This window comes from Flavobacterium caseinilyticum, from assembly GCF_004349085.1.
Taxonomy (GTDB): Bacteria; Bacteroidota; Bacteroidia; order Flavobacteriales; family Flavobacteriaceae; genus Flavobacterium; species Flavobacterium caseinilyticum.
This window is the reverse complement of sequence record NZ_SMFM01000002.1, coordinates 1-57,671: the sequence shown is the minus strand read 5'-3', so window position 1 is coordinate 57,671 and position 57,671 is coordinate 1. Positions and strand designations below refer to the sequence as shown.

Below are 57,671 nucleotides of genomic sequence, written 5' to 3'. Positions count from 1 at the left end.
AATTGCACAGTTAAAGTCGGCATCCCATCTGTTAAAGCCAAAGAATAAAAAATGTAATTGGAATTTCCTCCAAAATTTTTCTCGCTGATCATATACGCTGCAGTTGATTTGTATGACCCTATCGAATCCGTCACATTGACGCTGTAATCACATGTTTTTTGACCAAAGGAGGCAATGCTGAATAGGATTAATAAACTTACAAGTGTAGATTTCATTTTTAATTTATTTTGGTACAAATTATAACTATTTTAGCATTGTTAACATCGGTTGTAAAAAAACAATACGTATTTCCACCATCTTTTATTTTCCATTTTTTTCGAATATTTTCCACATTATCCGGGAAATTTCTGGTGGTGATATTTGCTTTGGTCATTTCTAAATTACTTTTCATTTCCGCATTGTTGTAATGAAATGTATTTTGAATTTCAAATATGCGTCCCGGAAAAGGTATTAGTTCAGTTGAAGTGTAAAGATGGGAATGTTTGTGTAATTTATTTAAATTAAAATAGATCGCTACACAATCAAATCCACCTGATTTCATAATGGCACTATTGGGTTCATATAAATATTTTTGTGGTAAACTAAAATTTGGAAATTTAGAATCCGTGTTTAAAATAAAATCAAATATATCATTTTTGTCTTTTCCAATATTAACGGTTTTGATGTTTACATTTCCACTGTAATTTTTATGCAGTTCCCAAACCAATTCTTTTACTTCATTTTCTAAAGCTACGATGTGAATCGTTTTAACGTGTTTTAATTCCAATAAACCCGCAGTAATATCAAGTAGTGGCGCAGTTTTTATGAGAACAGCAACTGATTTTTGAAAATAAAAATCAAGATTTTCAGGAACATTTGGTAAGCAATCTTTGATCATGAATACTTTACCTTTAACATCATTTCGTCTGGAAGGATCAATATAGATCCAATCCCATTTTGTATTCAAAGTTTTTAAAGTTTCCAAACTGTCTCCCACAAAACAAGTAATGTTGGAAATTTTTAATTGCTTGAAATTGTGTTTTACAAGATCTGATAGCTCGACATTGATTTCGCAATGTGTTACATGTTTAATTGTTTTTGCAAAATAATAATCATCAACTCCAAAACCTCCAGTCAAATCGATTAAAGTTTCACCTGATACAATTGAAGATTTATAGGCTGCGGTTTTTTCGGATGAAGTTTGTTCTACTGAAATTTTACTTGGATAAATAATATTGTCGGTCGAAAACCAATTAGGCAATTTGAATGCGGCTTTTGTTTTGGCTTCAATTTGGTTTAAAATAGAAATCCATTCCACATTCGGAAATGGATTTTTTTGAAGCGCCAATTGCGAAATGCTTTTACCAATATTTGCATCGATAAAAGCTTGTATTTCGGTGTTCAAAATCAAGACATTCACAATTAAATATCTTTAGTTAGCAGTTGGACGATTTTGTTTTCAGGAAAGAATTCTTTGCCCATAACTTTAATTATGGTATATAACGGTACGGCGACTATCATACCTAATATTCCGAAAAGGAAACCTGCAATCAGGATTACAAGAAATATTTCTAACGGATGTGAGCTTACACTTTTTGAAAAAATAATTGGCTGCGAAAAATTGTTATCGATAATTTGAACAAGCCAAAAACCTATTAAAACATAGATGGTAGTCGGTAAGATTTCAGATTGGAAGTCACTTCCCAAATTGCTTAACATGGTTAATACTGCCGCTAAAAAGGAGGCGATAAGCGGACCAATGTATGGAATAATGTTCAAAACCGCACATAAAAAGGCGATAACAATAGCATTTGGAACTCCAAAAATAAACAGTACAATTAGGTATAAAATGAATACAATGAATAATTGTATCAACAAGCCAATGAAATAGCGTGAAAGCAAGTAGTTTATTTTTCCTAAAGAATGTAAAATCTGATCTTCATGACTATTTGGGATCAGTTTTTTTATTCCTAAAATGAACATTAACCGGTCTTTCAGGAAGAAAAAAGTAATAAATAAAACCGAACCTAATGCTACGCCAAAATTACCAATTGTGCCTAAAATTGTATTTAAAAAGTTAGGAATGAAGTTGAAATTTATTTTGGAAGTGATGTTCGCTTCTTGTAAAACTTTTGCCGAATCAATTTGATGATTGTCTAAAAATACTGTGATCTGATTGATTAACCGGACTATATTTTCTTCAATTTCAGCCGTGTTGAGAAGCGAAAGATTTGCTCCTTGAGACAAAATCAGCGGAACAAACATCATGATAAAACCGAATGTAATTAATACGAAAATAAACAAAGTTGCTATGGTTGCAAAGATATGATTGAACTTTAATCGTTTTTTGAAAAAGTCCAAAATTGGATTTCCTATCAGTGTAAGTATGAATGCTACAATAAGATAAATTAATACAGATTGAATTTGAAAAAGAAAGTACAATACTAAGCCACAAAAAACCAGAGTAAGTAATGCTTTGAGAATTCCATTTGAAATGGTTTTTGATGTAATCATGATTTTATTTTAGATTGTAAATATAAAAAAACTCGCTAACAAGTAGCGAGTTTTGAATTCTAAAAACTTAAAAAATTATATTCCGAAGCTTGCTCTTGACCCGCCTGAAAGGAAAATTGAAGCCATTCTTGATTTCTGTCCGTTAGAGAACATATACATTCCTCTATCATCTGTGTAATCCATGTAGTTCATTGTCATTTCTACTGGAGTTCCACTACAAGTGCTATAATGAGGATAAGCTGGAACACCATAGTTAGCAGTGTTGTGCGTAGGTGTATCAGAAACATAATCAGTTCCACAAGTTGCATCACCCCAAATGTGACGTAAATTCATCCAGTGACCTACTTCGTGAGTAGCTGTTCTTCCAAGATTAAATGGCGCTGTTACCGACCCGGTAGTACCAAATGCATTGTTATCCATTACAACTCCATCAGTAGATGATGCACCTCCTGGAAATTGAGCGTAGCCTAGAATACCGCCACCAAGATTACAAGACCACATGTTTAAAACTGTTGTCGGTGTAGTTGGAACGATTCCGTATGTTGATCTTTTCATCGCATCGTCTGTAGACCAAGATGTTGTAGACGTATATCTTCTCTTTACACTTTGTAATACAAATGTAATTCCAACATTTGCTTTTACTCCTGAAAATGCTGCCGGAACTGAATTATAATCAGAATTTGCAGCATTAAAATCTTTATTTAATACGTCAATTTGGGATTGGATTTGTGCCAGCGAAATATTTTCTGCTGTAGTTCTGTACAATACATTTACTACAACTGGAATTTCTACTTTACCATTTACCAAACGTCCGGATAACATTGCTTTTTCAGTAAAAGCTTCAATTTTATTCATTCTTAAAGCTAATGTTGGATCAGCCTTCATTTGGGCAGCAAGCACTTCTTGAGATGCGCAACCACGCTTCGAAGCCGCTTCAGCTAAGGGAGCATTTTCTGTTGTTTCATTTTGACAAGCAAAAAGCATTACTAATGCAGCTGCAGATAAAAGAATTTTTTTCATAGTAAATTTATAATATGTTAAAGTTTTGGTTAAATGTTTTGTGCTTTTTGCATCTAATAAAGTAGCTTGACTGACATCTGATTAAAAATAATTTTTCTTTAAAATCATGGTAGAACCTAAATGAACTTTATTATTTTGCAGCAAAGCGATTTGACGCAATCAGATTAAAATTGAAGATACAATTTTCGTTGTGCTTGCTTAGATAATAAAAACGTAAAGTAATATCAAAAAAGAAGAGGTGAATTTTAAGTTCACCTCTTTACAATTAAATTTTAAATCGAATTATATTCCGAAACCTGCTCTTGCTCCACCTGAAACAAAAATTGAAGACATTCTTGATTTTTGTCCGTTAGAGAACATATACATTCCTCTATCATCTGTATAATCCATGTAGTTCATTGTCATTTCTACCGGAGTCCCAGTACAAGTGCTATAATGAGGGTAAACAGGAGCACCGTAGTTAGCAGTATTGTGAGTAGGTGTATCAGAAACTAAATCACTTCCACAAGTTGCATCGCCCCAAATGTGACGTAAGTTCATCCAGTGACCTACTTCATGAGTCATAGTTCTTCCTAAGTTATAAGGATAAGCTCCTGATCCAGATAATCCAAAATATTTTGAATCAACAACAACTCCATCAGTACTAGTACTTCCACCAGGAAATTGTGCGTAACCTAAAATTCCACCACCAATAGTACAAGCCCACATGTTAAGTTTCGTTGTTGGTGAAGTAGGGTTTAAACCTCCTTGTTTTGTTTTTTTCATAGCGTCTCTAGTTCCCCAAGATGTTTTGGTTGTAGCTTTTCTGTTAACTGTTTCCAAAACGAAAGAGATTTCCACATTTGCAGCAACACCAGAGAATAAAGCAGGAGTATTATTAAAATCAGCATTAGCTGCATTGAAATCTTCGTTTAATACATCAATTTGAGATTGAATTTGAGCTAATGAAATATTTTCAGCAGCTGTTTTGTATAATACATTTACGACAACAGGGATTTCAATTTTTCCGTTTACAAGACGCCCTGATAACATTGCTTTTTCAGTAAAAGCTTCAATCTTATTCATTCTTAAGGCCAAAGTCGGGTCAGCTTTCATTTGTGCTTCCAAAACTTCTTGAGATGCGCAACCACGTTTAGCTATAGCACTCGCTTCTGGACTTGTTTCTGTAGTCTCATTTTGACAAGAGAAAAGCATCAACAATGCTACTGCAGATAAAAGAATTTTTTTCATAATAAATTTGTTATAAATTAATAGATTTGGTTAATTATTTCACAATTTTATAACAAATTTTTCATAAAAAAAATTAATACTTATTTTTTTTTCAAAAAAAAATTCAATCTACCTATTTTACGGGTTTCCGTAAAAACGCAGGAATTTATATTAAAGTATTTTCTGATAACTTACTTTGCGTTAAATTTTAAAAAATAGTATGGTTGTTGATTTAAATTAGAGGATTTATGATAAATTTTATCATATTGTATAAATAATTACTAATTTTTATAAAACATATGAATCTGCTATTTGAAGTAAATCAGTCGTAAACCAAACTAATTCAGTGCATTATAAGCTCTTGACAAATACGAGTTGCACGAACAGAATGCAAATATTTTATAGATTTATCATTACACTATGTGTTTTTTCTAAATTTTAGGTCCAAAAAAATCCGAAATGATTTTACAAATAATGTGCGATACATGGTTTAAATCGAAAAAATAAATCAATATAAAAAAATTGAAATATTGAGTATAATTTTAAAAAAGAAAGAATTAACTAGTTGTTAAAAAGATAATTAATGATATTGGCTCCCATTTTTAGTGCCTTTTCACGGATTTCTTGTGGATCATTATTGACTTCCTGATCTTCCCATCCATCTCCTAAATCGCATTCGTAAGTATACAGCAACACTAATTTATTTTCTATAAATATTCCAAAGGCCTGTGGTCGCTTTCCATCATGTTCGTGTATTTTTGGTAAACCACTCGGAAATGAATACGGCTTTTGAAAAATAGAATGATTGGCCGGAATTTCAACCAATGCAACATTTGGGAATATTTTTTTGATTTCTTTTTTGACATATTGATCCATTCCATAATTATCATCAATATGAAGAAAACCTCCAGCCAGCAGATAATTCCTCAAATTTGACACATCGGCATCGCTAAAAAGGACATTTCCGTGACCCGTCATGTGCACAAAAGGATAGGAAAATAAATCGGGGCTGCTTGGCTCTACGGTTGCCGGCTTTAATACTAACTTTGTATTGATATTGGCATTGCAAAATTTAATTAAGTTTGGTAACGAAGTGGGGTTGGCGTACCAATCCCCGCCGCCATTGTATTTTACCAATGCAATTTCTTGCGAAAACAATGTTGTCGAAAATAATACCAATACAAAAAATAAATTTCTCATAATTCAGGAATCAATAAATCATCTGTTCTTATTCTTCGTTAACAAAAACTACGCTGTGACAGGCAACAATGGCTGCGGTTTCAGTGCGTAAGCGGGTATTACCCAATGAAACTGGAGTGAAATTGTTTTTAATGGCCAATGCGATTTCTTTTTCCGAAAAATCACCTTCGGGTCCGATAAGAAGCGTAACATCTTCATTTGGTTTCAAAATCGATTTAAGTGTTTTTTTATCCGTTTCCTCGCAATGCGCAATCAATTTTAAACCTTTATTTTCAAGTTTAATAAATTCCTTGAAAGTAATGGCCTCATTTAGTTTTGGCAGATACAATTCATTGGATTGCTTCATGGCAGCTAACAGAATTTTATCAAATCGTTCTTTATTAATAACTTTTCTTTCGGAATGGTCACAGATAATTGGAGTAATTTCATATATTCCAATTTCAGTGGCTTTTTCTAAAAACCATTCGTAACGGTCATTCATTTTAGTTGGAGCAACCGCCAAATGTAATTTAAATTTTGAAGGTTCTGGCTTTTCAAATGAAATGATTTTAACGGTGCATTTGCTGTCAGAGGCAAGAGTAATCTCCGTTTTGAATAAAAAACCTAAGCCATTGGTTACGTATAAAATATCGGTATCCTTTTTACGCAATACTTTGATGATGTGTTTGCTTTCTTCTTTATCAAAAGAAAAAGTTTCCGTGGCCTCTGTTATATTTGGATTGTAAAATAATTGCATAATTTATAATTGTATTCTTGCTTTAGAAACAACGGCTGAAGTTTCAAATTTTTGGGTTAAAAATTTTTGATAACCTACAATTCCAATCATTGCGGCATTATCAGTTGTGTATTCAAATTTTGGAATAAAGGTTTTCCACCCGTATTTATTCTCCGCCTCTTTTAATCTGTTTCGGATTCCAGAATTGGCAGAAACACCGCCTCCGATGGTTATTTGTGTTATTCCGGTTTCATTTACAGCCAATTTTAATTTGTCCATTAAAATTTCAATAATCGTATATTGAATAGAAGCACAGATATCAGTAAGGTTCTCTTCAACGAAATTAGGATTTTCTAGTTTTTTCTTTTGAATAAAATATAAAATAGCGGTTTTTAAACCTGAAAAACTAAAATTTAATCCTGGAACTTTTGGTTTTGTAAACGCAAAAGCCTTTGGATTTCCCAATTTCGCGTATTTGTCTATTAACGGACCGCCGGGATAGGGAAGTCCCAAAATTTTGGCGCTTTTATCGAAAGCTTCGCCAACCGCATCATCAGTAGTTTCACCAATCACCGTCATTTCAAAAAAATGATCCACTTTGAGAATTTGTGTGTGACCGCCACTTATGGTGAGTGCCAAAAAAGGGAAGTTTGGTTTTTCATATCCTTCTTCATCAATAAAATGAGCCAAAACATGCGCCTGCATATGATTTACGGCAATCAAAGGAATTTGTAATGCCAGAGCTAATGATTTTGCAAACGAACTTCCCACTAAAAGGGATCCCATTAATCCGGGGCCTTGTGTGAAAGCAATAGCTGATAACTGTTCTTTTTTTATATTTGCTTTATCAAGCGCTGCAGCAACAACGGGAACTATATTTTGCTGGTGTGCTCGAGAGGCGAGCTCAGGAACCACACCGCCGTATTGCGTATGAATAAGTTGATTTGCTACAACATTTGACAATACTTTATCGTTTTGTAAAATGGCAGCAGCAGTGTCGTCGCAGGAACTTTCGATGGATAGAATAAAAACCTCGGGATTTTGCATAAAAAGGCACAAATTTTGAATTATATTTGACGAGTCAAAAAATATTTTTTTGTAAAAGCCAAAATTAAAGAATTTTTATCAAAGGTACTTCGGATTTCAAAGGCAAAATCAAAATTTAAAAAATTTAAATAGTAAATAGGTATCAAAAAATTTTTAAAAATAATATTACGTATTCTTCTTGGACTTTTCCTGCTTTTGCTCGTGCTTGGTATTGCTCTTACAATGCCAGTTGTTCAAACAAAGATTGCTCAGTATTTCACCAATAGCATCAACAAAGATCTGGGAATCAATGTTGCTATTGATGAAGTTGCAGTTTCAATTTTTGGAGGTGTAAAATTTAAAAAAGTACTGATTCGAGATCATCATAAAGACACTTTAATTTATTCAAGCAGAATATCCACCACAATTTTAGAAGGTAAAAAATTACTCGATGGCGATTTTATTTTTGATGATATCGACCTTCATGGATTAGTATTAAATTTGAAAACCTATAAGAACGAAAAGCAATCCAACCTCGATATATTTGTAAAAGCCTTTGAATCCGACAAACCATCAAGCAGGAAATTCTTGCTTAAAGCAAATAAACTGCAAATCTACGATGGCCATTTTGTTCTAACGGATTACAATAGGGAGAACCCTAAAGATGTTGATTTCACAAAAATGAATGCCTCCGTTACTGATTTTTTAATATTTGGCACTGATGTTACAACCAATATTAAGAAGATGTCTTTTTTAGATTTCCGTGGACTGTATGTTAAAAATTTAAGCTCAAAATTCACCTATTCTAAGAAAAATTTAAAACTTGAAAATCTTAATGTAATAACAAAGGAATCAACGCTGAATGGGACTGTTATATTAAATTATAAAATAGAAGATTTCTCCAATTTCACCGATAAAGTCGTTTTTGATATCAAATTGAATACGGCCTCTGTGGGGTCAAATGACATTCGTTATTTTTATAAAGAATTAAGTAAAGACCAGCATTTTTACATGAAGGCAAGCGTTAAAGGCACATTAAATAATCTACAATTTAAAAACTTAGAATTAGTTGATAATCGCAAGACAAGAATTGATGGGGATATCAATTTTAAAAACCTCTTTGCCAAAAAAGGGCAGAAATTTTCCATGTATGCTAGGTTTGACAAGTTAACGTCAAGTTATGATAATCTGATCGTGATTGTTCCAAATATTCTTGGAAATAAATTGCCAACTTCGTTAAAAAAACTGGGCAGATTTACAGCTTCGGGAACTTCCAGCGTTTCTACTACTGCTGTAAAAGCTGATTTTTCTATGATTACAGCATTGGGAAATATCACGTCTAACTTAGAGATTCAAAATATAGATGTAATTGATAAAGCCTCTTATTTTGGGAATGTGATTTTACAAAACTTCGACGTCGGGAATTTCTTGGATCAAAAAGAATTGGGAACGGTAAGTTTAAATATAGATGTGGATGGAAAAGGCTTTAAACGAAAATATTTAGACACTGCTATCAAAGGCGATATCAGTCAAATAGAGGTTAATGGTTATAATTACACCAATATTGTTGTCAATGGAAAGCTTAAAAGTCCCAATTATGAAGGTCAGATTTCTGTAAATGATCCTAATTTGAGCATGAATTTTGAAGGCTTATTGGATTTGAGTAAAAAAGACAGTCGTTATGACTTTCACGTCACTGTAGAAAATGCAGATTTACATAAATTAAAATTAATCAAGGATTCTGTTTCAGTATTTAGAGGGGATGTTGTTGTTCAGGCATCAGGGAATAATATCGAAAATTTTCAGGGAAATATCTACATCAATAAAACTTCCTATCAGAATGCAAAGGACACCTACAATTTTGATGATTTTACCATCATTTCTACTTTTGATCAGAATAAAACACGAACCATCACCATTAACTCTCCTGATATTGTGCAGGGCGAAATCGTTGGGAAGTATGAATTCAACCAGCTGCCAAATTTAATAACGAACTCTTTAGGAAGTCTTTATACGAATTACAAGCCAGTGAAAGTCAAAAAAGGACAGTTCCTTACATTTGATTTTTCAATCTACAATAAAATAATTGAAATATTCTATCCTGAAATTTCGATTGGCGCCAACACAATTGTCAAAGGAAACATCAATTCAGATAATCAGGAATTTAAACTGAATTTTAATTCGCCTCAAATTATTGCTTCAAATAACATTATCGATAATATCAGGGTATCGGTTGATAATAAGAATCCGCTTTATAATGCTTATGTAGAATTAGACAGCATAAAAACGAAATATTATAAAATCCGTGATTTTAGTCTGATTAATGTGACAATGAAAGACACTTTGTTCTTTCGTTCTGAGTTTAAAGGAGGGCCAAATGCGGAGGATTATTATAATTTGAACTTATATCACACAATAAATAAGGATAATAATAATGTTGTGGGAATCAGTAAATCTGAGGTGAAATTTAAAGATTATTTGTGGTTTTTAAATGAAGATGAAACACCCAATAACCAAATTGTATTTGACAAATCATTTAAAAATTTCAATATTGATAATATAATTTTGTCTCATGAAGAGCAGGCGATTTCTTTGATGGGAGTATTTAAAGGCGAGTCGGTCAAGGATTTGAAATTAAGCTTCAAAGATGTCGATTTAAATCAAATCACTCCGACTAATGAAAAGCTGATTGTACATGGAAATATCAACGGAGCAGTAAATTTCAAGCAAAATAATAATGTTTACCAACCCACATCATCTATAGTAATTGATAATTTGAATGTCAATAAAACAGATTTAGGAACATTGAATTTTGATATCGAAGGTGATGAAAATCTCAGAAAATTTACGATTAATTCCAACTTAGAAAATGAAAATGTAGATTTATTCAGTGCCAATGGAAGTTTTGAAATTGTTAACAAGCAGACGATTTTAGATTTAAAACTAAAATTTGAGAAATTCAATATTGCTACTTTAAATTCACTTGGTGGGGATGTATTATCTAATATCAGAGGTTTTATATCAGGTAATTCAACCATTGAGGGGAATCTAAAAAAACCGAGTATAAGTGGGCGTCTCTATTTAAACGATGCAGGAGTCACTGTGCCTTATTTGAACGTTGATTATGCACTAAGCGACAATACCATTATTGATTTAACAGATGAGAAATTAATTTTTAGAAGCAATACACTTACAGATACAAAGTACAAAACAAGCGGTAAATTGAACGGAAGTATTGAACATAGTAATTTTGTTGACTGGAAATTAGATTTAGCCATAGATTCTAAAAGACTTTTGGCATTGGATACTAAAGACAGTGAAGATGCCGCCTATTACGGAACGGCATTTATTGATGGTATTGCAACTATCAAAGGACCAACAAATTCATTGTTTATAAAAGTGGACGCTAAATCCGAAAAGGGAACCGCAATAAAAATTCCAATTAACAATGCGGAAAGTGTTAGTGATAATAAATTCATTCATTTTTTAACTGCTAAAGAGAAGTATAATATTGCAAAAGGAATTTTTGAAAATACCAGAAATTACAACGGGCTAGAGTTAGAATTTGACTTTGATATTACTCCTGATGCAGAAGTGGAGGTAATTTTGGACCGAAATACGGGTCATGGAATGAAGGGGAAAGGTTTCGGATCCTTATTATTTAAAATAAATACTTTGGGAAAATTCAATATGTGGGGCGATTTCCAGGCGTATGAAGGAACCTATAATTTCAAATACGGAGGGCTTATTGATAAGAAATTTGCAGTCAAAAAAGGAGGTTCCATAACTTGGGAAGGCAACCCTATGAAAGCGCAGTTAAATCTTGAAGCGGTTTACAGAACCTCTGCAAATCCTGCAGTGTTGTTGGAAAATTCGTCTTTTAATACAAAAGTGCCTGTTGAAGTAGTGATAGGACTTAGAGGCGATTTGACGAGTCCCGAACCTGATTTTAATATTGAATTTCCAACAGTGAGCAGTGTGTTGAAATCAGAAATTCAATATAAATTAAACGATCGAGACGTCAGACAAACTCAGGCTTTGTACTTACTTTCCTCTGGTGGCTTTTTAAGTCCGGAAGGAGTAAGCCAGTCTGATTTTTCAGGAAGTTTATTTGAAACTGCCTCCAGTATTTTAGGTGGGATCATACAATCCGATGATGAGAAATTTAAAGTGGGACTTAATTTTATTGGTGCTGACAGAAGATTGGGGAGAGAAACTGATGGAAGATTTGTTGCCACAATTACTTCCAAAATAAACGAAAGAGTTACTATTAACGGTAAACTCGGAGTTCCTTTTGGAGGAATCAATGAATCAGCAATCGTGGGTGACGTTGAAATCCTATACCGTGTTAACGAGGACGGAACACTTAATTTACGACTTTTCAATAAAGAAAATGACATCAATTATGTTGGTCAAGGAATTGGATACACGCAAGGTTTAGGGGTGTCGTATGCGGTAGATTTCGACACATTCAAAGAGTTTGTCAATAGAATATTTAAAAACCTTAAATTTGATACAGAATTCATTCCAGCTTCGGAAGATCAGGATTCTGATTTATCTCCAGATTACATCAATTTTTCTAAATCAAAAAAAACTACGACCAAAAAGATTAAGAAAAATCAAGACGGATTAATTCCTGAGGAAAACTAGTCATGGAATTTTTACGGGATTATTATTAAATTCTTCATCGTAAAAAAGAAAATTGTCAGTGCCGTATTTAATTATTTGCTGAATTCAAGAAATTTAAAACCGTTCGTTTAAATATGTTCGGTTATACTTCGTAATTTCTTCTGTCAACAAATAATGCAGTATTAAGCGTTGTTTTTTACTTTAAAAACAAACGAATTGTTAATTGTTAAATAAAAGTTGATTATTTTTCACTATCGTTAAAAAAAAGTCATTTCATTTTTATTCCCCCAAAAACTTATTAACGAAAACGTTTGAATTCATAATGCTTTATTAAATTATTAAAATCTCCGCCTTGAAAGTGGTTTATGTTTGCTAATTTTACACTTCAATACTTAAATAATGCCAAAAAAAATAAAAAAAGTTGGTGTTCTAACCTCTGGCGGAGACTCACCAGGAATGAATGCTGCAATCCGTTCAGTTGTTCGAACATGTGCTTATCACAACATAGAATGTATAGGAATTTATAGAGGATACCAAGGAATGATTGAAGGAGACTTCAAGGAAATGGGGCCTCGAAGCGTAAATAACATTGTAAATAAAGGAGGAACGATTTTAAAATCGGCTCGGTCCTTAGAATTTAAAACTCCTGAAGGAAGAAAACAAGCACATGAAAATCTTATTAAAGCAGGAATTGATGCGTTAGTGGTGATAGGTGGAGACGGTACATTTACTGGTGGATTGTTATTTAATAATGAGTTTGGTTTTCCGGTGATGGGGATTCCGGGAACCATCGATAATGATATTTTTGGGACAAGTCACACTTTAGGATACGATACCGCATTAAATACTGTGGTGGATGTGATTGATAAAATTAGGGATACAGCCAGTTCGCACAACCGTTTATTTTTTGTAGAAGTGATGGGTAGAGATGCCGGTCATATTGCGTTGAATGCAGGTATCGGAGCAGGAGCAGAGGAAATCCTTATCCCGGAAGAAGATTTAGGTTTAGAACGATTATTGGAATCTTTACAAAAAAGTAAGGCCTCCGGAAAATCATCCAGTATAGTTGTTATTGCCGAAGGAGATAAAATTGGTAAAAATGTGTTCGAATTAAAAGATTATGTTGAAGCGAATTTGCCTGAATATGATGTTCGTGTCTCTGTTTTAGGTCACATGCAGCGCGGCGGTTCTCCTTCTTGTTTTGACAGAGTTTTAGCAAGCAGATTAGGCGTAAAAGCAGTCGAATCACTTCTGGAGGGAAAATCAAATTATATGGTGGGCTTACAAAATGACAAGGTTGCATTGACACCTTTGGAACAAGCCATCAAAGGAAAAACCGAAATCGATAAAGAATTATTAAGAGTTTCAGACATCATGTCTACATAAATAAAATGAAGTTTATTGTGAGGAAATTAGACTTTAAATGAGTTAAAGAAAAATAAACAAAAAAATTAAGTAAAATGTCAAAAGTAAAATTAGGAATAAACGGGTTTGGAAGAATTGGAAGAATTGTATTCAGAGAATCTTACAACAGAGATAACGTAGAAGTAGTAGCAATTAACGATTTACTGGATGTTGATCATTTGGCTTATTTGTTAAAATATGATTCAGTTCACGGACGTTTCAACGGAACTGTAGAAGTAAAAGAAGGACAACTTTTTGTAAACGGAAAAAACATCCGTATTACTGCTGAAAGAAATCCAGCAGATTTGAAATGGAATGAAGTTGATGTTGATGTAGTTGCTGAATGTACAGGTTTTTTTACAACTATTGAAACTGCAAACGAGCACATCAAAGGTGGCGCTAAAAAAGTAATTATTTCTGCTCCTTCTGCTGATGCGCCAATGTTTGTAATGGGTGTAAACCATGAAACTGCAAAAGCTACAGATATGGTTGTTTCTAATGCTTCTTGTACAACAAACTGTTTAGCTCCATTGGCTAAAGTTATTCACGATAATTTTGAAATTGTTGAAGCTTTGATGACTACAGTTCACGCAACAACTTCAACGCAAATGACTACTGACGGTCCTTCTAAGAAAGACTGGAGAGGTGGACGTGCAGCAAATCTAAACATTATCCCATCATCAACTGGTGCTGCAAAAGCAGTTGGAAAAGTAATTCCGTCATTAAACGGAAAATTAACAGGTATGTCAATGCGTGTTCCTACCGCTGACGTTTCTGTTGTAGATTTAACGGTAAAAGTGGCTAAAGAAACTTCGTATGAAGAAATTATGGCAGTGTTAAAAAAGGCTTCTGAAACTACTATGAAAGGTATTTTAGGATATACAGAAGATTTAGTTGTATCTCAGGATTTTATTTCTGATCCAAGAACTTCTATTGTAGATGTTCATGCTGGAATTGGTTTGAATTCTACTTTTTTCAAAATCATCTCTTGGTATGACAACGAATACGGATATTCAAGTAAATTAATTGATTTATCAGTGCACATTGCAGGGTTAAAATAATTTTTTATATTTACAAATCCCGTTATCTTTTTAACGGGATTTTATTTTTTGTTGCTTTTTTAAATGGAGGTTATTTTAGCTCATTTTAAAATCAGGTAACTCCAAAACAAAAAAAACACAAGCAAAATGAAATTAATAGTTGATAGTGGTTCTACCAAAGCCGATTGGATAGCAATAGATGACAAAGGAAAAGTATTGTTTACAACGCAAACATTAGGATTAAATCCTGAAGTTCTCGATTCAGATGAAATTATTGAGCGCCTAAATGATCGCTTTGATATCTTGCAAAATAAGAAGAATGCAACCCATTTGTTTTTTTACGGAGCAGGTTGTGGGACTGATAAAATGAAAATGACACTTTCACAACTTTTTCAAAATTTTTTTCCAAATGCCATTATTGATGTTAAGGAGGACACTTACGCGGCGGTATATGCAACAACTCCTAAAGGCGAGAAAGCGATTGTTTCTATTTTAGGTACAGGATCAAACTGTAGTTATTTTGACGGAAAAGAATTGCACCAGAAAGTCCAATCCTTGGGATATATAGTCATGGACGACTGCAGTGGTAATGTTTTTGGTAAAGAATTAATCAGAAAATACTATTTTAATAAAATGCCAAAAGAATTGGCGGTTGAATTTGAAAAAGAATACGATTTAGATCCGGATGCTATCAAAAGCAAACTATACAAGGAACCTAATCCAAATGCTTATTTAGCGACTTTTGCGAAGTTTTTAATTCAGCACAAAGAAACAGAGTTTTGCAGAAAAATTATTTTCAAAGGAATGAAATCGTTTGTAAAAAATTATATCAAACAGTTTGACAATTGCAAAGAAGTCCCTGTACATTTTGTAGGTTCTATTGCTTTTTATTTAAAGGATGAACTGAAAGAAACTTTTGATAAATATGAATTGCAGTTGGGAAATGTTCTAAGAAGACCCATTGATGGTCTGATTGCGTACCATATTGCCGATAAGTAGATCTCAGATAGAGGTTTGCTATAATTTTAAAAATGCGTAATTTTCTATTAAAATATAGAAAATTACGCATTTTTAAATAGTAGATAAAATTGAAAAATTAAACTCTAAATAAATTGTAATGGTTGTTTATATGCACCAGTATATTACAGTATTGCAATCATTGAAATTTCGACATTTACATTTTTAGGCAAGCCAGCCACTTGAACGGTTTCGCGAGCGGGCGCATTTTTTTCGTTAAAATAAGAACCGTAAACCGCATTTATTTTTGCAAAATCATTCATATCCATAATGAAGATTGTTGTTTTTACAACGTTCTCAAATGTCATTTCGGCTGCTGCTAATACTGCTTTCATATTTTGCATCACTTGTTCCGTTTCTGCTTCAATAGAGTCAGTGATCAGTTCTCCGCTTGCTGGATCTATCGCTATTTGGCCGGAAGTATACAACGTATTTCCTTTTAGTACAGCTTGGTTGTAAGGTCCGATAGGTGCAGGGGCTTTTTCTGTAAAAATTATCTTTTTCATAAAATGTTTTTTTAATTTTAAAAAGGCATCGCTAATTTTTATTTAAATTATCAAAAAATAAAGAAAACAAAAATTACGCAAATTATTATCTATTGATGGTACTTCTTTTGTCCCATTTGATGTCGCTAAGTACGCCAGATTTTATTCCAACGAAGAATCCCCAGTTTGCATTAGCACCAAATGGTGACCAGTTGAAATCCATTCTCCAGCTCAATAAATCTCTTTCAAAACGAAGCTGGGTAAAGGTAACTCCATTTTGTACAAAATCGTAACCTGTAGAAACACCTACTTTCCATTTCGGTGTTACATCTGCGTTAGCAGAAATCATGATGGAATTTCCAATAATTTCATTTTCCCGATTGTTGTTGCCGTAGGTTAACGAATACGCAAAAGTTATGTCCCATGGTAACTCAGATTTAAAAAATTCTGAAATTTTATCTTCTCCTTCTTCTTCATTTTCATCCTCAAATTGTGTTCTTCTGCTGTCGCCTAAGTCTGTGTTTGTGCCAAATAAATCATCTTCACGACCTCCATTACGCTGGCTTTGAACATTTTTTTCTTTCTCGGGTTTGTCTTTTCCTGTACTCGAAAGTGAATAATTCACAGTCATATTGGAACTGGTCATTCTAAAGAGACTTCCGCCGTTATTAATATTAAAAAGATTAATTCTGTTGCCGGAGTTGTCGATGGCGTAAGGATCTAAAGTAGCTCCAAAATTTACGTTCATTTTATTATCTAACAATTGTGTACCACCGCTTATTCTTACAGGAGAAAAGGCAAGCGAATTTACACCGTCGGCATCCAGATTGTAACTGGTCGAAAGGTTTAAATTGTTAAGAAGCATTATTTTTTTCGGCTCCATCTTTGTGCTGTCCTTATCGGTAACTTTTGCCTCAAATGTATTACTCAAATCAAAACCTAGAATATTTGAATTGTTTAATCCTGGTGCACCGAAAATTCCATTTTCAAATCTCGAATATTGTTTTCGCATTGCTCCGGTAGCATCTGCCTCGTAGGTATCATAATATTTTTCAAAACTAGGGGTGTATCCATAGGACACCGATGGCCTCATGACATGTCTTATTGACTGTATTTTTTTTTCATCGCCAAAATTAAATGTTCCGTAAATGGTGGTACCTAAGCTTGAAGATACAGAATAGGTTCTAAAGGCATCAAAGCCATTTATGGTTTTATCTACAACTCTGCTTTGATCTTGGTCAAAACTTCTCTCAATGGTTTTGGTGTACCAGATTTCCTCGTAATTCATGGCTGTGGAGGCACTGAAATATTTGAATAATTTAAAATTGGTGCTTAATGGAATACTGTGTTGAAATCCAATTTTAGCATCTCTAAACATTTGCGGTTTAAAGAATAAAGAATCAGTGGTGGTGATACTATTACGAGCATTTAAATTGTACTGCAGATTTATATTTTTAATAAAACCTTTTTTTGTACCATCTTTACCCACAAAAGGATAGATTCTGTCCATGCTCAATTGTAAGGTTGGCAAAGTCATATTGATTTCTTCAGTTTGCGTGTTTTGTGAATGCGTTGCCGTCAAAGACATTCTAACCTGAGGAATTGAATTGAAGTTTTTGGAATACGAAACCGAAGAGCTCAGCGTATTATTCAAGTTTGATCCAATATTAACCTGATTGATAGACTGCTGAAAATACTTACTGCTGCCAAGATTTACCGATGCTGAGAAATTCGAATTAGGTGAAGATCTCGAGTCTTTAGAATGAGACCACTGAATATTATAAATATTTTGTTTTGAATAATCCGGATAACCTCTTTCACTGTTGATCAGATTTTCAAATCGAACGTTTAAATTTCCGTTAAAACTATATCTTTTTGCATAGCTGGATTCAAATCGCATTCCATAACTACCATTGGTATAATAATCTCCCAAAACGGTTAAATCATAATTGTCACTCAGTGCAAAATAGTATCCTAAATTTTGAAGTGAAAATCCTCTATTGTTAGAGTCATTGTAACTGGGTAAAATGATTCCTGAAATACTGGTTTCTTTACTCATCGGGAAAAAAGCAAAGGGCAGTGCAATTGGAGTAGGAACATTAGCTATAACCATATTGGTAAATCCTGTCACTACTTTTTTGCCAGGAATAAACTTAACTTTATTGGTTTGAAAATAATACTCCGGATTATCAATATCCTTTGCCGTGGTGAACCGAGCCCCTTTTAAAAAGTAAACTGAATCATTTTCTTTTTTGGTAATCGCTGCCTTGATTTTAAACTCGCCTTGTTCGGATCTTGAATTCCAAACTAATGCTTTTTTAGTTTTAAAGTTGAAACGAATAGAATCCGGTTCAATTACATTCGCGCCTTGTTTGAAATTTGGATTTTGAGTAAAAGCTCCTGTTGAATCTCTGATTCGTCCGGCGTACACCTCGTTTTTTTCATAATCCATAATGATAATTCCTGCTTTCAACTCAACATCCTGGTAATACAACTCCGCTTTATCATACAAGGTAATCAGTTTTTTCTTTTGGTCTATTTTAGCATATTGATCCGCTTTGTATTTCACTTTCCCGTTAAGAAATGTTTTTTTAGGCCTCAAAGAATCTTTTTTTATAGAATCATTTTCTGTTTTGGTGATTGCGATTACAGTGCTGTCCGTTTTTACATTGGAAATTTTGCTATCTATTTGTTCTTTAGCGGGTATAGCTTTAGTTTTTTTTATTATATCCTGAGAATATAATTTGCTAGATCCCACTGACAGGAATATTGATAATAAAACGATATTAAATAAGTTTGTATACAAAGGTTTAAATGCTATTTTTGTAAAATTATGGCGTGTTTTTTGACATGTCAAACTTACATATTATTTTTTGTCAAAAATAAAGAAATAATAAAATTAATAACTGTTCTGTTTTAATTAAATTAACTTTTAGATTTATGTATAATTCCTATAAAATTAAAATTAAATTAACTTTTATTCTGATGATTATTTCTTTATCAGGGTATAGTCAATCCAATAATTTCAAGGTAACTTTAGATGCGGGACATGGCGCTCACGATTTTGGAGCAGTTTATGAAGGCCGTGTAGAAAAAAACATTGCTTTAGCGGTGGTTTTAAAGGTTGGAAAGTTATTGGAAGCAACGCCGCAAATGCAAGTTAATTACACCCGCAAAACAGATGTATTCATTGATTTGATCGAAAGAGCTAATATCGCCAATCGATTTAACGCTAATATTTTTGTCTCCATTCATTGTAATGCCAATAGAAATACTGCTGCTGTTGGTACTGAAACCTATGTAATGGGTTTAAGTAAAGTGGCTTCCAATCTAGAAGCTGCAAAAAAGGAGAATTCCGTAATAACTTTAGAAAAAGATTATAAACAAAAGTATGAAGGATTTGATCCTAACTCTCCGGAAACGATGATTGGAATGACGCTGATGCAAGAAGAATATCTGGATAACAGCATTTCGCTCGCCAGCAAAGTGGAGAATGCTTTTGAGGATTTAGGAAAAAAAATAAGAGGCGGCGGAGTGAAACAAGCACCTTTTATGGTACTTCACAAAGCATATATGCCAAGAGTTTTGATCGAAATGGGTTTTATATCCAATACAGTTGAAGGGAATAGATTAAATTCTGAAGAGGGTCAAAATGAAATTGCCAAAGCCATTGCTGAAGCAATTGTTAGTTATAAGAAAGAATATTTCGGAAATGGTGAAGGTGAAATTTTTGAAGAAAGACCTTCTCAAAAAATTATTGAAAAGCAAATAAAGGATACGGCAAAAGAAGCAAAAGCAAAAGTAAATCTACCTTCAGTTGAACCCGTGCAATCAAATAAAGTTGTGGATAATTCAAAAGCATTATTCAAAGTGCAACTTTCAGCTAGTGTTAAAAAAGTAGATTTACTTCCAAAAAATTTTAATGGACTTAAAAATATTTCTGTAGCATATGAAAACAAAGTATATAAATATATGTACGGGGAAACAGCTGATTATGACGAGGCTAAAAAGCAATTGAAGGAAGCGAAAGGAAAAGGATACGATTCAGCATTTCTGATTGCATTGAAAAATGGGAAAAAAATTAGCATTCAAGAAGCTTTACGATAACAACAAGTTGAATATTTTATATTAAATTTGTAAAAAATACTTAAATTTTGAAAATAACACGAGAAATTAAAACTGCTATCTTAGTAATATCATCTATATTATTATTTATTTGGGGATACAGTTTTTTAAAAGGAAAAGACCTTTTTATAAATTACAAAACTTTTTACGTTGAATATAAAAGTGTCGAAGGTCTTGTTACATCTGCACCAGTTACGTTAAATGGTTTGGTTATAGGTAAAGTAAGCAATATTACAATAAATGAAAATACAGGGGCTTTATTAGTTGAACTACAAATAAAAACGGATTTCCCTATTTCTAAATCAAGTAGCGCTTCTATTTATGAGCCTGGATTTATTGGCGGAAAACAAATTGCGATTAACCACAATTTTAATGATAAAATTCTTGCTGTTGATGGTCAAACCTTAACGGGAGATGTAAAAGCAGGACTGACCGATAAAGTGGGAGATCAACTTGCTCCTCTTCAAGAAAAACTTGAAAAGTTATTAGGCAACGCAGATACATTAATATCTGGATTGAATAATGTGCTTGACAAAAAAGGGCAACAAGACTTGAAACAAAGTTTGGCAGAGCTTAACAAAACTATTGAACAATTTCATAAGGCTTCTTTAAGTGTCAACACACTACTGGATAAAAATAAAACTCAAATTAATGGCGTTGTTACTGATTTTAGTAAAATTGCTGGAAATTTTTCTAAAATATCGGACTCATTGAACAAAGCCGACATAGGAAAAACAGTAAAAAAGCTAAATGCAACTTTAGGACGAGTAGATGGCATAGTGAGTGGGTTAGAAGCAGGAAAGGGCTCTCTGGGTAAATTACTGAATGATGATGGTTTTTACCAAAACATTAAAAGTTCCACAAAAGAATTGGAGTTATTAGTGCAAGACATAAGACTGTATCCCACTAGATATGTAAATATTTCTTTATTTGGAAAGAAAAACAAACCTTACGTTGGTCCTATTAATGATTCTATTTCTAATGAAAAAAATTAGCAATTATGAGCTACTTGGATAATATTTTATTTGCTATTTTATTGATAATCGGTTTTGGTTATTTTTTTACAAGTATTAAAAAAATCAGACGAAACATAAATCTTGGAACGGATGTTAATCGTGTTGATAATCCAAAAGCGCGCTGGACCAATATGGCCATGATTGCTCTTGGTCAATCAAAAATGGTAAAAAGACCGATTGCGGGAATACTCCATATTATAGTTTATGTTGGTTTTGTAGTTATAAACATCGAGTTATTAGAAATTATAATCGACGGACTCTTTGGAACGCATCGTATTTTTGCTTTTTTGGGAACAACGTATGATGTATTGATTGCTTCTTTCGAAATTCTGGCATTTTTAGTTTTAGTTGCTGTTTTCGCTTTTTGGATTCGAAGAAATGCGATTAAACTGAAAAGATTTGTAAGTTCAGACTTAAAAGGTTGGCCAAAAAGTGATGCAAATTATATTTTGTATTTCGAGGTGGTTTTGATGACTTTGTTTTTGCTGATGAATGCTTCTGATTTGCATTTGCAAAATGTACCCGGAGGCTTTTCTCACTTTATAAAAGCAGGTTTTTTTCCAATAAGTCAATTTATTGAACCTATTTTCAATGGAATGTCAAATGAATTGGTAATGTTGCTTTCAGAGATATTTTGGTGGCTACATATTATAGGAATTTTGATTTTTATGAACTATTTATACTTTTCAAAACACTTACACATACTATTAGCTTTTCCAAATACCTATTTTGCAGATCTGAATCCTCAAGGGCAATTTGATAATTTAGCATCAGTAACCAAAGAGGTAAAGTTAATGATGGATCCTAATGCTGATCCTTTTGCAGCCGCCCCGGTTGATGAAAATGCGGTTCCAAGCAAGTTTGGCGCAAGTGATATTCAAGATTTAAATTGGGTACAATTATTGAACGCATATACTTGTACAGAATGTGGTCGTTGTACTTCATCTTGTCCAGCAAATATAACTGGTAAAAAACTGTCTCCACGAAAAATCATGATGGATACCAGAGATAGGATGGAAGAGGTGGGTAGAAATATAGATGCCAATAAAGGTATTTTTATTCCGGACAACAAAACATTATTAAACGATTATATTACACCAGAAGAACTTTGGGCTTGTACCTCTTGTAATGCTTGTGTCGAGGAATGTCCCGTAAACATTAGCCCGCTTTCTATTATTATGGATATGCGCCGTTATTTAGTTATGGAACAAAGTGCGGCTCCAATGCCTTTGAATGCCATGATGTCTAATATAGAAAATAATGGGGCGCCGTGGCAATACAATCAACAAGACCGATTGAATTGGAAAAACGAATAATTGTTTGCTTGTTAAAAGTTCTGTTAAATAAAAGAAATAATAATGTTCCGTTTGCTTGAATAATCAAATCAACGAATAACCGAATCACAAATAGTATGTCAGAGAATTTAATAGTGCCAACAATGGCCGAAATGTTAGCTCAAGGGAAACAACCAGAAGTTTTATTTTGGGTAGGTTGTGCGGGAAGTTTTGACGATAGAGCAAAGAAAATTACAAAGGCATTTGTTCGTATTTTGAATCGTGCTAATGTTCCTTTTGCCGTTTTAGGTACTGAAGAAAGTTGTACTGGTGATCCTGCAAAAAGAGCTGGAAACGAGTTTTTGTTTCAAATGCAAGCCATGATGAATATCGAGGTATTAAATGCATACGAAGCTAAAAAAATAGTTACGGCTTGTCCGCATTGTTTCAATACTCTAAAAAATGAATATCCGGAATTAGGCGGAAAATATGAAGTAGTTCACCATACAGAATTTTTGAAATCATTATTAGATGACGGAAGATTGACTATTGAAGGAGGACAATTCAAAGGAAAGCGAATTACTTTTCACGATCCTTGCTATTTAGGTAGAGCTAATAATGTGTATGAAGCACCTAGAGATTTAATTCTTAAATTAGATGCTGAATTAGTCGAAATGAAACGTTCTAAAGCAAACGGTTTATGCTGTGGTGCTGGTGGTGCGCAAATGTTTAAAGATGCTGAACCTGGGAACAAGGAAGTCAACATAGAAAGAACCGAAGATGCATTAGAAACAAAACCGGAAATAATTGCTGCGGGTTGTCCTTTTTGTAACACAATGATGACTGACGGTATTAAAAATAAAGAAAAAGAAGGCGAAGTAAAAGTCATGGATATTGCGGAATTAATCGCCAATGCTCAGGATTTATAAATCAATTAAAATTACGAATTTTGATTGTCTAAATCATAATTCATAACTCATAATTCATAATTAAGATGTACGTTCCATTTGAAAATTTACCTGAAGAATCCAGAATTTGGATTTATCAATCGAACAGAAAGTTTTCGGACGCGGAATTTTCTGAGATAGAAACTGCTTTGCAAACCTTTCTTGAAAGTTGGGCGGCGCATGGTACCAGTTTGGAATCATCGTATCAATTAAAATACAACCGATTTATAATTATCGCTGTAAATCAAGATGTTCAAGCCGCTACTGGATGTTCTATTGACTCTTCTGTAGAATTTATTCAAAGTTTAGAGCAAAAATATACTGTTGATTTATTGGATAAAATGAATGTCACTTTCAAACTTGGGGAGCATATTGCACACAAGACATTGATCGATTTCAAGAAAATGGTAAAAGACAAAGCGGTTACTGAAAACACGATAGTTTTTAATAACTTGGTCAATAATATCGAAGAATATAATGAATCCTGGGAAGTTCCAGCTATCGACAGTTGGCATAGTCGCTTTTTTTAAAATATAGTTTAATGAAAAAAATAGGCATCAAAATTGTTTTTTTTAATGTCTTATTTCTTTTTGTTGCTACGGCTTGTGTTGGTACAAAAATTAATAAGAATAAAGTAATTTTAACCAATATCCCTTCCAAAGTAGAAAATTTGGACAGCATAACTGCAAGTAATCCTCCAGCTCTTTTTGAATTGCTACCGCAAGGGAATAAATGGGTAGACAGTTTGTATAATGTAATGTCCTTTGAAGAAAGAGTAGGACAGTTATTCATGGTTGCCGCTTACTCCAATAAAGATTCGGTACACTTCAACGCCATTGATAAATTAATAACGGAAAACAAAATTGGAGGATTGATATTCTTTCAAGGTGGACCTATTCGTCAGGCAAAATTAACCAATCGCTTCCAATCAAAATCAAAAATTCCATTGTTTATTGGAAATGATGCAGAGTGGGGATTGAATATGCGACTTGATTCTACAACAAGTTATCCTTGGAACATGACTCTTGGAGCTATCCAGGACATGAAACTTATAGAGAAAGTTGGGGTTCAATTGGGACAACAAGGCAAGCGATTGGGAATACAGTTTAACTTTGCTCCGGTACTTGATATAAACACAAATCCAAGAAATCCCATTATAGGTTTTCGTTCATTTGGCGAAGATAAATTTAAAGTTACCGAGCGGGCCATTGCTGTAATGAAAGGTGTTCAAAGTCAGGGAATATTTGCTACGGGAAAGCATTTTCCGGGTCATGGAGATACAGAAACAGATTCTCATAAAGGTTTACCAACTGTCAATTTTTCTAAAGAAAGACTGGAGCAAGTGGAATTTTATCCATACAGAAAACTGTTTCATGAAGGGCTGTCTTCGGTTATGGTGGCTCATCTAAATGTTCCCAGTTTAGAACCGAGATCTAATTATCCTTCATCGATATCGTATAATATAGTGACTACCATTCTACAAAAAGAAATGGGTTTCAATGGACTTATTTTTACCGATGCGCTAAATATGAAAGGCGTCAGCAATTATAATATCCCTAGCGAAATAAATTTTGAAGCGTTTATGGCTGGTAACGATATCTTATTATTTCCAAAAGATATTCCTGCCGCAATAGAAAAATTTAAACTGGCCTATTCCCTTAATATGTTTAATGAGGAACGATTGGCTTCTTCCGTAAAAAAGATTTTAAAATTTAAATACAAAGCAGGTTTAAATTCGTATCAGCCTATAGAAACTTCAAATTTGATAAAGGATTTGAATTCGCCGAAAAACGAGGCCTTGCAATATGAATTGTACGAAAATGCCATCACCGTTCTAAAAAATACTGCTTCCGTTTTACCCATTAAGAATTTGGATAAGCAAAAAATAGCCTATGTTAAAATAGGGGATGAGAATAATGATTCATTTATTTCGACACTTAAAAAATATGCAGAAATAACTGTTATTGCAGATGTGAATCTGGACAGCTTACAAGTTAAATTAAGACCATTTTCAACTGTTATTGTGGGTTATCACAAATCTGATGGCGCTTTTAAAAAGAATGACTTGAGTTCCTCCGAATTATCAAAAATTAATTTTTTGGCCAGAAACAATAATGTAATCTTAGATGTTTTTGCCAAACCTTATTCATTATTATCCTTAAATAATTTTGAGGAAATAGAAGGATTGGTAGTTTCGTATCAGAACAGTGCTATTGCTCAGGTGGTTTCGGCGGAACTAATTTTTGGAGCAATTGAAGCCAAGGGAAAATTACCGGTTTCTATAAACAACAGTTTTAAGGTAAATGATGGTTTGTCTACGGAAAAATTAAATCGTTTAGGATTCACTACTCCAGAGAATGTTGGTATGAATTCAACTATTTTATCAAAAATTGATGCTATCGCCAATAAAGCGATTAATGCAAAAATGACACCCGGAATTCAGGTTTTAGTAGCCCGAAAAGGAAAAGTTATTTATCAAAAATCATTCGGACATCATACTTATGATAAAACGATTAAAGTTCAAGATTCAGATATTTATGACGTAGCATCTTTAACAAAAATTTTGGCGACTCTTCCAAATGTTATGTTGCAATACGATCAGCAAAAAGTAAATCTGGAAACAACATTGGCAACAATGTCTCCGATTTTCAAAGATTCGAACAAGGCAAATATTAATTTCAAAGATTTATTGTCGCATTATGCAGGACTTGCTGCCGGGATTCCATTTTACAAAGCGGCAATGGACAAATCTAAATTACCTTCGGAAGTTTATTTTAGAAAAATAGCTGAACAGGATTTTTCTAAAAAATTGGGAGACAGTCTTTTTATCAGAAATGATTTTAGTGATACGATTATGAAAATGATTGTCGAAAGTAAAATTGCAGTAAAGAAAGAATACAAATACAGTGATTTAACTTTCATGATTTTGAAGGATTACTTGGAGAAAACAACGGGTAAAACATTAGATGTTTTAATTCAGGAAAATTTTTATCGTTCGCTCGGTATGAATAATTCCAGTTTTAATCCGTTGACTAAATTTGACAAAAACAGAATTCCTCCAACTGAAACCGATACTTATTTCCGTCGTCAACTTCTAAAGGGCTATGTTAATGATTTGTCAGCTGCTTTAGAAGGCGGAGTTTCTGGTCACGCCGGTGTTTTTTCGAATGCAATGGATGTGGCTAAAATAATGGAACTTTATTTGCAAAAAGGGAATTATGGCAATCAGCAGTATTTTTCTGAAAAGACATTTGAAGATTTTAATACCTGTTATTTCTGTGCCGTCGGAAATAGGAGAGGTGTTGGTTTTGATAAACCCCAATTGGGTTCTGAAGGTCCAACATGCGGTTGTGCCTCGATGACCAGTTTTGGTCATACCGGCTACACAGGAACGATGGCTTGGGCAGATCCTGAAACACAAATTGTTTATGTGTTTTTATCAAATAGAACTTTTCCGGTTGCTGCAGAGAACAGATTATCTAAAGCAAACATTCGCGAAGAAATTCAATCGATAATTTACGAAGCGATTACAGATTAAAAGAAACAATAGTTTTGATCATTTTTGATTAAGAAATACGGGTTGACTTCTCCCTTTCTGAAAGTTAATTTTGTAATTTAGAGATTCTAAATTTACTCTACTTATGGCACACAAACATAAGAATAATGCCAGTCATCAAACTGCTTGTTGCTCATTGGAGGAAAATAAACAAGAATCAGATAAAAGTCAAACTGAATGTTGTACCATAGAAAATGGTGTTGACCATCACGATGATCACGACCACGATCATGATGATTTAAACGAAAACGAAAGTGTATTCAGATTATTTTTGCCTTCAATAATCAGTTTTGTATTTTTAGTTGCTGCACTTTTATTTGATAATTACTTTTCGCAATTATGGTTCAATGGTTGGATTAGAGTTACATGGTATGTCACAGCCTATCTTCCCGTAGGTTTTCCAGTTTTGAAAGATGCTGTTCAAAGTATTAGAAAAGGAGCTGTTTTTTCCGAATTTTTTTTAATGAGTGTTGCTACAATCGGGGCTTTTGGCATTGGTCAATACGCGGAGGGAGTCACCGTAATGCTTTTTTACGCAATTGGAGAACTGTTTCAAATGATGGCTGTACAAAAAGCTAAATCCAACATAAAATCATTATTGGACCAAAGACCTGATACAGCAAATGTATTACATGGCGTAAATGTTGTTTCTAAAAAAGCTTCAGAAGTTACTATTGGAGAAATAATAGAATTAAAACCCGGAGAAAAGTTAGCATTGGATGGAAAATTACTTTCGGAGCATGCGACTTTTAATACTGTCGCATTAACCGGAGAGAGTAAACCGGATTCTAAATCAAAAGGGGATATTATTCTTGCCGGTATGATTAATCTGAATGCTGTTGCGCAAATAGAAGTTACTACCGCATTTACCGACAGTAAATTATCTAAAATTCTTGAAATGGTGCATGAAGCTACGGCCAGAAAAGCACCAACAGAACTTTTTATTAGAAAGTTTGCCAAAATTTATACACCGATAGTAGTTTATCTGGCTATCGGGATTTGCTTGATTCCACTGTTATTTGTCAATGATTATGTTTTTAAAGAGTGGTTATACAGGGCTTTAATATTCTTGGTTATTTCATGTCCGTGTGCTTTAGTTATTTCTATACCGTTGGGTTATTTTGGGGGCATTGGAGCAGCAAGCAAGAATGGAATATTGTTTAAAGGTTCTACATTTCTCGACACTATGGCGGCTATTCAGGTTGTAGTTTTGGATAAAACAGGAACGTTGACTAAAGGTGTTTTTAGAGTTCAAAAAGTAATAGCAATAGGGATTTCAGAGGCAGATTTAGTAAATTATACTGCAGCGATTGAAGCTAAATCGACCCATCCTGTAGGTTCAGCAATAATAGAATTCGCTAACAATGCTAAAAACGAAACTGTTGTTACCGAAGTTACTGAAATCGCTGGTCTCGGAATTACAGGTTTTGTAAATGGAAACGATATCTTGGTGGGAAGTCCTAAACTGATGAAAAAATTCAATATTGAGTATGATTCAGAGCTTGATACGATTCCGTACACAATCATTGTTGTTGCCATCAATAAAAAATATTCAGGTTATTTCTTGATAGCGGATGAAATAAAAGAAGATGCAAAAAAGACAATTGAAAGCTTACACAAAATAAATATTAAAACGATATTGCTTTCAGGAGATAATCAAGCCGTAGTTATGACTGTAGCCAAAGAGTTAAATATCGATGAAGCATACGGTAATTTATTGCCGGAGAATAAAATCGAAAAAGTAGAAGCATTGTTGCAGCAAAAGCTTAAAGTTGCATTTGTTGGAGATGGCGTCAATGATGCTCCGGTAATCGCTTTGGCGGATGTTGGAATTGCAATGGGTGGCTTAGGAAGCGATGCTACTATTGAAACCGCTGATATTGTAATTCAAAATGACCAACCCACTAAAATTTTCACCGCAATCAACATCGGGAGAAAAACAAAACAAATAGTTTGGCAGAATATCGGATTGGCTTTTTCAGTAAAACTAATAGTCCTAATTCTGGGAGCTGGCGGACTGGCTACGATGTGGGAGGCAGTTTTTGCAGATGTAGGCGTTGCCTTGTTAGCTATATTGAATGCGGTACGAATCCAGCGGATGAAATTTTAAAGTCCTCTAGTAATTAACTTAAAATTCCATAAAACCCATTCCTATTTTTCTTAATTTCGTTTTATTAAATTACACACATGAAAATTGCAATAGTTTGTTATCCTACCTTTGGTGGTAGTGGTGTTGTCGCTACAGAACTTGGACTGGAATTGGCTCGTCGCGGTCATGAAATACATTTTATAACCTACAGTCAGCCCGTGCGTTTGGCGCTACTGAGTCCTAATGTGCATTATCACGAAGTGAATGTTCCTGAATATCCTTTATTTCATTATCAACCGTATGAACTGGCTTTATCGAGCAAATTGGTTGATATGGTGAAATTATATAAAATAGAATTACTTCATGTACATTACGCTATTCCGCATGCGTATGCTGGCTATATGGCAAAACAAATGTTGAAAGATGAAGGAATTAATATCCCAATGGTTACAACGCTTCACGGAACGGATATTACATTGGTGGGAAATCACCCTTTTTATAAACCAGCTGTAACTTTCAGTATCAACAAGTCAGATTTTGTAACTTCGGTTTCCCAAAGTTTGAAAGACGCGACCTTAAAATTATTCAATATAAAAAATGAAATTGAGGTAATTCCAAATTTTATTGAATTGGATAAAAACAGTAATGACCCTAGCATTCCTTGTCAACGTTCGGTTATGGCGAAGGAAAATGAGCGAATTATTACCCACATCAGTAATTTCAGAAAAGTAAAACGAATTCCGGATGTCATCAAAATTTTCTATAACATTCAGAAAGAGATTCCTGCAAAATTAATGATGGTTGGCGATGGTCCTGAAAAAGAAAAAGCAGAATATTTATGTCAGGAATTAGGAATTTTAGACAAGGTGATTTTCTTTGGTAACAGTAACGAAATTGACAAAATTCTGTGCTTGACAGATTTGTTTTTACTTCCCTCAGAAACGGAAAGTTTTGGACTTGCGGCTTTGGAAGCGATGGCTTGTAAGGTTCCAGTTATTTCCAGTAATTCAGGAGGTTTGCCAGAAGTGAATTTTGATGGTATTTCCGGTTATTTGAGTGATGTGGGAAATACAGAAGAAATGGCCCAAAATGCCTTGAAAATACTAAAGGATGATGCGGTTCTTAAACAATTTAAAGAAAACGCATTGTCAGTTGCAAAACAATTTGATATTAAAAACATATTGCCACTTTACGAAGAGTTGTATAAAAAAGCCCTTAATAAATTTTTATAAATTCTTGAATTTCTAAATTGAAGTGAGAATGAGTTTGCGAAACAATTCCATTTAATTAAAAAACAAAAAAATGAAAAAAGTAATTTTATCAGTGCTTGCTGTAACTTTGGCAGCTTGTGGGGATACACCTTCAATAAGTTCAGCTACTAATAAATTGTATGAAGTTTTGACACAGCAAACAAATGGAGGCTCAAAAATTCGTTTTTTTAAAGTCCTTTCGGAACCAAATGACATTAAAATGCTGCAAATTGATGAGAATCTGACCAACAAAATTAATAAAGCGGATTTTTACGCGTCTAATTTTATTATTTTGAATATGGGAGAGAAAACAACTGGCGGTTACAGTATAGGAATTGACAATTTAGTTGAAACCGACAAGAATATAGTCATCACCGTTAAAGAAACCAATCCTGAACCAGGAAGTATGGTATCACAAGCTTTTACAACTCCTTTTTGTGTAGCTAAGATAAATTCTAAAAAGGAAATTATTATAAAATAAAAAACGCCACTATTTCTAGTGGCGTTTTTCATATATTATTTGGATAATACTAGAATTGATATCTTAAAGCTAAAGCTACGTCAGAACCATAATTGTTTTTGTAGTATCCACTTCCACCAAATTCAGGTCTAAAATCTAAAGAAATCAACAATGGAATATCAAAGTTGTATTCTATACCGATATCTCCTGCAGCAAAAGCAAATGTGTCATTGTATTTTCTGTTGTCATTTTCATAACCATAGCTTCCAACACCACCACCAATACCAGCATACCAGTTGAAACCACCATCAATGTTCCAAACCCATTGGTATAAACCTGTTAATTTGATAGCATTGTCATCGTAGTTATTATTGTTGAAGTTACTTCTATTTCTCCATCCCAAATCAAGTTCAAGTCTATTGTTGCTTCCCAATGCTCTTTGATAAGAAAGTTCAGCACCAAAACCACCACTATCACCAAAACGAAGTCCTAGAGCATTTTTCGAAATATCTTGTGCTTGTGCGGTAAATGCTAATCCCATTAACATTATTGCCGATAAAATAATTTTTTTCATAATTGAGTTTTTATTGCCACAAATATATAGGTAAAGTCTGTATTTGCCATTATAAAATTTGAGCTAAAAGTTATATAATTTACGTATTACCAAAGTAGGAAAACAGTACAAGCGAATTACATTAAAATATTTTGTTTCGAAAACAAAACAGAAGCTACTATTTGATTGCTTAAAATATCTTCCATTTCAAAAAGATTATCTTCTTCAACGAAATTCATTTCGGAATAACGAAATAATTTCCAGCGTTTTTTATTGTATTCTAATGCTGTTAAATTCTCAACCCAATCTCCAGAATTTAAATATAGCGTGTTTCCATTTTTGGTTTCCTTCTGAATCATTTTAGGTTCGTGAATATGACCACATATAACATAATCATACTTATTTTCAATAGCTAGTTCAGTGGCTGTTTTTTCAAAATCAGAAATATGCTTCACGGCTTTTTTGACGCTAGCCTTTATTTTCTTAGAAAAAGAGTAGGGTTCTTTTCCTATTTTCGACAAACACCAATTTACAAATCGGTTTAAGAGAATTAGATAATCATAACCAAAGCCGCCCATTTTTGCAATCCATTTAGAATGTTGAACGGATGCATCAAAAACATCGCCATGAAAAATCCATGCTTTTTTATCATCAAGATCTAACACTAACTTGTCCACGAGTGTAAAATTACCCATATGCATGTCGCTAAACTTTCTCAGCATTTCATCATGATTTCCTGTTATGTAATACACTTTTGTTCCCTTTGAAGCAAAACTGACGACTTTTTGGATGACTTTTAAATGCGCTTTTGGAAAATAAGATTTTCTAAATTGCCAGACATCAATAATATCCCCATTTAAAACTAAAATCTTTGGTTTTATGGTAGATAAATAATTATAAAGTTCCTTAGCATGGCTGCCAAAAGTCCCAAGGTGTACATCTGAAATTACTACTAACTCGACTTTTCTTTTTTTCAAAATGTTTGAATTTTAAATTTACCAAAATAATCGAAATATTATCGAACAAAATCCAAAAGAACGTTAAGAAATGTAACAGTAGATTAATTTAATAACAATAAATGTGGAATGTTGGTTAAAACTTTAAACGCTAAAATTTTGAACTTTAAACTAAAATGGTACTTTTGTTCAAAACTAATTATAATGGCGGGAAATAGCTACGGAACACTATTTAGGATAACAACTTTTGGAGAATCTCACGGTGACGCTTTAGGCGGAATAATAGACGGTTGTCCTCCTGGAATCACAATAGATTTAGATGCAATCCAATTTGAAATGTCTCGCAGAAAGCCCGGTCAATCCGCTATAGTTACCCAACGCAAAGAACCGGACGCTGTTCAATTCCTGTCAGGGATTTTTGAAGGTAAAACAACAGGAACACCAATCGGTTTTATAATTCCCAACACTAACCAAAAATCAGACGATTACTCTCATATAAAAGATAACTACAGACCCAGTCATGCCGATTATGTTTATGAAAAAAAATATGGTGTTCGTGATTATCGCGGAGGCGGACGCAGTTCAGCCCGTGAAACGGCCAGCAGAGTAGTGGCTGGAGCTGTTGCTAAACAAATGTTGCCTCAAATTAAAATCAATGCTTATGTTTCTTCTGTTGGACCCATTTTTTTAGAAAAACCATACCAAGATTTGGATTTTTCAAAAACAGAGAATAATCCGGTTCGCTGTCCTGATGAAGAATCAGCAGTAATCATGGAGGAATACATACGAACCATTCGTAAAGAGGGAGACACTGTGGGAGGAACAGTGACCTGTGTGATTCAAAATGTTCCAATAGGTTTAGGAGAACCTGTCTTTGACAAACTTCATGCGGAATTGGGAAAAGCAATGCTTTCTATAAATGCGGTAAAAGGTTTTGAATTTGGTAGCGGTTTTTGTGGAGCAAAGATGAAAGGAAGCGAACACAATGATTTATACAACTCTGACGGAACTACGAAAACCAATTTATCAGGGGGAATACAAGGTGGAATTAGCAACGGGATGGACATCTATTTCCGAGTTGCATTCAAACCGGTTGCGACTATTATGCAAAAACAAGAGTCATTAGATAATGAAGGTAACATTACAGAAATGACAGGAAAAGGACGCCATGACCCATGTGTAGTGCCGCGTGCAGTTCCAATTGTTGAAGCCATGGCTGCGATTGTTATTGCCGACTTTTATCTGATAAACAAAATATATTAGAACTAATTTTTGTAGCTATCACTTGTTGCACCACATTGTTTCTTTTTAAACAAAAAGTAAGAAACGAAATTTTACACAATAAAAAGTAAGACTAAAATAAACAATCAACTTAATGAATAACAGAACAACCACCAAACCATCTTTTTTTTCAGGATTAACAGGACAGATACTAATTGCGATGGTACTAGGTGCCATTTTGGGTATTATAATTCATAATTCAATCTCTCCTGAAGCTGCACAAAACTTCAGTTCAAAAATTAAGATACTTGCAACTATCTTTATTCGATTGGTGCAGATGATCATCTCTCCTTTAGTTTTTACAACATTAGTCGTGGGAATTGCCAAACTCGGAGATATACAAGCAGTAGGTAGAATTGGTGGTAAGGCGATGGGCTGGTTTTTTACAGCTTCATTCATATCATTATTAATAGGAATGTTTTGGGTAAACATATTGGAACCGGGAGTAGGGCTTAATTTATCAAATGTTGATCTGGGTTCAGTTTCCGAGGTTACTGCAAAAACACAAAATATATCTTTTGAAAATTTTATAGAGCATATTGTACCAAAAAGTATTTTTGAAGCAATGGCAACCAATGAGATTTTGCAAATTGTAATTTTTTCCATTTTCTTTGGTTTGGCCGCAGCCGCACTGGGTGATTATGTGAAACCAGTGATAAATGCTTTAGACAAAACGTCTCACATTGTTCTTAAAATGGTAAATTATGTAATGAAGTTTGCACCAATAGGAGTTTTTGGAGCTATTGCGGGCGTATTTGCCGTAAGAGATTTTCAGGAACTGGCAATTACATATTTTAAGTTTTTTGGTTCTTTCTTAATTGGAATTTCGTCGCTTTGGGTAGTATTGATTGTTGTGGGTTATATTTTTTTAAAAAGCAGAATGACCGTTTTACTAAAAAGAATTGTAAGCCCGTTAATTATTGCTTTTGGGACAACAAGTAGTGAAGCTGTTTTTCCAAAATTAACAGAAGAATTGGAACGTTTTGGAGTAAAAGACAGAATAGTTTCTTTTATGTTGCCGCTTGGATATTCTTTCAATTTGGATGGAAGCATGATGTATATGACTTTTGCCAGTATTTTCATTGCGCAAGCGTACGGAATCGATTTGGATATTGGAACACAACTGACTATGCTTTTAGTTTTAATGTTGACCAGTAAAGGAATTGCGGGTGTCCCAAGAGCAAGTTTGGTTGTAGTAGCAGCGACCTGTGGTATGTTTGATATCCCAATTGAGGGAATTGCTTTGATTCTTCCAATCGATCATTTTTGTGACATGTTTCGTAGTGCAACTAACGTGCTTGGAAATGCATTGGCTACATCAGTAGTTGGGCAATGGGAAGAAAATGCTGAGAATGATAATGAAATTGCAGTTTCAGAGTAGATAAAAGTTTTAAATTCATCTTTTAAATAAAAGAAATAACCTGTTCAATCATTTGAACAGGTTTTTTTTTCTATTTTTTTAAAATCATTAGTTTTCCAATTGAAAGTTCATATCTTCTAAAATTCAAGAATGCAATTTATTTTATTGATCTTTAACAGATTATATGTAATCATTATCTTTATTTTATTAATAAAATGTATATTTGATAAATTCAATTATTTATGTATCAGATACGTACTGTTGTATTACTATTGTTTCTTTTGAATTCCTTTAACAATTCAATTGCCCAACCAAAAATATCTTCTAAAAAAGAAATTGCGAAATTAACTGACAATGCCACTGTCTACTTAAAATCTGCTAATTTTGAAAAATCTTTAGGGATCTCTAAAGTAGCGCTACGCTCCGCGATAGACGCGAATGATTTAAACGCGGTTGCCACTTCTTATATAACAATTGCTGCAAATTATGCTGAGATGGCAGAATTTGAGAAAGCAATATTTTTCTACAATAAAAGCCTGTCCTATGCCAAGAAGGCTGCGAATGATACGTTAAAAAAAAAAATAAATAACAATTTAGGAAATATCTATTGCTTTGAGAAAAAACAATATGCAAGAGGTATCCAATTTTATGAAAATTCACTCCAGTACAGTCAGAAACTTGGTGATACGAGCCAGACTTTTGTTACTAACCTTAATATCGCATGGGCATACTTTGACATTGGAAATTTTGAAAAGGGTTATCCAAGTTTGAAATTCATCAATAAGTATAACAAAAAATATGGAGATGAAACAACTATTACTGCTGTTAACATGCTAAATGGTATGTACCACAGTTATAAAGGGAACCATAAACTTGCCACATCTTCATTTTTAAATGCGATACAATCTGGAAAAGGAGAAAATGAAAAATCAGATTTATCCTTTTCACACCTCGAATATTCGAAATTTTTATCGAAAAAGGGCGATCATAAAAATGCTTATGAGAATTTATTGCGCTACAATATAATTACAGAGGAACTTTACAATAAGGAAAAACTTAAAAAAGCGAATGTAGCGGGAATAAATTTAGAATTAGACGAATATAAAAGACAAATAGACAGAATCGAAACTGAAAAAGAAGTACAACTGCAAAGTCTTAGAAAATCAAGAATTATTGTGATGCTATTTGGGGTTGTTTTTGTCATTTTATTGTTACTCCTTTACACTTTATTCAAAAACAATAATTTTAAGAAAAAAGCAAATGCCGAGCTTTCACAAACGAATAAAGAATTAATAATTGCAAAAGAAAAAGCGGAAGAAGCTTCTATTGTAAAATCACAATTTGTCTCAACGATTAGTCATGAGCTAAGGACTCCGTTATACGGTGTGATAGGAATAACAAATATGTTGCTTGATGAGCACAAAGAATTAGCCGGAAGTCCTTACATGAACTCTCTTAAGTTCTCGGCTAAATATTTACTATCACTGGTGAATGATATTCTCCAAATAAATAAAATTGAAGACAACAGACTGGTGCTTGAAAATTTAACGTTCAATATCTCTGACGAAATTAACATGATCAAGAATTCTTTAATATTTATGGCTAAATCCAATAATAACATATTGAGAGTTACTATTGATCCTGATATCCCAGAGTATTTAATAGGGGACAAGCTACGATTATCGCAAATCATTATGAATCTAGTCAGTAATGCTTTGAAATTCACTAAAAATGGGGAAGTACAGATCAGGATTTTATTAGCAAAAGTTGACTGCAGAACTAATTTCATCGAATTTCAAATCCAAGATAACGGAATAGGTATTGCAGCTGCTGATCAGGAAAAGATTTTTGAAAAATTTGTGCAAGTTGGAAGAAAGGAAACCGATTATCAGGGAACTGGACTTGGACTTTCAATTGTCAAGCAGTTGTTAGGGCAATTTAAAAGTGAGATTACAATTGATAGTGCGATCGGTAAAGGAACACTGTTGAAATTTGTTATTGGATTTGAATTTAATACAGAAAAAACAAATGAGATAATCAATAATATTCAAGTGGACATGACTTCAACGCAACCAATCAATGTTTTGGTAGTTGAGGACAACCATATAAATCAAATTATTACCAGAAAAACGATAGAAAAGAATAACTATAAATGCAGTGTTGTTGACAATGGATATGCAGCCCTGGAAATATTGGAAAAGGAGAATTTCGATGTCATACTGATGGATATTAATATGCCTTTAATCAATGGTTTTGAAACGACAAGAAAAATTCGTTTAAAAGGTATCGATATACCAATTGTAGCATTAACGGCATTTGACAAAGCAGAAATAACCGAAGAAGCTCTTTCCGCCGGCATCAATGATATCATAATAAAACCTTTTGATTCAATCAAATTATTTGAAATAATTAATATTTTGATATCAAAAAATTAAAGTAAAGCTTTCCTTATTATGTAAATCTTATTTAACAATTTGTAATTAAAATCGTTAAATCATCAAAATAAAGTGCTTATTTCAATGATTTAACGATTTTAAGAAATTATTTGATTGAATAATTTATTTTATGGCTATGGTTTTATTTGCTTTTTTCTGAATATTTTCTTTTTTAGCAATTTCGATGTGCAAAATTCCATCTTTATAAGTGGCTTCAACTTTACTTTCATCAATATATTCAGGTAAAGCAAAAGTTCGGCAAAAAGATTGATAATTAAATTCTTTTCTAACGTAATTATCTTTTTTTCTCGTTTCTTCCTTTTCTTCTTTTTTCTCTGAAGATATCATCAACATATTATTGTCAATTTCAACTTTGAAATCTTCTTTTTTCATTCCCGGAGCGGCTAATTCCACTTGCAATTTTTTATCGGTTTCTTTTAAATTTACCGACGGTAAATTACTGCCAATGGCAGTGAAATTTTTATCATTCCAGTCAAATAAATCTCTTGACATAAAATCATCAAAAAATGTTGTTACCAAGGGCACTGAGCCGTTTCTTTTAATTAACGTTTCCATAGTTTTAGGTTTTAAATATTTAAATAAGTTAAACCAAATTTAATGAATTTATTTGCTTTAAAAACAATAATTAAAACGTAAAACGTTGAAAATAAGGTTATTAACGATAAAATCCCTATTTAACTAAAGTTAAAAAGGGATTTCTTACAGTGGAAATAATTTACTTGTATGGTTTATTAATACCAACGTTTTTTGTTTTGTTTTGATGCTTCTGATTTTCTCGATTTGTGAGCTCCACCACTTCTGTTAGAGTTCTTTTGTGCCGCGGATGCAGGTGCCGACTCAGGACTGCCTGAGTGCCAATGATACGGATGATCATTTACTGTTTTAACATCAACTTTTATCAGTTTTTGTATGTCTTTCCAGTAGGTGTGCTCGTCTTTACTGCAAAATGAAATAGCAATTCCACCGTTTCCGGCACGACCGGTTCTACCAATTCTATGTACGTAAGTTTCAGGAATATTAGGTAAATCAAAATTAATTACAAACGGTAATTGATCGATATCAATTCCTCTCGCTGCAATATCAGTTGCCACTAAAATGCCGACTTCCTTGTTTTTGAAAGCATCCAGAACGCGTTGTCTTGCATTTTGTGATTTGTCACCATGAATGGCTTCTGCAGCGATATTGTTTTTTCGTAATGCCTTGACAACATTATCGGCACCGTGTTTGGTTCTGGAAAAAACCAATACATCGGTCAAATTTTCCTCTTTAATTAAATGGTATAATAAGTTTCTTTTTTCGCCTTTTTCAACGAAATAAACGCGCTGTTCTACGTTTTCAGCAGTTGAAGAGACAGGTGAAACGGTAACTGTAGCAGGATCCGTCAGAAACATTTCGGCTAATTCTCTGATGGCAATTGGCATTGTTGCAGAGAAAAATAATGTTTGTCGGTTTTTTGGCGTAAGCTTTACAATTTTTTTGACATCATTTACAAATCCCATGTCCAACATTTGATCTGCCTCGTCAAGGACTAATGTGTGCAGATGATCCAAATCAATAAAACCTTGTTTGTGTAGATCAAGAAGTCTTCCTGGTGTTGCAATCAAAATATCGATACCGTTTTTTAAGGCGTCAACTTGAGGATTTTGTGAAACTCCACCAAAAATGGTAAGTTGTGTCAGATTCGTATATTTTGCGTACGTGTCGAAACTTTGGCCTATTTGAACGGCTAATTCTCGCGTTGGAGTTACGATTAGAGACCGAATTACTTTGGCTTTTTTGGATGAACCTACAATTCGGTGTAACTGATGTATAATTGGTATTGCAAATGCGCCTGTTTTTCCCGTTCCCGTTTGTGCACATCCTATTAAATCTCGTCCGGCTAATACTAGTGGAATAGATTGTTCTTGAATAGGAGTTGGGTTAAGGTAGCCTTGTTCAAATACGGCTTTTTGTATACTTTTTGAAAGTGATAATTCTTCGAATAACATATTTTGGATATTAAATATCTTGTATTAAGTACATAGATAGTATCGCAAAGATAGTATTAATATTTTTGATGATTATTTTATCAGAAATTATCGAGTCAGATTTCCGTATTTTAATGAAAAACGTTTTATAGTCGAATAGTCTATAAATTATTAGATTTGATAAAATCCGTTACAAGGTAGCCAATAAGTTTGCCTACCAGATGACTGTTTTTTTCTTCACCTAAATCTGGAGCGCCTTCACAAATATGTAAATAAACGGCATTTTTGTTTTTTGCAAAATACGAAACAAATTGTCGCAGTTCTTCAATAGAAAAACCACTTAAAGTCATCGCACTACTTGCAATATTCGGAAGAGAATCTAAATCGATCTCAATTCCGTAAAAATCATCGTTTACAAATTCTAACGCCAGCGCCATTTCCTGGTCAAAATTTTTCTCTTTACGAATTTTTATACCATCATACGTATTATAACGCACACGGTCTTCAATTTTTTTAATGATATCCAAAACACTTTTGGAAGTGTAATTTTCGTGTAATCCAAAAATAAAATATTTTTTCAAAAAACCCTCTTCATAAGCGTAGGAAAATCCGTTGCCACTGTGTCTGCCCTCCAAAATCCTAAAATCAGAATGAGCGTCAAAATTGATCGAATTTATTGGTCTTCCTTTTGCAAGGGCCGATCCTTTAATATTTCCGTAGGAATTATTGTGTCCGCCTCCAATTACTATTGGAGTTTTTCCAGATTTTACAATGTTAAAAATGATATGAGAAACATCTTTATCAATTTTTTCCACTAATTGACTTAGTTTCGAGCGATCGTCAATATCGTTAAAATCCAAAAGTTCAACTTCTTTCATTGCTTCGTTCACGTCGAGCTGTCCCAAAATCAGAAGTTGGTTTCCTTTACAGAACTTATTATGTTGAATATTTGCAATACTTTTGATAGCACTATCCCAGGCTGATGCAGCTCCAGGTCGTCCAAAATTAGCTCTTATTCCAATGTCTTCGGGGATTCCAAATAAAACATATTTTGCCTCGCAGGTTTTCAAAAATTCAACAGGATCGCTGTCTTTTGGGATAGTTATCATTTTTTCTCCAAATTTTATTTCACCACTTCTGTGGTTTGTAATTTTTGCAAGATCATTTAGAGAGAAAGGGATAATTTTTTCCATTGAAATAAATTTTATTCAAAAATAATATAATTGTAGTAACTTACGTTATTAGGTAGAGAAATATTGTTAAATTTGTAATTAAATAAATTAAATTCAAAAAAAAATGGAAAATCAAAGAAGTAGTTCGAGTCTAAAAGCAGTGATAGCTGTACTAGCTGTTTTATTAGTGGGAAGTTTGATTTATATATTTAAAATGACCTCTGACGCAGATGTCGTAAAAACAGAATTGAAAACTACATTGACCGAAAAAGAATCGGTGATGAAGGATTTACAGGAATTAAAGTCGACTTATGATGCTGCAATTTCTGAAAACACATCGATGTCAGATGAGTTGATTCAAGAAAGAGATAAAGTGGTGAACTTAATGTCTGATTTGAGTAAATCTAAAGGTGATGTAGCTTCATTGTCAAAATACAGAACTCAATTCAATGCGCTGCAAGGCAATATGAAAGTTTTAATGGCAGAAAATGAAGGATTGAAAAAACAAAATACTACTTTAACTACGCAACGCGATAGTACAGTTGTCGTTTTGGGAGAAACTAAAAAAAATGTTGAAGCTTTAACAGGTCAAAACGAAGAATTATCGAAAGCAGTTGAAATAGGTTCAAAATTGACTGTATTGAATACCAGAGGATCAGCGTTTAAAATGAAAAGTTCTGGTAAACAAATTGAAACAGACAAAGCAAGCAGAGCTGATGTTCTTAGAGTCAGTTTTACAATCCCTGAAAACCCGATTGCTAAATCAGGAGAAAAAATGTATTATGTACAAGTAATTGACAGTAAGAATAATGTTTTAGGCGATAAAAAAACAGAATCTTTTGGAGAAAATATCCTTACATATAGTTTTACAACGGTTGTACAATATGATAACAAAACCGTTCAGGTTACTCAGGATCTGAAAGGAAAAGATTTTGCTAAAGGAACGTATTATATCAATATTTTTGATAGAGACATATTAGTTTCAAAAACAAGTTTTGTTTTAAGATAATCATCTTATAATTAAATAATAAAAAAGAGGAACATTCTGTGTTCCTCTTTTTTTATGCAAAAATTTCACCTTCTAAAAGTACAGTTTCAATCAGATTGCTTCCAAAAGCGTAAGGTAGTTGATAGTAGGAGGGAATGGGTTTCGTAATAATTAGATTTGCTTTTTTACCTATGGTGATGCTTCCGTGAGTTTCGGAAATTCCCATGGCGTAAGCTCCATTTATTGTGGCGGCATTGATGGCTTCTTCGGGAGTCATTTTCATTTTGATGCAAGCAGTTGCTACTACAAAATTCATATTTCCGGATGGAGTAGAACCCGGATTATAATCTGTTGCGAGAGCGACAGGAAGTCCCGCGGCAATCATTTCTCGAGCTGGCGTGTAAGGAATACTCAAAAAATAAGAACAGGAAGGCAATGCAACGGGCATTGTATCAGTATTTTTCAAGGCTTCAATGTCTTCTGGTTTCATTACTTCTAGATGATCTACGGAAAGTGCATTGTGTTTTATTCCAACTTGAATTCCGCCAATTGAGTTAAACTGATTGACATGGATTTTTGGCTTTAAGCCAAATTGAATTCCGGCTTCCATAATTTGTTCGGTTTCTTCAACCGTAAAATAACCCGTTTCACAAAATACATCGATGAAATCGGCCAGATTATGTTTTGCAATTTCAGGTAGCATTTCATTGATGATTAAATCAATATAATCTTTCCGATCCTCTTTGTATTTCAATGGAAAAGCATGAGCACCTAAAAAAGTTGCTTTTATAGTTATCGGATAATTTTGAGCTAATCGCTGTATCACCCGAAGCATTTTCAATTCTCCTTCAACCGTCAATCCGTATCCCGATTTGATTTCGACTGCACCCGTGCCCAATGACATAACTTCTTCCAGTCGCGTTTTGGATTGCTGGTAGATTTCTTCTTCGGTAGTTTCGTTGAGTTTTTTAGCTGAATTTAGGATTCCGCCGCCACGATTAGCGATCTCTTCGTACGACAAACCATTGATTCGGTCTACAAATTCCTGTTCCCGATTTCCCGCATACACAATATGTGTATGACTGTCACACCAAGAGGGTAAAACTATTTTTCCGTCTGCATCAATACACTTTTCTGGATTTATGTTAGGTAAATCCTCCATAGATCCAAAATCAGCAATTACATTATCTTTGATTACCAAAAAGGCATTTTTGATACTTGGAAGAATTGCCATTTCAGCACCGGAAACCTTCAAAATTGTAGAATCCCTAACCTGAAGTAATTCCTTTATATTGATGATTAATGTTGTCATTTTATAATAATTACTCTGAAACTTTGATTTCAAACATTTTGTCCCAATTTTTACCCGTTACAAAAATGGTTTTTGTTTTTGGATTGTAGGCAATTCCGTTTAGGACATCTGTGTCTGGCAATTGGGTTATTTTTTTCTTCAAATCAGCAAGATTAATAATTGCTTCAACCGCTCCATTTTTCGGATTGATGACAGCAATAGCATCTTTTTGATACACATTTCCATAAATTTTCCCATCAATCCATTCGAGTTCGTTAACTGCTTTTATTTTTGTTTCAAAAGAATATACGTTTAAGTAATCTACTTCTTTAAATGTGGTTGGGTCAATAATCCAAATTTTTTCGGTTCCGTCGGATTGGTATAAATATTTACCGTCATTTGTCAATCCCCAACCTTCCATTGGTTTGAAATAGGTAAACGTTTTTTCTTTTTTGAAAGTATCTGCGTCATAAACGTACCCTTCATTATTTTGCCAGGTTAACTGATATACTTTGTTATTTAAAATCGTAATTCCTTCACCAAAATATTTGTCAGCCAATTCCACTTTTTTATAAACTTCGCCAGTTTTATAGTTTGTTTTTCTTAAACTTGAAACTCCTTTTATATTAGTAGTGTTTCCAGATCCGTTTCCTGTTCCTTCATAAAGGGTGTCACGGTAAAATTCTAGTCCTTGCGTGTAGGCTTGAATATCGTGTGGATAGGTATTGACAATCGTATACTGTAATAATTTTGGTTGAATATCAGAAACTAATTCTACTCTTGTGGTAGCTTCTGAGTTCTGTCCTTCATAATATACTAAAGCTTTTAGGTTTTGATATCCCAATTTTTGATCTTTCAATTCAAAAGATAATTTGTCAATTCCTTTTCTTGAAATAATTTTTTTGTCATTTACATAGTAGACAACGCTGTCAATAGTTTTGGAATTGGAGTTCAAAATTTCCAAAGAAAGAACTTCCTGAGGTTTATATTGTTCTTTAAATTTAGAATTATCAAAGGAGAATAAAGTATTTTCACCTTTTTTTGTTTCGTTGCAACTTGCTAAGGTGATTCCTAATAAAATGACAGATAGGAAGTTATAGTTTTTCATGATTTCTTTTTTTTGTTGTACCAATATACAATGTTATTTTTAATGATTAAAGCTCTTGTAAAAATATAAAAAGATTGTATATTTGCACCGGCAAGTCCTACACGACCAGCTCCTGCAGACTCCCCCAGGATGGGAACATAGCAAGGGTACGTGGTTGAGCGGTGCGATGTAGGTCGCTTGCCATTTTTTTTATCTGAATTTATTTCATATTCTTTTCTAAGTTCACGCAAATAAGTAGTCTTCCTTCGGGAGGATTTTTTTATTTTTGGACCTTTCGCATCACAAACAGCAACAATCATGAATAAAGTAGTTCTAATTACAGGAGGTTCTTCGGGAATAGGAAAATCTATTGGAGAGTTTCTGCATCATAAAGGTTTTGTTGTGTATGGAACCAGCAGGAATCCGGATCGAGTTTTGAGTTCGGTTTTCCCTTTAGTGGCTTTGGATGTTAGGGATGCGGATTCGATTCATGCGGCTGTTGCCAAAGTGATTTCGATCTCTGGAAGGCTTGATGTTGTCATTAACAACGCTGGTGTTGGGATTACGGGACCATTGGAAGAAATTCCGATGCAGGAGATCAAGAATAATTTTGAGACTAATCTTTTTGGTCCAATTGAAGTAATGAAAGCCGTGTTGCCACAAATGCGTGCGCAAAGCTCAGGTTTGATTATCAACGTGACTTCGATTGCTGGTTATATGGGTTTGCCGTATCGAAGTGTTTATTCGGCTTCAAAAGGAGCGTTAGAACTTATCACAGAAGCATTGCGTATGGAAGTGAAATCATTTGGTGTTCATATTACTAATGTGGCTCCGGGAGATTTTGCTACAAATATTGCGTCGGGACGTTTTCATGCTCCGGTTCTAAAAGGTTCTGCTTACGAAACTCCATACGGAAATACATTGAAAACGATGGATGAACATGTGGATAGCGGCAGTAATCCGAATGAAATGGCCGAAGCAGTTTATCAGATTATCCAAACTCGGGAACCTAAAATTCATTATAAGGTGGGCGTTTTTATGCAGAAAATATCAATTGTTTTGAAACGAATACTTCCCGACAAAGTATATGAAAAAATGCTAATGAATCATTATAAGTTGTAATTTTGCACGGGATTTGCGTGAAGGATTGAAGCGGCATCCCTCGCTTTTTAGCGAGGATACAGCGGAAAGCATGACCCGAAGTTTTTACGAAGGGTCACGCCCAAAGAATTAGAAACACACAATTAAATTATATAATATGAAATTTTTTATTGACACGGCTAATTTAGCTCAGATTAAGGAAGCACAGGCATTAGGCGTTTTGGATGGCGTTACAACCAATCCTTCGTTGATGGCCAAAGAGGGAATTACAGGAAAAAACAGCATTTTGAAACATTATGTTGACATTTGCAATCTTGTTGATGGAGATGTAAGTGCTGAAGTAAATGCTTTGGATTACGACGGAATGATTAAAGAAGGAGAAGAGTTAGCGGATTTACACGAGCAAATTGTGGTGAAATTGCCTATGACTAAAGAAGGAGTGATGGCTGCTAAATATTTCTCGGATAAAGGAATAAAAACGAATGTGACTTTAGTATTCTCAGCTGGACAGGCTTTATTGGCTGCAAAAGCTGGAGCTACTTATGTTTCTCCGTTCATTGGTCGTTTGGATGATGTTTCTACGGACGGTTTGGCTTTGATTGAAGAAATCAGACTGATTTATGATAACTACGGTTATGAAACTCAAATTCTTGCTGCATCAGTGCGTCACACAATGCACATTGTAAACTGTGCAAAAATTGGTGCTGATGTGATGACCGGACCATTATCTGCTATTTATGGTTTGTTGAAACACCCATTAACTGATATCGGATTGGCACAGTTTGTAGCTGATTTTGAGAAAGGAAATAAATAGATTTAAGATTAACGATTTCTGATCTTTGATTTCAGATTTCGGAATAAATAAAAACTCCCATTATGCTTAGCAAAATGGGAGTTTTTTTATTGGTTTGGTTTTGGTTAGTTTGTGTTGAAATTAGTGTGCTCCACCAACTTCTATTTCTTTCCCGATTCCTTGTTTTTCTAAAATTCCAATTACTTTCCATCCGTAGAATGCGATGAATGCAAAACATAAAACAGGAATAAAGTAAGAAGCATGGATACCGATGATATCAGCTAGTTTTCCTTGTAATGGAGGTATAATTCCACCACCAAGGATCATCATTACCAAGAAAGCCGAACCCTGAGAAGTGTATTTTCCTAAACCTGCAATTGCCAATGAGAAAATAGAAGGCCACATAATACTTAAGAATAATCCACCGCTCATAAAAGCAAAAATTGCAATCGTTCCTGTAGTGAATAAACCAATAAGCATGGCTGTCATTCCCATTAATCCAAAAATCATAAGTGTTCTTGATGGTTGGTCTTTTCCTAGGAAGAAACCAGCGATTTGAAACAAAATTACAAATGCGTACGCATATAAAGGCGTTACGTCTTGTCCGGAAATGGCGTTTGCAGCTAAAACTACTCCAAAAGCTATGTAAGGAACAACGATAAGTAAAATTTTCTTTACTTGCGATGATGGATTGAAAACCGTAATGGCTCCTGCCCAACGTCCAATCATTAAACTTCCCCAATACATAGACATATATGGTGCCAAAGCTGGCCCTGAAATAGAACCAAAATCTGCGGTTACTAATAATTCACCAAGGTTACTTCCTATAGTTACTTCGACACCCACGTAAGCGAAAAGCGCTAACATTCCCAAAACTAATTGTGGGTATTTCATGGCTCCCCATCCTTCCGGGTTTTTTTGAGCTGTTGTATTTGCGAAGAATAAACCAATAACAACTACCAAAAGTGTAGAAACTGTTAAGGCTAATCCTAAATAATCTTTTTCTTTATTCTCAATAAAACGAGTGATAAATTCAGCGTCTTCATAACGAGAAAAGATATAAGCAAAAATAGCAACCAAAATAACAGTGATTGCAATTAAGGTTTGCATTGCTTTATTAGCCGTTTCAAAAGTAGAATCACTTTTTCCAGCGGGTAATTTTTTAGAAAAATGGAACAACGCTGCTGCTAATAAAAATAGTCCTCCCACAAATACATAAAGAATTCTCATTGAATCTAATGAATCTGGTTTTTGAGCGTATTCTTCAATATTTACTCCGGCAATCACGCCAAATAAGGCGATAGAAACTACTATTGGTCCTATTGTGGTACCCAATGAGTTGATTCCTCCGGCTAAGTTTAGTCTGCTTGATGCTGAATGAGGTTCACCAAGAGATGCTGCAAAAGGCTGTGCCGATGTTTGTTGTAATGAAAAACCAAGTGCTACAATAAATAAGGCGCCAAGAATGAATAAATAACTCCCTTGTGTAACTGCCAATATCATAAGTAAGGCTCCAAACGTACTAATCAATAATCCGTAAATAATTCCTTTTTTGAATCCCCAGCCGTTTAGAATATCTTTTTTAGCGATACTGCTAAAAATAAAAAGCAATAGAGCACCGATATAATAAGCACCATAAAAAGCAAAATCGATAAGTTGACTTTGAAATTGGTCTAAGCCAAATTTAGCTTTGCAAAATGGAATAAAAATCCCGTTTGATGCCCCAATGAAACCCCAAAAGAAAAATACGGTGATCAGCGTATAAAGCGCGGAATTGTTAGACTTTGTTTGTTCTGTATTCATAAAATGTAAGTTGGTTAAAGATTTTACTTAAATCGCTTTGCTTACTGCAAGACCGTAAATATATTTGTTAAGTAAATTAAAAAAAAATAAATTAGTATAAAAATTATTATAATTGTAGAATAAATTACATTTTCGTAAAAAAGCTGCTTTGTATTTAAAAATTTCCGCATTTTCCGTTGAATTTTATTAAACCATTTTGATAGAACTAATACAATTGCACAACTAATACTGAACTAATTTAAACGTTTTAAAAAAGTATATCTTTAACAATTGGAATTGAAAGTTAAATTTAGTTTGGCTCGATTAATCTAGATTGAACAAAAATCTTATTATTTATTTAGAATAACATTGAATACGAAAAGTATGAAGTATATCTTAATCCTATTATTTATTCCTTTTTTGTCGAATGCCCAAATAAAAATGGAAAAATTAGATCTTATGCCTTGGCCACAAAATATAAATTTGAAGGACGGCACTTTTACCATAACTAAAAATTTTAAAGTAAATATTACCGGAAATCCTAATCCCCGAATATTTATAGGTGCAACAAATTTTCTGCGAAGATTAGATGGTAGAACTGGATTGTTTCTGGAACAGGCTTTTATAACTAAAAACAATGAGTTTCCTGAAGCAGAATTACAGATAAATTGCGTTCGAAATGGAAAAGTAGAATTAAATGAAGATGAAAATTACACATTAACGGTTTCTGCCAATAAAATAGTTGTTAATGCGACGACGGATCTTGGTGCGTTGCATGGCTTAGAAACCCTGTTACAATTGCTGCAAAATACAAGTACTTCGTATTATTTTCCGATGGTTGAAATTTCGGATTCCCCAAGATTTATCTGGAGAGGATTGATGATAGATGCTGCAAGACATTTTCAACCGGTAGACGTTATAAAAAGAAATCTCGATGCTATGGCTGCGATGAAAATGAATGTATTTCACTGGCATTTAGCAGACGACCAAGGTTGGAGAGTTGAAATTAAAAAATATCCAAAATTGACAGAATTGGCTTCGGACGGGTATTATTATACTCAGGAAGAAATTAAATCAGTCGTAAAATATGCTGATCAAAGAGGGATTTTAGTGATTCCGGAAATAGATGTTCCCGGTCACGCTTCGGCATTGCTTTCTGTTTTTCCTGAAATAGGAAGTAAAGTAAGTAATGAAGTTACCTATACAGTGGGGAGAAGATCAGGAATTTACACGCCAACATTAGATCCTACAAACCCAAAAACATATCTGTTATTGAGTGAATTTTTTGATGAAGTTTGTCCGTTGTTTCCAGGGAAATATTTTCATATTGGCGGTGATGAAAATCAAGGAAAAGAATGGGATGCGAATCCCAAAATACAAGAATTTAAGAAGAAAAATGGATTCGCCAGCAATCATGAATTGCAGACGTATTTTACAATGAAATTGATTCCAATGTTAAAAAAGCATAATAAAGAATTAATGGGTTGGGAAGAAATAATGACAAAAGACATGTCCAAAGATGCTATAATTCATTCCTGGAAAGGAGTAAATGAAAGCGTTTCTCCAGGAGGATCTCTTGTTGCTGCTGCAAAAAATGGGTACAAAACAGTTTTATCTAATGGATATTACATCGATTTAATGCTAAGTATTCAAAGTCATTATTTGAATGATCCAATTCCGAAAAATACTGTTCTTACTGCTGAAGAAAAAGCAAGAATTTTAGGTGGTGAAGCAACGATGTGGAGCGAATTGGTAACGCCTTTGAACATTGACTCCAGAATTTGGCCAAGAACTGCAGCCATAGCTGAAAGATTATGGTCTAATGAAAATATTACCGATTTGAATAGTTTGCATAAAAGATTGAAAACAATATCCTTTAGATTGGAAGAATTAGGAATTATGCATCTAAGAAATAAGGAAGTGATCTTAAGAAACATTTCAAATAATCAAGATATAGAGGCGCTGAGAGATTTTTCTAATGTTTGTGAACCACTAAAAAATTACAAGCGAAATGGCGGAGGAAAAAAATATTTTATGTTTTCTCCATTGACATTATTTGCCGATGCATGTACTGCAGATGCTTTTGACGCATACGATTTCGACATAGCGGTAAACAATTATTTAGGAAATAAAAATATAGAAAATCAAACTTTGGTAACCAACTATTTAAGAAAATGGATTCTTATGGATGCGGATTTAATTAAATTAAGTGTCAATGCACCGTTGATTCAGCCGCTTTTACCTTTATCCAAAAATTTAAAGGATTTATCTGAACAACTTTTAATAGGCATAGAAAACAAAAAAAAGGTTAATCCTGACGTACTGAATGGTTTATTAGAAAAATTTAATTTGAGAAGTCCTGCCGATGTTGAAGTGGCAGTGTATGCTAGTTTAAAAAAGTTATTTCAAGAATGAAAATTCGAATAAAGCATTCTTCAAAATTAAGTGTATTTAGAGGATAATTTTAAAGAAGAAAACACTGCAAGCCTAATGATTTTTTATCCCATTTTTTTTGGACTACTATTTTAATGTTAAGCTATCTACAATTTATAAAAACTGGTATTTTTTTTGTACTTTTGCAAAAATTTTTATAAAAAATATTTATGTTAACAGTTAATAATTTATCGGTTCAGTTTGGCAAACGAATTTTGTTCGATGAAGTAAATACTACCTTCACACACGGTAATATATACGGAGTTATCGGAGCCAACGGCGCTGGAAAATCAACTTTTCTTAAAATAATTGCCGGTGAAATGGATCCTACATCAGGACATATTCATTTGGAACCAGGAAAACGTATGTCGGTTTTGAACCAAAACCATAATATGTTTGACGAAAGTACCGTTCTAGAGACCGTAATGATGGGAAATAAAACATTGTATTCCATCAAAAAAGAAATGGATGCTTTGTATTTAGATTACAATGATAAAAATGCAGATAGAATAGGGGAGTTGCAAGTGCAATTTGAAGAGATGAACGGTTGGAATGCAGATTCGGATGCGGCATCCATGTTGTCAAACCTAGGGATTTCTGAAGATCATCATTATACTTTAATGGGAGATCTTGAGGGTAAGATAAAAGTTCGTGTCCTTTTGGCACAAGCACTTTTTGGAAATCCGGATTTACTTATTATGGATGAGCCGACCAATGATCTGGATTTTGAAACCATTGCCTGGTTAGAGAATTTCTTGGCAAACTATGAAAATACAGTAATCGTGGTTTCTCACGACAGACACTTTTTGGATTCAGTTTGTACCCATATTTCTGATATCGATTTTAGTAAAATAAATCATTACTCGGGGAATTATACTTTTTGGTATGAATCAAGCCAGTTAGCCGCTAAACAGCGCGCGCAACAAAACAAGAAAGCAGAAGAAAAGAAACAGGAATTAGAAGAATTTATACGTCGTTTTAGTGCGAATGTGGCCAAATCAAAACAAGCTACTTCTCGTAAAAAAATGATTAGTAAATTGAATATTTCGGATATAAAACCATCAAGCCGTCGTTATCCGGCGATTATTTTTGATCAGGAGCGTGAAGCAGGAGATCAAATTTTGAACGTACAGAACTTAAGCGCTTCAATAGATGGCGATATTTTGTTTAAAGGAGTAGATTTGAATATGGCTAAAGGGGACAAAATTGTCCTTTTCTCAAAGGATTCACGTGCAACCACTGCTTTCTACGAAATTTTAAACGGAAATCAAAAAGCGGATTCTGGTACTTTTGACTGGGGAGTTACTACAAACCAAGCGTATTTACCGGTAGAAAATCATTCTTTTTTTGAGAGTGATTACTCACTTGTGGACTGGTTGCGTCAATGGGTAAAAACGGAGGAGGAACGTGACGAGGTTAATATTCGAAGTTTCCTTGGTAAAATGATTTTCTCCGGAGAAGAGGCTTTGAAAACCTGCAGAGTATTATCAGGAGGAGAAAAAGTACGATGCATGTTGTCTCGAATGATGATGGAACGAGCAAATGTCCTGATGCTTAATGAACCAACGAATCACTTGGACTTAGAGTCTATTACAGCTTTTAATAATTCATTGAAAAACTTTAAAGGATCTGTGATTTTTACAACACATGATCATGAATTTTCTCAAACGGTTGCTAATCGTGTTATTGAATTGACTCCTAACGGAGCGATTGATCGCTACATGACTTTTGATGATTATCTTGATGATGAAAAAGTGCAGGAACTGAGAGTTAAGATGTATACGAAATAAAAAAAAATTAATAAAAAAGGCGATCGTTTCGAAACAATCGCCTTTTTTTATTTAAACTCCTATAAACGGAGAAGTCTTTATTGTCATGCGGTTATTATTTTCTAAAAACTTTACTGATAATAAATACGATAACAGCAATTACGGCAATTACTATAAAAATGCCGACACCCATACCAGCTTTAAATATACCTTCTATTATTGAACAACTTGAAAATGAAATTAGTACTATAAAAAGCATTAATAATCTTGTTAGTTTTTTTTGCATGATTTTATGTTTTTTTATGTTAAACGTTAATATGTAAAATTACTATGTATTTGCGGGTCTTTGTTACATAATTTTTGTTGATTGTTACAAAATTAAGTAGTATAAATATACTGTTTTTTTTGAAATATCAGTATTAGTATTTTCTCTCTTTTTAATTATAAAATCATAAATCGGAATTTGTATATTTGCCAAACCAAACCACAAAATTATTATGAGTCAAAAAGTATTACTTACTGCAAAAGAAGTTACTATCATATTACATCGTTTGGCATGTCAATTAATCGAAAAACACTTAGATTTTTCAGATACAATATTAGTTGGAATCCAACCAAGAGGTGTTTTTTTGGCGGAGCGTTTAAAAGAAATTTTAGAAAAAGAGTACCAAACTCCTGAAATTCAGTTGGGGTATCTGGATATTACTTTTTTTAGGGATGATTTTAGAAGAACCGAAAAGCCATTAGAAGCAAATAAAACCAAGATTAATTTTATCGTCGAAAATAAAAAAGTTATTTTCATAGATGATGTTTTGTTCACCGGACGAAGTATTCGATCTGCGTTGACGGCTATACAATCTTTTGGCCGACCTTCGGAAATTGAACTTTTGGTTTTGATAGACAGACGTTTCAGTCGCAATTTACCCATTCAGCCAGACTACAGAGGAAGGCAAGTAGATGCAATCAATAATGAAAAAGTAAAAGTGAGCTGGAAAGAAAATGAGGGTGAAGATGGCGTTTATTTAATTACAAATTAGATTGTATTCAAACGCTAACTATTAAAAACTATAATCGTAAACAAAAATGAAAGAATTAAGCGTAAATCATTTATTAGGCATAAAATACATCAACAAGAATGATATTGACCTGATTTTTGAAACTGCCGATCATTTTAAAGAAGTCATCAATAGACCAATTAAGAAAGTACCTTCGTTACGAGACATTACCATTGCCAATATTTTCTTCGAAAACAGCACCAGAACAAAACTATCTTTTGAATTAGCACAAAAACGTTTATCTGCCGATGTCATTAGTTTTTCGGCCGCGCAATCTTCCGTCAAAAAAGGAGAAACATTGATCGATACCGTTAATAATATCCTTTCGATGAAAGTAGATATGGTAGTGATGCGACATGCAAATCCCGGTGCTGCTTATTTCTTGTCCAAAAACGTAAAAGCCAGTATCGTAAACGCTGGAGATGGCGCTCATGAACATCCTACACAAGCTTTATTGGATAGTTATTCCATTCGGGAAAAACTAGGTGAAGTAGCCGGAAAAAAAGTGGTTATCGTAGGCGATGTTTTGCATTCCAGAGTAGCTTTATCCAATATTTATGCTTTGCAGATGCAAGGTGCTGAGGTGAAAGTTTGCGGTCCTAAAACGCTTATTCCACGATATATTGAATCACTGGGTGTTACCGTGGAACCTAATTTAAGAAAAGCGCTAGAATGGTGTGATGTGGCGAACATGTTACGTGTGCAAAACGAACGAATGGATGTCAATTTTTTTCCTTCAACAAGGGAATATGCCCAGCAATATGGAGTTGATAAACTGCTTTTGGATTCTCTGAATAAAGAAATTATAATCATGCATCCCGGCCCCATTAATCGCGGTGTAGAAATTACTAGTGAAGTAGCTGATTCCAATCAATCCGTGATTTTAAACCAAGTAGAAAATGGTGTAGCGATCAGGATGGCAGTTATTTATCTTTTGGCATCTAAAATTCAATAATATAACTTGAAAGTTTGTAAATTAGCTACTGAAAAGCAACCCTAAAATTGAACGGAAAAAATCAAAGAAATGAAAGTAGATCAAAAAGGACATACCATAACGATTAGGGATACGCAGCGTGACTTTATTTCTTTTTTAATGAAAGTTACGCATGAATATAAAACATTCGAAAAGCACAACATTATTATCGATCTTTCGATGCACAAAGATTTGTCACCCAATGACATCAAATTATTAACGCCCTTATCAAAACAGCATAAAAAAGCGAAAAAGTCATTCCTTATCGTTACTTCAGATTTTGATTTTAATGCTGTTCCTGTGCAGCTTACAGTGGTTCCTTCTTTGCTAGAAGCTCATGATATTATAGAAATGGAAGAGATTGAAAGAGATTTAGGCTTTTAAATTACTTTATTCGGTTATTTTTTAGCCGTTTAATTGATTTAAGCAAAATACAAAATAACCGAATACGTAAAATCTTGAAACTAACAATCCTTGGTTGCTATGCCGCAACACCTCGAACATTTACCAATCCGACTTCACAGGTTTTAGACATAAAAAACAGACTTTTTCTGATTGATTGCGGGGAAGGGACCCAAGTTCAGTTACGCAAAAACAAAATCCGATTTTCAAAGATTAATCATATTTTTATTTCGCACTTGCATGGTGACCACTTTTTCGGTTTGGTAGGATTAGTATCCACTTTCACCTTATTGAACAGAACTACGGATTTGCATATTTATGGTCCAAAGGGCATCAAAGAAATTATCAAGTTGCAATTGCGATTGTCTAATTCCTGGACCAATTACGGTTTGTTTTTCCATGAATTAGAGTCTTTAGAGAGCGAGATTGTTTTTGAAGACGACAAGGTTTTGGTGAAAACCATTCCATTGAAACACCGTGTGTACACGAACGGTTTTTTGTTCCAAGAAAAAATTGGAAACCGAAAACTTAATTTAGATGCCGTTCAAAATTATGAAATCGAAAGTTGTTATTATCAAATAATAAAAAACGGAAAAGACATCACGCTGGAAGACGGAAGAATAATTGAAAACGATAAATTGACATTTGATCCTGTTCCGGCAAAAAATTATGCTTTTTGTTCGGATACAGTTTACAATGAAGCAATGCTTCCGATTATAGAAAATATAGATGTGCTGTACCATGAGTCTACTTTCCTGCAATCTGAGGAAAATCTGGCCAAAAAAACATTACATTCTACTGCTAAAGAAGCGGCAACAATTGCTTTTAAAGCCAATGCTAAACAATTAATTTTAGGACATTATTCTACGCGATATGAAAGTATCGAATTGTTTAAAGAAGAAGCCGAAACTATTTTTTCTGAAGTACTTTTAGCTGATGATGGGAAAAGCTTTGAATTTTAAGTAAAAAATCAATTTAGATTATAAAAATTGCAATTTGGATTTTTTGATTATTAGAATCGAATTATTCATCTCTAAAACGTTTTTAAAAAACAAAATTATGAATGACTTAAGTAATTACAGAAAATCATACGAGAAGAGCGAGTTGCTGGAATCTAATATTCCCGAAGATCCAATTAACTTGTTTAACAGATGGTTTCATGAAGTAGAAGATTTTGGTGGCGATAGCGAAGTAAATGCTATGACGGTTGCAACAATTGGTTTAGATGGTTTTCCAAAATCTAGAGTTGTCTTGTTAAAAAAGTTTACTGAAGAAGGTTTCATTTTTTACACTAATTATAATTCCGAGAAGGGAAGGTCCATTACGAACAATCCACATGTTTGCCTGTCTTTTTTTTGGCACTCTATGGAGCGACAGGTCATCATAAAAGGGATTGCGCATAAAACTAGCGAAACTATTTCAGATAATTATTTTGCATCAAGGCCTGAAGGAAGTAAATTGGGCGCTATTGTATCAAACCAAAGTGAAGTCGTGCCCTCGCGAGAATATCTAGAAGAAAGCCTAAAACAATTAGAAAAAGATTTTGAAAGTATGGTAATTCCAAGGCCGCAACATTGGGGTGGATTTTTAGTAACTCCCTTAGAGGTTGAGTTTTGGCAAGGAAGAGCTAATAGATTACACGACAGAATTCGTTACAGCAGTCAACAAGATTTTTCATGGAAAATAGATCGACTGTCGCCTTAATGTAAGAAAAAAATGTATTTATCATTTTCATTATGTAGTTCATCGATTTTTTTTGGTATTTTGACGATATTAAATGTATGTTTGTTTTAGAAATATAAATAGATCTTAAAGAAGTTTGCCCCACAATCTACTTTAAACTCAAATCCTTTTATTATGAAGCAAAATCTACTTAGTGCGTTATTACTTGTGCCTTTTTTATGGACTATGAATTCTTGTTCCTCAGATGCTTCTGAAACTCAACCTGTAAATACTACAGTACAAAAATCAGTTACTTATTCTTATAATACTATTGAATTAGAAACTATGAATTTGATAAATGCCCACAGAATTAGTGTTGGCTTAAATCCGCTGGAAAAAATTAATTACATGTCCGTCAAGTCGGAAGAGCATAATGACTATATGATCGCAAATAATGTAGTAAATCATAATGATTTTGTGGCTCGCTCGGAAGATATTATTAAAACTTTAGGTGCAAAAACCGTAAGTGAAAATATTGCTTTTAATTTTAATACACCGCAGTCAGTTTTGACTGCTTGGTTAGCAAGTCCGGGTCATAAAGAAAACATTGAAGGTAATTTCACTCATTTTGGAATTGCAATAAAAGAGAATCCTGTGACTGGTAAAAAGTATTATACTAATATCTTCGCCAAAATATAATTTAGTTTTTTTTATTAAAAGGCTGTCTTTTCCCCAGAAGACAGCCTTTTATATTTTATAAGATTTATAATGAAAATCCATTGAAAATAAAGCATTAGCATTAATGACACCTGATTATTTAAATGTTTACATAATCGATTTCAACGGTCTTTTTTTGAATTGTACTCTTATTAATTTACAAGCGGCGGATTCAATTTCTTGTAAAAAAATAACTAATTTTATATCAATCTGTATTTAATTTTAAAAGTAGTTATATAAAAAGAGGCTGCCTTTATCGGGCAGCCTCATATTTTATGTGAATTAGTATAGTTAAAGAGCAGTAATAATAAACTCGCTTCGTCTGTTGAGTTGATGTTCTTCCTCGGTGCAATTCACATCGTCTTTACACTGATTTACAAGTTGGTTTTCTCCGTATCCTTTGCCGGTCAATCGGCTTTTATCGACTCCGTTTTTGATTAACCAGCTGATGGTTGATTTAGCTCTTCTTTGTGATAAAGATTCATTGTATTTAAAAGTTCCACGACTATCGGTATGCGATCTGATGTCGAGTTTCATCGTTGGATTTTGGTTTAAAACATCTAATATTTTCTCTAAATCCAGAGCGGCTTCTACTCTAATATTAGATTTATCAAAATCAAAATAAATCATTTTTATGTTGAAGCATTTACCCAAATCATCACCAATAGTTACTTTACATTGTGCTTTTTCCAAAGCGATTGGCAAGTGGGTTTTTCCATTGACTGTTGCAATAGTTATTTTTTCTTCTTTGGTGGTGTAGTCTGCTTTTTCAGCTCTGACACTGTAGTTTTGTCCACATTCTACAGCAAAAGTATAATTGCCTTTGTCATCAGAAGTAGTTGTACTAACCATATTAAACTGACTGTCGTATAAGGTTAATTTAGCATTTGGAAGTACTTCTGTAGTAGCTATATCGGT

The 57,671-nt window shown here is 33.6% G+C and carries 47 protein-coding genes and 1 other RNA gene (1 of these 48 running past the window's edge); 28 read left to right on the top strand and 20 right to left on the bottom strand.

From position 1 onward, the window contains the following. The 8 genes from E0F89_RS04740 to tsaD all read right to left on the bottom strand — a co-directional run. Nucleotides 1-215, bottom strand: the 5' end (the start) of a protein-coding gene (locus tag E0F89_RS04740; protein WP_131908710.1) for a hypothetical protein. Its footprint begins 352 nt before the window's first position; the window shows 215 of its 567 coding nt (coding positions 1-215); its start codon is at nucleotides 213-215; the stop codon falls past the left edge of the window. A 2-nt stretch (nucleotides 216-217) separates the two neighbouring features. Beyond that, complete coding sequence (locus tag E0F89_RS04735; RefSeq protein ID WP_131908709.1) at nucleotides 218-1,399, bottom strand: class I SAM-dependent methyltransferase; 1,182 nt, start codon at nucleotides 1,397-1,399, stop codon at nucleotides 218-220. A gap of 2 nt (nucleotides 1,400-1,401) precedes the next feature. Further along, nucleotides 1,402-2,493 carry an AI-2E family transporter gene (locus E0F89_RS04730; RefSeq protein ID WP_131908708.1) on the bottom strand — a complete coding sequence of 364 codons (1,092 nt, stop codon included), beginning with the start codon at nucleotides 2,491-2,493 and terminating at the stop codon, nucleotides 1,402-1,404. 75 nt (nucleotides 2,494-2,568) lie between these two features. Beyond that, nucleotides 2,569-3,513, bottom strand: coding sequence for a zinc metalloprotease (locus E0F89_RS04725; protein ID WP_131908707.1), 945 nt, complete (start codon nucleotides 3,511-3,513; stop codon nucleotides 2,569-2,571). 282 nt (nucleotides 3,514-3,795) lie between these two features. After that, nucleotides 3,796-4,743 (bottom strand): zinc metalloprotease, encoded by a 948-nt coding sequence (locus E0F89_RS04720; RefSeq protein ID WP_131908706.1) that lies wholly within the window; start codon nucleotides 4,741-4,743, stop codon nucleotides 3,796-3,798. Nucleotides 4,744-5,283: 540 nt separating this feature from the next. Continuing rightward, a complete protein-coding gene (locus E0F89_RS04715; protein WP_131908705.1) occupies nucleotides 5,284-5,922 on the bottom strand; it encodes a DUF4159 domain-containing protein in 639 nt (212 codons plus the stop codon). 28 nt (nucleotides 5,923-5,950) lie between these two features. Further along, on the bottom strand, nucleotides 5,951-6,658 hold the full coding sequence (locus E0F89_RS04710; protein ID WP_131908704.1) for a 16S rRNA (uracil(1498)-N(3))-methyltransferase: 708 nt from the start codon (nucleotides 6,656-6,658) through the stop codon (nucleotides 5,951-5,953). Between the two features lie 3 nt (nucleotides 6,659-6,661). Continuing rightward, nucleotides 6,662-7,684 (bottom strand): tRNA (adenosine(37)-N6)-threonylcarbamoyltransferase complex transferase subunit TsaD, encoded by a 1,023-nt coding sequence (gene tsaD / locus E0F89_RS04705; protein ID WP_131908703.1) that lies wholly within the window; start codon nucleotides 7,682-7,684, stop codon nucleotides 6,662-6,664. Between the two features lie 222 nt (nucleotides 7,685-7,906). Here tsaD and E0F89_RS04700 point away from each other — a divergent pair, with 222 nt between their 5' ends. From E0F89_RS04700 to E0F89_RS04685, 4 genes are all read left to right on the top strand, one after another. Beyond that, a complete protein-coding gene (locus E0F89_RS04700; RefSeq protein WP_131908702.1) occupies nucleotides 7,907-12,313 on the top strand; it encodes a translocation/assembly module TamB domain-containing protein in 4,407 nt (1,468 codons plus the stop codon). A 378-nt stretch (nucleotides 12,314-12,691) separates the two neighbouring features. Further along, on the top strand, nucleotides 12,692-13,678 hold the full coding sequence (gene pfkA, locus E0F89_RS04695; RefSeq protein WP_131908701.1) for a 6-phosphofructokinase: 987 nt from the start codon (nucleotides 12,692-12,694) through the stop codon (nucleotides 13,676-13,678). Nucleotides 13,679-13,752: 74 nt separating this feature from the next. Continuing rightward, nucleotides 13,753-14,757, top strand: a complete 1,005-nt coding sequence (gap, locus tag E0F89_RS04690; protein WP_131908700.1) for a type I glyceraldehyde-3-phosphate dehydrogenase — start codon at nucleotides 13,753-13,755, stop codon at nucleotides 14,755-14,757. Between the two features lie 126 nt (nucleotides 14,758-14,883). Then, complete coding sequence (locus E0F89_RS04685) at nucleotides 14,884-15,735, top strand: N-acetylglucosamine kinase (RefSeq protein WP_131908699.1); 852 nt, start codon at nucleotides 14,884-14,886, stop codon at nucleotides 15,733-15,735. Between the two features lie 143 nt (nucleotides 15,736-15,878). Here E0F89_RS04685 and E0F89_RS04680 read toward each other — a convergent pair whose 3' ends face one another. Together E0F89_RS04680 and E0F89_RS04675 are read right to left on the bottom strand one after the other, a co-directional pair. Continuing rightward, entirely contained in the window at nucleotides 15,879-16,259 is a 381-nt protein-coding gene (locus E0F89_RS04680; RefSeq protein WP_131908698.1) for a RidA family protein, read from the bottom strand. Nucleotides 16,260-16,344: 85 nt separating this feature from the next. Further along, entirely contained in the window at nucleotides 16,345-19,095 is a 2,751-nt protein-coding gene (locus E0F89_RS04675; RefSeq protein WP_131908697.1) for a putative LPS assembly protein LptD, read from the bottom strand. 83 nt (nucleotides 19,096-19,178) lie between these two features. On the opposite strand from E0F89_RS04675, the gene E0F89_RS04670 reads away from it, so the two are divergent. The 9 genes from E0F89_RS04670 to E0F89_RS04630 all read left to right on the top strand — a co-directional run bounded on the left by E0F89_RS04670 (nucleotide 19,179) and on the right by E0F89_RS04630 (nucleotide 30,976). Further along, entirely contained in the window at nucleotides 19,179-20,345 is a 1,167-nt protein-coding gene (locus E0F89_RS04670; RefSeq protein WP_131908696.1) for an N-acetylmuramoyl-L-alanine amidase family protein, read from the top strand. Nucleotides 20,346-20,392: 47 nt separating this feature from the next. Continuing rightward, complete coding sequence (locus E0F89_RS04665) at nucleotides 20,393-21,358, top strand: MlaD family protein (RefSeq protein ID WP_131908695.1); 966 nt, start codon at nucleotides 20,393-20,395, stop codon at nucleotides 21,356-21,358. A gap of 5 nt (nucleotides 21,359-21,363) precedes the next feature. Continuing rightward, nucleotides 21,364-22,695 carry a (Fe-S)-binding protein gene (locus E0F89_RS04660; RefSeq protein WP_131908694.1) on the top strand — a complete coding sequence of 444 codons (1,332 nt, stop codon included), beginning with the start codon at nucleotides 21,364-21,366 and terminating at the stop codon, nucleotides 22,693-22,695. A gap of 95 nt (nucleotides 22,696-22,790) precedes the next feature. After that, entirely contained in the window at nucleotides 22,791-23,582 is a 792-nt protein-coding gene (locus E0F89_RS04655; protein WP_099715666.1) for a (Fe-S)-binding protein, read from the top strand. A gap of 65 nt (nucleotides 23,583-23,647) precedes the next feature. Continuing rightward, the gene (locus E0F89_RS04650; RefSeq protein ID WP_131908693.1) at nucleotides 23,648-24,130 is read left to right on the top strand and encodes an ABC transporter ATPase; all 483 of its coding nucleotides are present in this window, start codon (nucleotides 23,648-23,650) and stop codon (nucleotides 24,128-24,130) included. An 11-nt stretch (nucleotides 24,131-24,141) separates the two neighbouring features. After that, a complete protein-coding gene (locus E0F89_RS04645) occupies nucleotides 24,142-27,138 on the top strand; it encodes a glycoside hydrolase family 3 N-terminal domain-containing protein (RefSeq protein WP_131908692.1) in 2,997 nt (998 codons plus the stop codon). A gap of 103 nt (nucleotides 27,139-27,241) precedes the next feature. Beyond that, nucleotides 27,242-29,266 (top strand): heavy metal translocating P-type ATPase, encoded by a 2,025-nt coding sequence (locus E0F89_RS04640; protein WP_131908691.1) that lies wholly within the window; start codon nucleotides 27,242-27,244, stop codon nucleotides 29,264-29,266. Between the two features lie 77 nt (nucleotides 29,267-29,343). Beyond that, the gene (gene bshA, locus E0F89_RS04635; protein WP_131908690.1) at nucleotides 29,344-30,477 is read left to right on the top strand and encodes an N-acetyl-alpha-D-glucosaminyl L-malate synthase BshA; all 1,134 of its coding nucleotides are present in this window, start codon (nucleotides 29,344-29,346) and stop codon (nucleotides 30,475-30,477) included. Between the two features lie 70 nt (nucleotides 30,478-30,547). Beyond that, nucleotides 30,548-30,976: a protease complex subunit PrcB family protein gene (locus E0F89_RS04630; RefSeq protein WP_131908689.1), complete on the top strand. Its 429-nt coding sequence runs from the start codon at nucleotides 30,548-30,550 to the stop codon at nucleotides 30,974-30,976. A 49-nt stretch (nucleotides 30,977-31,025) separates the two neighbouring features. Here E0F89_RS04630 and E0F89_RS04625 read toward each other — a convergent pair whose 3' ends face one another. Next, nucleotides 31,026-31,529: a hypothetical protein gene (locus E0F89_RS04625; RefSeq protein ID WP_131908688.1), complete on the bottom strand. Its 504-nt coding sequence runs from the start codon at nucleotides 31,527-31,529 to the stop codon at nucleotides 31,026-31,028. Nucleotides 31,530-31,645: 116 nt separating this feature from the next. Next, nucleotides 31,646-32,485, bottom strand: a complete 840-nt coding sequence (locus tag E0F89_RS04620; RefSeq protein ID WP_131908687.1) for a UDP-2,3-diacylglucosamine diphosphatase — start codon at nucleotides 32,483-32,485, stop codon at nucleotides 31,646-31,648. A 183-nt stretch (nucleotides 32,486-32,668) separates the two neighbouring features. On the opposite strand from E0F89_RS04620, the gene aroC reads away from it, so the two are divergent. The 3 genes from aroC to E0F89_RS04605 all read left to right on the top strand — a co-directional run bounded on the left by aroC (nucleotide 32,669) and on the right by E0F89_RS04605 (nucleotide 37,540). After that, nucleotides 32,669-33,727 (top strand): chorismate synthase, encoded by a 1,059-nt coding sequence (gene aroC / locus E0F89_RS04615; protein ID WP_131908686.1) that lies wholly within the window; start codon nucleotides 32,669-32,671, stop codon nucleotides 33,725-33,727. 112 nt (nucleotides 33,728-33,839) lie between these two features. Beyond that, a complete protein-coding gene (locus tag E0F89_RS04610; protein WP_131908685.1) occupies nucleotides 33,840-35,126 on the top strand; it encodes a dicarboxylate/amino acid:cation symporter in 1,287 nt (428 codons plus the stop codon). A gap of 221 nt (nucleotides 35,127-35,347) precedes the next feature. Beyond that, complete coding sequence (locus E0F89_RS04605; RefSeq protein ID WP_131908684.1) at nucleotides 35,348-37,540, top strand: response regulator; 2,193 nt, start codon at nucleotides 35,348-35,350, stop codon at nucleotides 37,538-37,540. 123 nt (nucleotides 37,541-37,663) lie between these two features. On the opposite strand, the gene E0F89_RS04600 is transcribed toward E0F89_RS04605, so the two are convergent. From E0F89_RS04600 to E0F89_RS04590, 3 genes are all read right to left on the bottom strand, one after another. Then, nucleotides 37,664-38,116, bottom strand: coding sequence for an Hsp20/alpha crystallin family protein (locus E0F89_RS04600; protein WP_131908683.1), 453 nt, complete (start codon nucleotides 38,114-38,116; stop codon nucleotides 37,664-37,666). A gap of 176 nt (nucleotides 38,117-38,292) precedes the next feature. After that, nucleotides 38,293-39,549, bottom strand: coding sequence for a DEAD/DEAH box helicase (locus E0F89_RS04595; RefSeq protein ID WP_131908682.1), 1,257 nt, complete (start codon nucleotides 39,547-39,549; stop codon nucleotides 38,293-38,295). A 140-nt stretch (nucleotides 39,550-39,689) separates the two neighbouring features. Next, nucleotides 39,690-40,721: a formimidoylglutamase gene (locus tag E0F89_RS04590; protein ID WP_131908681.1), complete on the bottom strand. Its 1,032-nt coding sequence runs from the start codon at nucleotides 40,719-40,721 to the stop codon at nucleotides 39,690-39,692. 103 nt (nucleotides 40,722-40,824) lie between these two features. Between E0F89_RS04590 and E0F89_RS04585 the strand changes: the two genes are divergently transcribed. Beyond that, nucleotides 40,825-41,709 carry a hypothetical protein gene (locus tag E0F89_RS04585; RefSeq protein ID WP_131908680.1) on the top strand — a complete coding sequence of 295 codons (885 nt, stop codon included), beginning with the start codon at nucleotides 40,825-40,827 and terminating at the stop codon, nucleotides 41,707-41,709. Nucleotides 41,710-41,761: 52 nt separating this feature from the next. On the opposite strand, the gene hutI is transcribed toward E0F89_RS04585, so the two are convergent. Then, on the bottom strand, nucleotides 41,762-43,000 hold the full coding sequence (gene hutI / locus E0F89_RS04580) for an imidazolonepropionase (RefSeq protein ID WP_131908679.1): 1,239 nt from the start codon (nucleotides 42,998-43,000) through the stop codon (nucleotides 41,762-41,764). A gap of 10 nt (nucleotides 43,001-43,010) precedes the next feature. Beyond that, entirely contained in the window at nucleotides 43,011-44,087 is a 1,077-nt protein-coding gene (locus tag E0F89_RS04575; protein ID WP_131908678.1) for a glutaminyl-peptide cyclotransferase, read from the bottom strand. An 88-nt stretch (nucleotides 44,088-44,175) separates the two neighbouring features. On the opposite strand from E0F89_RS04575, the gene ffs reads away from it, so the two are divergent. From ffs to fsa, 3 genes are all read left to right on the top strand, one after another. Beyond that, nucleotides 44,176-44,273, top strand: an RNA gene (gene ffs, locus E0F89_RS04570) — signal recognition particle sRNA small type. Between the two features lie 111 nt (nucleotides 44,274-44,384). Beyond that, complete coding sequence (locus tag E0F89_RS04565) at nucleotides 44,385-45,188, top strand: SDR family oxidoreductase (protein WP_131908677.1); 804 nt, start codon at nucleotides 44,385-44,387, stop codon at nucleotides 45,186-45,188. A 136-nt stretch (nucleotides 45,189-45,324) separates the two neighbouring features. Continuing rightward, nucleotides 45,325-45,981 carry a fructose-6-phosphate aldolase gene (fsa, locus tag E0F89_RS04560; protein ID WP_073353076.1) on the top strand — a complete coding sequence of 219 codons (657 nt, stop codon included), beginning with the start codon at nucleotides 45,325-45,327 and terminating at the stop codon, nucleotides 45,979-45,981. A gap of 120 nt (nucleotides 45,982-46,101) precedes the next feature. On the opposite strand, the gene E0F89_RS04555 is transcribed toward fsa, so the two are convergent. Then, nucleotides 46,102-47,763 carry an MFS transporter gene (locus tag E0F89_RS04555; RefSeq protein ID WP_131908676.1) on the bottom strand — a complete coding sequence of 554 codons (1,662 nt, stop codon included), beginning with the start codon at nucleotides 47,761-47,763 and terminating at the stop codon, nucleotides 46,102-46,104. Between the two features lie 363 nt (nucleotides 47,764-48,126). Between E0F89_RS04555 and E0F89_RS04550 the strand changes: the two genes are divergently transcribed. Together E0F89_RS04550 and E0F89_RS04545 are read left to right on the top strand one after the other, a co-directional pair. Beyond that, a complete protein-coding gene (locus E0F89_RS04550; RefSeq protein WP_131908675.1) occupies nucleotides 48,127-50,157 on the top strand; it encodes a beta-N-acetylhexosaminidase in 2,031 nt (676 codons plus the stop codon). 188 nt (nucleotides 50,158-50,345) lie between these two features. Continuing rightward, nucleotides 50,346-51,965, top strand: coding sequence for an ABC-F family ATP-binding cassette domain-containing protein (locus E0F89_RS04545; protein WP_131908674.1), 1,620 nt, complete (start codon nucleotides 50,346-50,348; stop codon nucleotides 51,963-51,965). A 94-nt stretch (nucleotides 51,966-52,059) separates the two neighbouring features. Here E0F89_RS04545 and E0F89_RS17060 read toward each other — a convergent pair whose 3' ends face one another. After that, nucleotides 52,060-52,230, bottom strand: coding sequence for a hypothetical protein (locus E0F89_RS17060; protein WP_165929976.1), 171 nt, complete (start codon nucleotides 52,228-52,230; stop codon nucleotides 52,060-52,062). 211 nt (nucleotides 52,231-52,441) lie between these two features. Here E0F89_RS17060 and pyrR point away from each other — a divergent pair, with 211 nt between their 5' ends. The 6 genes from pyrR (at nucleotide 52,442) to E0F89_RS04515 (ending at nucleotide 56,735) form a co-directional block, all read left to right on the top strand. After that, complete coding sequence (gene pyrR / locus E0F89_RS04540) at nucleotides 52,442-52,981, top strand: bifunctional pyr operon transcriptional regulator/uracil phosphoribosyltransferase PyrR (protein ID WP_131908673.1); 540 nt, start codon at nucleotides 52,442-52,444, stop codon at nucleotides 52,979-52,981. A gap of 46 nt (nucleotides 52,982-53,027) precedes the next feature. After that, the gene (locus E0F89_RS04535) at nucleotides 53,028-53,954 is read left to right on the top strand and encodes an aspartate carbamoyltransferase catalytic subunit (RefSeq protein WP_131908672.1); all 927 of its coding nucleotides are present in this window, start codon (nucleotides 53,028-53,030) and stop codon (nucleotides 53,952-53,954) included. A 69-nt stretch (nucleotides 53,955-54,023) separates the two neighbouring features. Next, nucleotides 54,024-54,356 carry a ribonuclease Z gene (locus E0F89_RS04530; protein WP_131908671.1) on the top strand — a complete coding sequence of 111 codons (333 nt, stop codon included), beginning with the start codon at nucleotides 54,024-54,026 and terminating at the stop codon, nucleotides 54,354-54,356. A gap of 74 nt (nucleotides 54,357-54,430) precedes the next feature. Continuing rightward, complete coding sequence (locus E0F89_RS04525) at nucleotides 54,431-55,336, top strand: ribonuclease Z (RefSeq protein WP_131908670.1); 906 nt, start codon at nucleotides 54,431-54,433, stop codon at nucleotides 55,334-55,336. A 97-nt stretch (nucleotides 55,337-55,433) separates the two neighbouring features. Next, nucleotides 55,434-56,078 (top strand): pyridoxamine 5'-phosphate oxidase, encoded by a 645-nt coding sequence (gene pdxH, locus E0F89_RS04520; RefSeq protein WP_131908669.1) that lies wholly within the window; start codon nucleotides 55,434-55,436, stop codon nucleotides 56,076-56,078. A gap of 153 nt (nucleotides 56,079-56,231) precedes the next feature. Next, nucleotides 56,232-56,735, top strand: a complete 504-nt coding sequence (locus E0F89_RS04515; protein WP_131908668.1) for a CAP domain-containing protein — start codon at nucleotides 56,232-56,234, stop codon at nucleotides 56,733-56,735. Between the two features lie 309 nt (nucleotides 56,736-57,044). Here the strand turns inward: E0F89_RS04515 and E0F89_RS04510 are convergent. Continuing rightward, on the bottom strand, nucleotides 57,045-57,671 hold a 627-nt coding region (locus tag E0F89_RS04510; protein ID WP_165929971.1), incomplete at its 5' end, for an OmpA family protein.

Coding starts and splice junctions, on each gene's coding strand:
- hutI (WP_131908679.1), bottom strand. CDS start 43,000: ATGACAACATTAATCATCAATATAAAGGAATTACTTCAGGTTAGGGAT.
- E0F89_RS04640 (WP_131908691.1), top strand. CDS start 27,242: ATGGCACACAAACATAAGAATAATGCCAGTCATCAAACTGCTTGTTGC.
- pfkA (WP_131908701.1), top strand. CDS start 12,692: ATGCCAAAAAAAATAAAAAAAGTTGGTGTTCTAACCTCTGGCGGAGAC.
- E0F89_RS04575 (WP_131908678.1), bottom strand. CDS start 44,087: ATGAAAAACTATAACTTCCTATCTGTCATTTTATTAGGAATCACCTTA.
- E0F89_RS04530 (WP_131908671.1), top strand. CDS start 54,024: ATGAAAGTAGATCAAAAAGGACATACCATAACGATTAGGGATACGCAG.
- E0F89_RS17060 (WP_165929976.1), bottom strand. CDS start 52,230: ATGCAAAAAAAACTAACAAGATTATTAATGCTTTTTATAGTACTAATT.
- E0F89_RS04680 (WP_131908698.1), bottom strand. CDS start 16,259: ATGAAAAAGATAATTTTTACAGAAAAAGCCCCTGCACCTATCGGACCT.
- tsaD (WP_131908703.1), bottom strand. CDS start 7,684: ATGCAAAATCCCGAGGTTTTTATTCTATCCATCGAAAGTTCCTGCGAC.
- bshA (WP_131908690.1), top strand. CDS start 29,344: ATGAAAATTGCAATAGTTTGTTATCCTACCTTTGGTGGTAGTGGTGTT.
- E0F89_RS04670 (WP_131908696.1), top strand. CDS start 19,179: ATGTATAATTCCTATAAAATTAAAATTAAATTAACTTTTATTCTGATG.
- aroC (WP_131908686.1), top strand. CDS start 32,669: ATGGCGGGAAATAGCTACGGAACACTATTTAGGATAACAACTTTTGGA.
- E0F89_RS04565 (WP_131908677.1), top strand. CDS start 44,385: ATGAATAAAGTAGTTCTAATTACAGGAGGTTCTTCGGGAATAGGAAAA.
- E0F89_RS04545 (WP_131908674.1), top strand. CDS start 50,346: ATGTTAACAGTTAATAATTTATCGGTTCAGTTTGGCAAACGAATTTTG.
- pdxH (WP_131908669.1), top strand. CDS start 55,434: ATGAATGACTTAAGTAATTACAGAAAATCATACGAGAAGAGCGAGTTG.
- E0F89_RS04725 (WP_131908707.1), bottom strand. CDS start 3,513: ATGAAAAAAATTCTTTTATCTGCAGCTGCATTAGTAATGCTTTTTGCT.
- E0F89_RS04655 (WP_099715666.1), top strand. CDS start 22,791: ATGTCAGAGAATTTAATAGTGCCAACAATGGCCGAAATGTTAGCTCAA.
- gap (WP_131908700.1), top strand. CDS start 13,753: ATGTCAAAAGTAAAATTAGGAATAAACGGGTTTGGAAGAATTGGAAGA.
- E0F89_RS04730 (WP_131908708.1), bottom strand. CDS start 2,493: ATGATTACATCAAAAACCATTTCAAATGGAATTCTCAAAGCATTACTT.
- E0F89_RS04595 (WP_131908682.1), bottom strand. CDS start 39,549: ATGTTATTCGAAGAATTATCACTTTCAAAAAGTATACAAAAAGCCGTA.
- pyrR (WP_131908673.1), top strand. CDS start 52,442: ATGAGTCAAAAAGTATTACTTACTGCAAAAGAAGTTACTATCATATTA.
- E0F89_RS04685 (WP_131908699.1), top strand. CDS start 14,884: ATGAAATTAATAGTTGATAGTGGTTCTACCAAAGCCGATTGGATAGCA.
- E0F89_RS04550 (WP_131908675.1), top strand. CDS start 48,127: ATGAAGTATATCTTAATCCTATTATTTATTCCTTTTTTGTCGAATGCC.
- fsa (WP_073353076.1), top strand. CDS start 45,325: ATGAAATTTTTTATTGACACGGCTAATTTAGCTCAGATTAAGGAAGCA.
- E0F89_RS04715 (WP_131908705.1), bottom strand. CDS start 5,922: ATGAGAAATTTATTTTTTGTATTGGTATTATTTTCGACAACATTGTTT.
- E0F89_RS04660 (WP_131908694.1), top strand. CDS start 21,364: ATGAGCTACTTGGATAATATTTTATTTGCTATTTTATTGATAATCGGT.
- E0F89_RS04600 (WP_131908683.1), bottom strand. CDS start 38,116: ATGGAAACGTTAATTAAAAGAAACGGCTCAGTGCCCTTGGTAACAACA.
- E0F89_RS04605 (WP_131908684.1), top strand. CDS start 35,348: ATGTATCAGATACGTACTGTTGTATTACTATTGTTTCTTTTGAATTCC.
- E0F89_RS04650 (WP_131908693.1), top strand. CDS start 23,648: ATGTACGTTCCATTTGAAAATTTACCTGAAGAATCCAGAATTTGGATT.
- E0F89_RS04515 (WP_131908668.1), top strand. CDS start 56,232: ATGAAGCAAAATCTACTTAGTGCGTTATTACTTGTGCCTTTTTTATGG.
- E0F89_RS04555 (WP_131908676.1), bottom strand. CDS start 47,763: ATGAATACAGAACAAACAAAGTCTAACAATTCCGCGCTTTATACGCTG.
- E0F89_RS04700 (WP_131908702.1), top strand. CDS start 7,907: ATGCCAGTTGTTCAAACAAAGATTGCTCAGTATTTCACCAATAGCATC.
- E0F89_RS04710 (WP_131908704.1), bottom strand. CDS start 6,658: ATGCAATTATTTTACAATCCAAATATAACAGAGGCCACGGAAACTTTT.
- E0F89_RS04535 (WP_131908672.1), top strand. CDS start 53,028: ATGAAAGAATTAAGCGTAAATCATTTATTAGGCATAAAATACATCAAC.
- E0F89_RS04625 (WP_131908688.1), bottom strand. CDS start 31,529: ATGAAAAAAATTATTTTATCGGCAATAATGTTAATGGGATTAGCATTT.
- E0F89_RS04720 (WP_131908706.1), bottom strand. CDS start 4,743: ATGAAAAAAATTCTTTTATCTGCAGTAGCATTGTTGATGCTTTTCTCT.
- E0F89_RS04645 (WP_131908692.1), top strand. CDS start 24,142: ATGAAAAAAATAGGCATCAAAATTGTTTTTTTTAATGTCTTATTTCTT.
- E0F89_RS04590 (WP_131908681.1), bottom strand. CDS start 40,721: ATGGAAAAAATTATCCCTTTCTCTCTAAATGATCTTGCAAAAATTACA.
- E0F89_RS04610 (WP_131908685.1), top strand. CDS start 33,840: ATGAATAACAGAACAACCACCAAACCATCTTTTTTTTCAGGATTAACA.
- E0F89_RS04630 (WP_131908689.1), top strand. CDS start 30,548: ATGAAAAAAGTAATTTTATCAGTGCTTGCTGTAACTTTGGCAGCTTGT.
- E0F89_RS04585 (WP_131908680.1), top strand. CDS start 40,825: ATGGAAAATCAAAGAAGTAGTTCGAGTCTAAAAGCAGTGATAGCTGTA.